Annotated in this window: 51 protein-coding genes (2 of these 51 only partly in view); 33 read left to right on the top strand and 18 right to left on the bottom strand. The window is 66.6% G+C overall.

The genetic code is table 11. The features are described 5' to 3' along the window. The 7 genes from A5790_RS23040 to A5790_RS23010 all read right to left on the bottom strand — a co-directional run. Positions 1–978 carry the 5' portion of a LuxR C-terminal-related transcriptional regulator gene (locus A5790_RS23040; RefSeq protein ID WP_066849629.1) on the bottom strand. 1,788 nt of this gene lie to the left of the window's left edge, so only the first 978 of its 2,766 coding nucleotides appear in the window; its start codon is at positions 976–978; the stop codon falls past the left edge of the window. Positions 979–1,099: 121 nt separating this feature from the next. Next, positions 1,100–1,399 (bottom strand): hypothetical protein, encoded by a 300-nt coding sequence (locus A5790_RS23035; protein ID WP_066849627.1) that lies wholly within the window; start codon positions 1,397–1,399, stop codon positions 1,100–1,102. A 61-nt stretch (positions 1,400–1,460) separates the two neighbouring features. Then, positions 1,461–2,357 carry a cyclopropane mycolic acid synthase family methyltransferase gene (locus A5790_RS23030; RefSeq protein WP_064400173.1) on the bottom strand — a complete coding sequence of 299 codons (897 nt, stop codon included), beginning with the start codon at positions 2,355–2,357 and terminating at the stop codon, positions 1,461–1,463. 145 nt (positions 2,358–2,502) lie between these two features. Continuing rightward, entirely contained in the window at positions 2,503–3,372 is an 870-nt protein-coding gene (locus A5790_RS23025) for a cyclopropane mycolic acid synthase family methyltransferase (RefSeq protein ID WP_066849624.1), read from the bottom strand. Positions 3,373–3,496: 124 nt separating this feature from the next. Continuing rightward, a complete protein-coding gene (locus A5790_RS23020; protein WP_066849622.1) occupies positions 3,497–4,399 on the bottom strand; it encodes an alpha/beta fold hydrolase in 903 nt (300 codons plus the stop codon). Further along, a complete protein-coding gene (locus tag A5790_RS23015; protein WP_066849620.1) occupies positions 4,400–5,767 on the bottom strand; it encodes an AarF/ABC1/UbiB kinase family protein in 1,368 nt (455 codons plus the stop codon). Positions 5,768–5,932: 165 nt separating this feature from the next. Next, complete coding sequence (locus A5790_RS23010; protein WP_066849856.1) at positions 5,933–6,931, bottom strand: oxygenase MpaB family protein; 999 nt, start codon at positions 6,929–6,931, stop codon at positions 5,933–5,935. 103 nt (positions 6,932–7,034) lie between these two features. Between A5790_RS23010 and A5790_RS23005 the strand changes: the two genes are divergently transcribed. Then, positions 7,035–7,631 carry a TetR/AcrR family transcriptional regulator gene (locus A5790_RS23005; RefSeq protein WP_064400169.1) on the top strand — a complete coding sequence of 199 codons (597 nt, stop codon included), beginning with the start codon at positions 7,035–7,037 and terminating at the stop codon, positions 7,629–7,631. Here A5790_RS23005 and A5790_RS23000 read toward each other — a convergent pair. Genes A5790_RS23000 through A5790_RS22990 form a run of 3 tightly spaced genes read right to left on the bottom strand, consistent with a single transcriptional unit; the run spans position 7,612 to position 9,690 of the window. Then, on the bottom strand, positions 7,612–8,529 hold the full coding sequence (locus A5790_RS23000) for an alpha/beta fold hydrolase (RefSeq protein ID WP_066849618.1): 918 nt from the start codon (positions 8,527–8,529) through the stop codon (positions 7,612–7,614). The genes A5790_RS23005 and A5790_RS23000 overlap by 20 nt on opposite strands. A 16-nt stretch (positions 8,530–8,545) precedes the next feature. Next, positions 8,546–9,151 (bottom strand): DinB family protein, encoded by a 606-nt coding sequence (locus A5790_RS22995; RefSeq protein ID WP_066849617.1) that lies wholly within the window; start codon positions 9,149–9,151, stop codon positions 8,546–8,548. 2 nt (positions 9,152–9,153) lie between these two features. Beyond that, positions 9,154–9,690, bottom strand: coding sequence for a DinB family protein (locus A5790_RS22990; RefSeq protein ID WP_066849614.1), 537 nt, complete (start codon positions 9,688–9,690; stop codon positions 9,154–9,156). A 141-nt stretch (positions 9,691–9,831) separates the two neighbouring features. Here A5790_RS22990 and A5790_RS22985 point away from each other — a divergent pair, with 141 nt between their 5' ends. Beyond that, the gene (locus A5790_RS22985; protein ID WP_066849611.1) at positions 9,832–10,788 is read left to right on the top strand and encodes a YafY family protein; all 957 of its coding nucleotides are present in this window, start codon (positions 9,832–9,834) and stop codon (positions 10,786–10,788) included. On the opposite strand, the gene A5790_RS22980 is transcribed toward A5790_RS22985, so the two are convergent. Further along, positions 10,778–11,329: a hypothetical protein gene (locus A5790_RS22980; RefSeq protein ID WP_156656490.1), complete on the bottom strand. Its 552-nt coding sequence runs from the start codon at positions 11,327–11,329 to the stop codon at positions 10,778–10,780. The genes A5790_RS22985 and A5790_RS22980 overlap by 11 nt on opposite strands. Positions 11,330–11,389: 60 nt before the next feature. Here A5790_RS22980 and A5790_RS22975 point away from each other — a divergent pair, with 60 nt between their 5' ends. From A5790_RS22975 to A5790_RS22960, 4 genes are read left to right on the top strand one after another with little or no spacing between them, the layout of a single operon-like run. Next, on the top strand, positions 11,390–12,157 hold the full coding sequence (locus A5790_RS22975) for an endonuclease/exonuclease/phosphatase family protein (RefSeq protein WP_066849853.1): 768 nt from the start codon (positions 11,390–11,392) through the stop codon (positions 12,155–12,157). Positions 12,158–12,205: 48 nt separating this feature from the next. After that, complete coding sequence (locus A5790_RS22970) at positions 12,206–16,378, top strand: NEW3 domain-containing protein (protein ID WP_066849605.1); 4,173 nt, start codon at positions 12,206–12,208, stop codon at positions 16,376–16,378. Further along, complete coding sequence (locus tag A5790_RS22965) at positions 16,375–16,941, top strand: malonyl CoA-ACP transacylase (RefSeq protein WP_066849603.1); 567 nt, start codon at positions 16,375–16,377, stop codon at positions 16,939–16,941. The genes A5790_RS22970 and A5790_RS22965 overlap by 4 nt, the downstream gene beginning before the upstream one ends. Next, the gene (locus tag A5790_RS22960; RefSeq protein ID WP_066849601.1) at positions 16,941–17,861 is read left to right on the top strand and encodes an ROK family protein; all 921 of its coding nucleotides are present in this window, start codon (positions 16,941–16,943) and stop codon (positions 17,859–17,861) included. The genes A5790_RS22965 and A5790_RS22960 overlap by 1 nt, the downstream gene beginning before the upstream one ends. Here A5790_RS22960 and A5790_RS22955 read toward each other — a convergent pair whose 3' ends face one another. After that, positions 17,862–18,224, bottom strand: a complete 363-nt coding sequence (locus A5790_RS22955; protein ID WP_066849599.1) for a helix-turn-helix domain-containing protein — start codon at positions 18,222–18,224, stop codon at positions 17,862–17,864. It lies immediately after the preceding gene. A gap of 68 nt (positions 18,225–18,292) precedes the next feature. Here A5790_RS22955 and A5790_RS22950 point away from each other — a divergent pair, with 68 nt between their 5' ends. From A5790_RS22950 to A5790_RS22910, 9 genes are all read left to right on the top strand, one after another. Further along, positions 18,293–18,730, top strand: coding sequence for a DUF1772 domain-containing protein (locus tag A5790_RS22950; RefSeq protein WP_066849597.1), 438 nt, complete (start codon positions 18,293–18,295; stop codon positions 18,728–18,730). 356 nt (positions 18,731–19,086) lie between these two features. Continuing rightward, a complete protein-coding gene (gene rplJ / locus A5790_RS22945; RefSeq protein ID WP_059101516.1) occupies positions 19,087–19,614 on the top strand; it encodes a 50S ribosomal protein L10 in 528 nt (175 codons plus the stop codon). A gap of 98 nt (positions 19,615–19,712) precedes the next feature. Continuing rightward, positions 19,713–20,105, top strand: a complete 393-nt coding sequence (gene rplL / locus A5790_RS22940) for a 50S ribosomal protein L7/L12 (RefSeq protein WP_066849594.1) — start codon at positions 19,713–19,715, stop codon at positions 20,103–20,105. Between the two features lie 192 nt (positions 20,106–20,297). Next, on the top strand, positions 20,298–21,377 hold the full coding sequence (locus tag A5790_RS22935; RefSeq protein ID WP_066849591.1) for an ABC transporter ATP-binding protein: 1,080 nt from the start codon (positions 20,298–20,300) through the stop codon (positions 21,375–21,377). Positions 21,378–21,416: 39 nt separating this feature from the next. After that, positions 21,417–23,717 carry a molybdopterin-dependent oxidoreductase gene (locus tag A5790_RS22930; protein ID WP_066849589.1) on the top strand — a complete coding sequence of 767 codons (2,301 nt, stop codon included), beginning with the start codon at positions 21,417–21,419 and terminating at the stop codon, positions 23,715–23,717. A gap of 58 nt (positions 23,718–23,775) precedes the next feature. After that, the gene (locus A5790_RS22925) at positions 23,776–25,758 is read left to right on the top strand and encodes a S9 family peptidase (protein ID WP_066849587.1); all 1,983 of its coding nucleotides are present in this window, start codon (positions 23,776–23,778) and stop codon (positions 25,756–25,758) included. A gap of 399 nt (positions 25,759–26,157) precedes the next feature. Further along, complete coding sequence (locus A5790_RS22920) at positions 26,158–29,643, top strand: DNA-directed RNA polymerase subunit beta (protein ID WP_066849850.1); 3,486 nt, start codon at positions 26,158–26,160, stop codon at positions 29,641–29,643. 35 nt (positions 29,644–29,678) lie between these two features. Then, complete coding sequence (locus A5790_RS22915) at positions 29,679–33,635, top strand: DNA-directed RNA polymerase subunit beta' (RefSeq protein ID WP_066849585.1); 3,957 nt, start codon at positions 29,679–29,681, stop codon at positions 33,633–33,635. A gap of 172 nt (positions 33,636–33,807) precedes the next feature. Then, positions 33,808–34,803, top strand: coding sequence for a calcium/sodium antiporter (locus A5790_RS22910; protein ID WP_066849582.1), 996 nt, complete (start codon positions 33,808–33,810; stop codon positions 34,801–34,803). Positions 34,804–34,916: 113 nt separating this feature from the next. On the opposite strand, the gene A5790_RS22905 is transcribed toward A5790_RS22910, so the two are convergent. After that, positions 34,917–35,912, bottom strand: coding sequence for a YihY/virulence factor BrkB family protein (locus A5790_RS22905; RefSeq protein WP_066849580.1), 996 nt, complete (start codon positions 35,910–35,912; stop codon positions 34,917–34,919). 70 nt (positions 35,913–35,982) lie between these two features. Between A5790_RS22905 and A5790_RS22900 the strand changes: the two genes are divergently transcribed. From A5790_RS22900 to A5790_RS22875, 6 genes are all read left to right on the top strand, one after another. Further along, on the top strand, positions 35,983–36,738 hold the full coding sequence (locus tag A5790_RS22900) for a deoxyribonuclease IV (protein WP_066849578.1): 756 nt from the start codon (positions 35,983–35,985) through the stop codon (positions 36,736–36,738). A 55-nt stretch (positions 36,739–36,793) separates the two neighbouring features. Next, the gene (locus tag A5790_RS22895) at positions 36,794–38,023 is read left to right on the top strand and encodes a phosphatase PAP2 family protein (protein WP_066849575.1); all 1,230 of its coding nucleotides are present in this window, start codon (positions 36,794–36,796) and stop codon (positions 38,021–38,023) included. 62 nt (positions 38,024–38,085) lie between these two features. Further along, positions 38,086–39,714, top strand: a complete 1,629-nt coding sequence (locus A5790_RS22890) for an acyl-CoA dehydrogenase family protein (RefSeq protein WP_066849572.1) — start codon at positions 38,086–38,088, stop codon at positions 39,712–39,714. Next, on the top strand, positions 39,711–40,649 hold the full coding sequence (locus tag A5790_RS22885; protein WP_066849568.1) for a crotonase/enoyl-CoA hydratase family protein: 939 nt from the start codon (positions 39,711–39,713) through the stop codon (positions 40,647–40,649). Before A5790_RS22890 ends, A5790_RS22885 begins: the two co-directional genes overlap by 4 nt. Next, entirely contained in the window at positions 40,649–41,407 is a 759-nt protein-coding gene (locus tag A5790_RS22880) for a PaaX family transcriptional regulator C-terminal domain-containing protein (RefSeq protein WP_066849565.1), read from the top strand. The genes A5790_RS22885 and A5790_RS22880 overlap by 1 nt, the downstream gene beginning before the upstream one ends. After that, a complete protein-coding gene (locus A5790_RS22875; protein WP_066849562.1) occupies positions 41,404–42,168 on the top strand; it encodes a crotonase/enoyl-CoA hydratase family protein in 765 nt (254 codons plus the stop codon). Before A5790_RS22880 ends, A5790_RS22875 begins: the two co-directional genes overlap by 4 nt. Before the next feature lie 102 nt (positions 42,169–42,270). Here the strand turns inward: A5790_RS22875 and A5790_RS22870 are convergent, their stop codons facing one another. Further along, complete coding sequence (locus A5790_RS22870) at positions 42,271–42,672, bottom strand: DUF3060 domain-containing protein (RefSeq protein WP_066849560.1); 402 nt, start codon at positions 42,670–42,672, stop codon at positions 42,271–42,273. A 2-nt stretch (positions 42,673–42,674) separates the two neighbouring features. Further along, positions 42,675–43,109, bottom strand: a complete 435-nt coding sequence (locus A5790_RS22865; RefSeq protein WP_066849557.1) for a DUF3060 domain-containing protein — start codon at positions 43,107–43,109, stop codon at positions 42,675–42,677. Between the two features lie 86 nt (positions 43,110–43,195). Between A5790_RS22865 and A5790_RS22860 the strand changes: the two genes are divergently transcribed. From A5790_RS22860 to A5790_RS22825, 8 genes are all read left to right on the top strand, one after another. Beyond that, positions 43,196–43,726, top strand: coding sequence for a DUF3558 domain-containing protein (locus A5790_RS22860; protein ID WP_197696863.1), 531 nt, complete (start codon positions 43,196–43,198; stop codon positions 43,724–43,726). A gap of 3 nt (positions 43,727–43,729) precedes the next feature. Continuing rightward, on the top strand, positions 43,730–44,257 hold the full coding sequence (locus A5790_RS22855) for a DUF3558 family protein (RefSeq protein ID WP_066849554.1): 528 nt from the start codon (positions 43,730–43,732) through the stop codon (positions 44,255–44,257). A gap of 76 nt (positions 44,258–44,333) precedes the next feature. After that, a complete protein-coding gene (locus A5790_RS22850; protein WP_066849551.1) occupies positions 44,334–44,921 on the top strand; it encodes a TetR/AcrR family transcriptional regulator in 588 nt (195 codons plus the stop codon). Positions 44,922–45,255: 334 nt separating this feature from the next. Further along, a complete protein-coding gene (rpsL, locus tag A5790_RS22845) occupies positions 45,256–45,630 on the top strand; it encodes a 30S ribosomal protein S12 (protein WP_064345572.1) in 375 nt (124 codons plus the stop codon). Continuing rightward, a complete protein-coding gene (gene rpsG / locus A5790_RS22840; RefSeq protein ID WP_064400139.1) occupies positions 45,630–46,100 on the top strand; it encodes a 30S ribosomal protein S7 in 471 nt (156 codons plus the stop codon). The genes rpsL and rpsG overlap by 1 nt, the downstream gene beginning before the upstream one ends. A 95-nt stretch (positions 46,101–46,195) precedes the next feature. Next, on the top strand, positions 46,196–48,301 hold the full coding sequence (gene fusA / locus A5790_RS22835) for an elongation factor G (protein WP_082961854.1): 2,106 nt from the start codon (positions 46,196–46,198) through the stop codon (positions 48,299–48,301). A gap of 82 nt (positions 48,302–48,383) precedes the next feature. Further along, positions 48,384–49,574 carry an elongation factor Tu gene (gene tuf / locus A5790_RS22830; RefSeq protein WP_064400138.1) on the top strand — a complete coding sequence of 397 codons (1,191 nt, stop codon included), beginning with the start codon at positions 48,384–48,386 and terminating at the stop codon, positions 49,572–49,574. A 205-nt stretch (positions 49,575–49,779) separates the two neighbouring features. Further along, positions 49,780–50,652, top strand: coding sequence for a cutinase family protein (locus A5790_RS22825; RefSeq protein WP_066849544.1), 873 nt, complete (start codon positions 49,780–49,782; stop codon positions 50,650–50,652). Here A5790_RS22825 and A5790_RS22820 read toward each other — a convergent pair. Beyond that, a complete protein-coding gene (locus tag A5790_RS22820) occupies positions 50,600–52,009 on the bottom strand; it encodes an MFS transporter (protein WP_066849542.1) in 1,410 nt (469 codons plus the stop codon). The two genes, A5790_RS22825 and A5790_RS22820, sit on opposite strands and share 53 nt — an antisense overlap. 80 nt (positions 52,010–52,089) lie before the next feature. Here A5790_RS22820 and A5790_RS22815 point away from each other — a divergent pair, with 80 nt between their 5' ends. Both A5790_RS22815 and A5790_RS22810 read left to right on the top strand, forming a co-directional pair. Next, a complete protein-coding gene (locus A5790_RS22815; protein ID WP_066849540.1) occupies positions 52,090–52,926 on the top strand; it encodes an SHOCT domain-containing protein in 837 nt (278 codons plus the stop codon). A gap of 186 nt (positions 52,927–53,112) precedes the next feature. Further along, positions 53,113–53,943 carry a mycofactocin-coupled SDR family oxidoreductase gene (locus tag A5790_RS22810; RefSeq protein WP_066849841.1) on the top strand — a complete coding sequence of 277 codons (831 nt, stop codon included), beginning with the start codon at positions 53,113–53,115 and terminating at the stop codon, positions 53,941–53,943. Positions 53,944–53,945: 2 nt separating this feature from the next. Here A5790_RS22810 and rocD read toward each other — a convergent pair whose 3' ends face one another. Together rocD and ddaH are read right to left on the bottom strand one after the other, a co-directional pair. Next, positions 53,946–55,181 carry an ornithine--oxo-acid transaminase gene (gene rocD / locus A5790_RS22805; RefSeq protein ID WP_082961853.1) on the bottom strand — a complete coding sequence of 412 codons (1,236 nt, stop codon included), beginning with the start codon at positions 55,179–55,181 and terminating at the stop codon, positions 53,946–53,948. Next, positions 55,154–56,005 (bottom strand): dimethylargininase, encoded by an 852-nt coding sequence (gene ddaH, locus A5790_RS22800; RefSeq protein WP_066849535.1) that lies wholly within the window; start codon positions 56,003–56,005, stop codon positions 55,154–55,156. The genes rocD and ddaH overlap by 28 nt, the downstream gene beginning before the upstream one ends. A gap of 113 nt (positions 56,006–56,118) precedes the next feature. Between ddaH and A5790_RS22795 the strand changes: the two genes are divergently transcribed. Both A5790_RS22795 and A5790_RS22790 read left to right on the top strand, forming a co-directional pair. After that, entirely contained in the window at positions 56,119–56,565 is a 447-nt protein-coding gene (locus tag A5790_RS22795) for an Lrp/AsnC family transcriptional regulator (RefSeq protein ID WP_066849838.1), read from the top strand. Positions 56,566–56,622: 57 nt separating this feature from the next. Further along, positions 56,623–57,671, top strand: partial view of an NAD(P)/FAD-dependent oxidoreductase gene (locus A5790_RS22790; protein ID WP_066849532.1) — the 5' portion only. The gene runs 127 nt beyond the window's last position; the window shows 1,049 of its 1,176 coding nt (coding positions 1–1,049); the start codon lies at positions 56,623–56,625; its stop codon lies off the right edge, out of view.

Raw genomic sequence — 57,671 nt, 5'->3', positions numbered from 1 at the left:
ATGCGAGAACGCCACGGCGTCACCGCTGATGGTCAGGATGCCTTTGTCTCTGGCTTCGGCCAGCAGTTCGGCGGTGCGATCGCCCGTGCTGTGCGTGACGCGAGCCAACAGGTCGACGGTGGGAGCGGCCTCACATGCGGCGGCCAGCAGGAGGATCTGCGTCTCGGGTTCCAGCCGACCGATGCGCCTGCGCATCAACTCCGCGAGCGTCGCGGGCAACACCGACTGGGAATCGCCCGCGTCGATCGCGCGCGCCAACTCGAGGGCGTAGAACGGGTTGCCGCCGGAGATCTCGGCGATCCGGACCATCGTCGGGCGAGGAAAGGTTCGGCCGAGCCGCGCCGAGATCAGGGCGTGCAGCCCGCCGAGACTCAAGGGACCCACGTGCACCCGGCGGACACCGGACGGGTCGCCTACCTGCAGCCAACTCGCCGCGCCGGCGCCCTCGTGTTCGGTGCGTTCGGTGACCAGCACGCCCACGCAACCGCTGAACCGCCTGGCGGCGAAGGTCACGACGGCTTGACTGGACGGATCCAGCCACTGCACGTCGTCGATGGCAATGAGCACCGGCCCGTCGCCGCAGAGGTGCTCGACGGCACCGGCGAAGGCCGCCGCCACCGCGCCCTGATCTGTCGGCGGGCCGTCGCCGTCGGCGCGCAGCAGCACGCGATCCACAGCCAGGCGCTGCACGTCCGGCAGGCCGGCGAAGACCTCAGAGGGGATGTCGCCGAAGAGGTCGGCGACGGCCGCATACGCGAGAGTCGTCTCGGCCTGGCCGGCGCGCGCCGTCAGCACCCGGAAGCCGCGTTGACGGGCCGCAGAGATACCCGTCAGCCACAGGGTGGTCTTGCCGGCTCCGGCCTCTCCCTCGATGACAAGTGCACATGGTGCGCTGTCGGCGGATTCCAGGAAATCGCCGACCGCCCGGAATTCGGCCGGACGCTCGATTACGCCGGACACCAGAACCACACCCCTCATCGACAGCAAATCGAGGATATCCCGCTGACATATGAGGGCGCAGTAGTCGTGGGCCGCCGATATGCAGCTAAGAGGAGCGCTTAATAGGCAGAGCCAAGGAGTGCGGAGGTGTCCGGCAACGTCAAGCGCGGTGGTGGCGCCGTATCCGGGTGCCCACAGGAGCGGACAGCCGCTGGTGTGGTGCACCGGCGGCCAGGCAGGTCCGGGAGACGATCTCTCGGGAGCCGGCGCCGAAGACGCCGTAGAGCACCTCGTCGCTGGGTACGGCCAGCGTGATCAGCAACTCGACGGGAGTGCCCTCGCCAGTGGCGACGGCGGCCGCGGCGTCAAGACGTGCGACGAGGTCCTCGACGGATTGCTCAGTGAGCTCGGGCAGATACCATTCAGCCAGGTAGCACGCGGATTCCCGACTCCCGCTCATCTGTCGAACGGTAGCGACTCCTCACGCCGGGCGAATCAGGTATTTCCCTACGTTTCGTCCCTTACGCGGCTGCGCCGGGCTTCAGATACGTGACCAGGCTGACGTCGATGCCCTCGTCGATGAAGTACCACTGGCAGCCCTTGAGATAGCGCATGTACCGGTCGTAGTTCTCCTCGCCGGCGGCCGCGATCGCGGTGTCCTTGTTGCGCTCGAGGCGGTCGGCCCAGATGCCCAGCGTCTTGATGTAGTGGTTACGCAACGACAGCGGCTCGGGCACCTGGAAGCCCGCCTTTTCGCCGTGCTCCACCATCATCTGCGTCGTCGGCAGGCGGCCGCCGGGAAAGATCTCGGTGATCATGAACTTGATGAAGCGGGCCATCTCGAAGGTCAGCTTCTTACCGCGTGCGGCCAGGTCGTACGGGTGATAGCCGACGCTGCTCTGGATGGTCATCCGGCCGTCGTCGGGCAGGATGTCGAAACACGTCTTGAAGAAGTCGTCGTAGCGCTCGAAGCCGAAGTGCTCGAACGCCTCGATGGAGACGATGCGGTCGACGGGGGAGTGGAACTGCTCCCAGCCCTCGAGGCGTACGTCGTAGGTGCGCTCGGTGTCCAGCTTGCTCAGCAGCTGGTTGCAGTAGGCCTGCTGGTTCTTCGACAGGGTCAGCCCGATCACGTTGACGTCGTACTTCTCCATCGCACGCTGCAACGTCAGGCCCCACCCGCAGCCCACCTCCAGCAGGGTCATACCCGGCTTGAGGTCGAGCTTGTCGAGGTGCTGGTCGACGTTGGCGATCTGCGCCTCCGACAGCGTGACGTTCGGGCCGGTGAAGTATGCGCAGCTGTATTTGCGCGTCGGGTCCTGGAACACGCCGAAGAAGTCGTCCGACAGGTCGTAATGCGCCTGGATGTCCTCAAAATGAGGCCGCATATCCTTCGTGCCGGTTGAGTTGTCAGACATATTTCCCCTGCTTGGCCTTTCCCAATGACGTGACGCGGACCTGCACGTCGTCACGTGATGATCTGGTCGACACCCTATCGTCGGCCGTTGCCGAACCCTAATTCGGCGTGCCGCCACTCCGGCGGCAATTTGTGGGAGGCGGGGGCTATTTCTGGAGCGTGAACTGGTTGACGTCGATGTATCCGACGCGGAAGCCGTGTGCACAGCCGGTCAGGTAGTGCATGTAGCGGTCGTAGACCTCTTGGGACTGGATGGCGATCGCCTCGTCCCTGTGCGTCTCCAGCGCCGCTGACCAGCAGTCAAGCGTGCGCGCGTAGTGCGGCTGCAGGCTCTGTCGCCGGGTCAACTCGAAGCCCGCCTTCTCGGCGTGCTCGGCGACCAGCTCGATCGTCGGCAGGTATCCGCCCGGGAAGATCTCGGTGAGGATGAACTTCACGAACCGGGCCACCGAAAACGTCAGCGGCATACCTTGCTCTGCCATCTGCGGAAGTGTGAGCGCGGTGATGGTGTGCAGCAGCATCGCCCCGTCGTCGGGCAGCACGCGGTGGGCCATGGTGAAGAAGTCGTCCCAGCGGTCCCTGCCGAAGTGTTCGAACGCGCCGATCGACACGATTCGGTCCACGGGCTCGTCGAACTGTTCCCAGCCCTGGAGCAACACCCGCTTGGACCTCGGGCTGTCGGATCCGGCGAAGACCTTCTCGACGTGGGCGTGCTGGTTCTCGCTCAAGGTGAGGCCGACGACGTTGACGTCGTACTTCTCGACGGCCCTCATCATCGTCGAACCCCAACCGCAGCCGACGTCGAGCAGCGTCATCCCCGGTTCAAGGCGCAATTTGCCCAACGCGAGATCGACTTTGGCGTGCTGAGCCTCCTCGAGCGTCATGTCGTCGCGCTCGAAGTAGGCGCAGCTGTAGGTCTGGGACGGATCCAGCCAGAGCCGGAAGAACTCGTCGGAGAGGTCGTAGTGCGCCTGCACGTCGGCGAAGTGCGGCGTCAAGTTGCGTGTTGCAGCCACTGGTGTGCCTTTCTGGGCGGAATCAGAGCTCGCGTCGCCTGTGACAGTTCAAGCCCGGAAGCACTCGGGACGAATGTACGCGCAACCGTGCTTGCTGGCCACCCGAGGAACGCTTGCGCCGACGTCAAATATTTGCGGCGAAAACGGTTTTGAGCTCCCCGATGATGTCGTCCCACAGCGGCTCGGGCAGTTCGTGACCCATACCGTCGAACAGCACCAGCCGGGCGTTTGCGATGGCCTTGGCGATCGCGCGTCCTCCTGACGGGCGCATCAGCTTGTCGGCCTTGCCGTGCAGCACCACCGTGGGAGCCGTGATCTCGCGGTCGTAGCGCAACAGGCTGCCGCTGCCCAGGATCGCCGAGAACTGCCTGCCGATCCCGGCGGGGTGGTAGCAGCGGTTGTAGTCCGCGATCGCGTCGGCGCGCAGCCGCTCCTCGGAGGCGGGGAAGCCGGGGCTGCCGATGATCTTGGTGACCCGGACGGCGTTTTCGATGATCGCCTCGCGGGTGTTGCCCTTGGGCCGCTGCAAGATCGCGATCAGCTGTCGCGGACCCGGTGGTGGCAGCAGCGTTTGGTTGTTGCTCGAGAAGATGATCGCCAACGACCGGGTGCGCGGTTTGTGCCGGGCGGCGAACACCTGGGCGATCATCCCGCCCATCGACGCGCCGACGATGTGGGCGCGCTCGATCTCGAGATGGTCCAGCAGGGCGGCCGCGTCATCGGCCATGTCTTCGAGTGCGTATGCGGCCGGGCTTCTCATCCCGAGCAGCGAGCGCAGCATCCGCGGCACCAGCGGGGCGTCGGTGCGCAGCCCCCGGAGTTTCGTGGAGAGGCCGACATCTCGATTGTCGAACCGGATGACCCGCAGGCCCTGGTTGATGAGCCGCTCACAGAAATCCGTGCGCCACATCAGAAGCTGCGCGCCGAGTCCCATGATGAGCAGGACCGCCGGGTCGTTCGGATCGCCCATGTCCTCGTAGTAGATGTCGAGATCGCCGGACTTGGCGAATCCGGTTCGGACCTGCATTCAGCCGCGGACCTCGCTGTCGAGTTCCGTGTCGTGCTCCCTGCTGACCTCGACCATGAAGTTGGCGAAGTAGCCGGTCAGCTGGGGATCCGACATCATCTGCCACTTCGGTGCGAGCAGCTTCATGTAGCGCTCGACGTAGAGGAACTGCTTGCCGATCAGCACCAGTTCGCGCGGCAGCTTGACGTCATATGCCTCGGCGAGGGTCGACAGTTGCTTGCCGATCTCGGCGTAGCTCATGTCGCCCAGCGTCGACATGGTCAACGGTGTCGCGAACTTCTCGAGGTCCTTGGCCGCCTGGGCCTCCGGCTTCATGGTGCCGACTGCGCCCATCAACACGACGATCTTGCCCGCTGCGGCGTGGTCCTTCTTCACCAGCAGCGCGTACACGAGTTCGCGCAGCAGCCAGCGGGTGCGCGGGTCGACCCGGCCCATGATCCCGAAGTCGAAGAACACGATCTTGCCGTCGTCGTCCACGTAGAGGTTGCCCGCATGCAGGTCGCCGTGGAACAGCCCGTGGCGCAGGCCGCCTTCGAAGACGCTGAAAAGCAGCGCCTTGACCAGTTCGGTGCCGTCGAAGCCCTTCTGCCGGATGGTCTTCACATCGTCGATACGGGTGCCCTGGATGCGCTCCATCGTCAGCACGCGCTCACTGGTGAGATCCCAATAGACCTGTGGCACACGGATGTTGCGGCCCAGCGGGGAGGCGTGCATGTGCGCGACCCACGCGTCCATCGACTGCGCCTCGAGCCGGAAGTCGAGTTCCTCGGCCAGGTTGTCGGCGAAGTCGGCGACGACGTCTTGAGCGCTCAGGCGCTGACCCAGCTTGGCGAACTCGACCAGCCGCGCGCCGCGCTTGAGGATCTGCAGATCCGCGGCGACCCGCCTGCGGATGCCGGGGCGCTGGATCTTGACGACGACCTCTTCACCGCTGTGCAGCGTCGCGTAGTGCACCTGGGCGATCGACGCGGACGCGAACGGTTTCTCGTCGAAGCTCTTGAACAGATTCGCGGGTTCGTCGCCGAGGTCCTCGACGAACAGCTTGTGCACCTCTTCGGGGTCCGCGGGCGGAACCCGGTCGAGCAGGCTGCGGAACTCCTTGGACAGCGGTTCCCCGAACGCGCCGGGACTCGACGCGATGATCTGGCCGAACTTGACGTAGGTGGGCCCCAGGTCGGCGAACGCCTGCGGGACCTGCTTGATGATCTTCTGTTGCAGCGAACCGCGGCCGGCGATCTTCGAAACGACCCGCGCGCCGGTACGGGTGATCTGCCAACCCGTGGCACCGACGCGGGCCGCCTCGATCGGCAGGGGGACCCTGTCGAGCTTGGCTACGTCGCGGTGCTGCGTCTTTCGCGTGGCACTCATAACGGCCAGTGTCTCAAAATCCGCGGTGGCCCGTAAAAACCTGTGCACCGGCTCACAGTGGGCCTTCTACGGGCCCCCTGTTGCGGGGTCCCTGTTGCGCCGAAATTGCATTCCAGCAGGCCGCTACTCGCACTTTTCCTGCTGGAATGCCATTTCGCGCCTGATTCATGCCTCGGCGAAACTGCGCTCGACCTCGTCGCGCGTGCGGATCTCGTCGTCGCCCAGCCGGTATGTCGGCAGCGTGTGCGGCACATCGGTGCCCGAGGCCACCCTGGCCTGCGCCTGGCGGAACTCCGGTATCGGGCCCTGCGCGATATGCAGCCCGTTGATCACCGACCAAACGGTCGCCCGGCGCGCGGTGCGCTCGAGGATGTGCGGGTCCTTGTGCTGGATCAACTGCTTAGCCCAGCGCGGCATCGTGTCGCGGATGGCCCAGTTGATCGCGCTCTGCGCCAGCGGCAGGCCCGGCCCCGTGGCGAGCGCCGTGCCGTGCGTGACGGCCAACCGCGGTAGATAGGACTCGAGGCAGTCGGCGACCTCGGCCTTCGTCTCGGGCAGGTCGGTGCCGCCCAACGCGTGGCCGACCCGCACGAATTCGCGGTAGTAACGATCGATCTTGTTGCCGCGCAACGGGTTCGGATGGTAAAGCTCATGCGCGGTGGCCAGGCCCCACACCACGGTGGCGTAGTTCCAGCGCAACCAGTCCGGGTCGTCGGCGTCGTAACGGGCGCCGTCGGGGCGCGTGCCCTTGATGGTGTGGTGCATCGAACGGACGGCCTTCGCCAGACGCTCGGCGGTCTCGGTCGAGCCGTAGGCGGTGCCGATGAAGAATGCGATCGAGTGGCCGAGACGTACCACCGCGCCCTTGGGGTCGATCTCGGGGACGGCGATCCCCGTTTTCGAGTCGCGCTTGACCAGCCGTGAGTGGTGCATGCCCATCCAGTAGATCGAGGGATCCAGCCGCTCCATGAACGCCGCGCACTGCAGGCCGAAGATCAGCGCCTGCATGTGCGAGTGCACGTGCCAGACCGCGCTGCCGGGGCCGAACCAGCCCGGATCGCCCACCGGCGCGGCGAACTCCATACCGCGGAAGTAATTGCGCCGGATGTCCTTGTCGAAGCGCTGGTTGAGCGCCTCTCCGATGAACTGGTGCGGCAGCAGAATCACGTCGGCTCCTCGGTTCCAAACTCTGGTTACGGCTGTAGCCAGAATACATTTTGGTCACGTATGTGACCAGAGTGGACGTGATGGCGCCTACGCTGGGGTCGTGTCCAGTCCGACCCGATGGGCGGGCGTGCCGCTGACGGACCGCCGCGCCGAGCGCCGAGCGCAGCTGATCGACGCCGCCTTCCGGCTGTTCGGCGATGGCGGCGAGGCTGCCGTGTCGGTGCGGTCGGTGTGCCGCGAATGTGGGCTGAACACACGGTATTTCTACGAGAGCTTCGCCGATACCGACGACCTGCTCGGGGCGGTCTACGACCAGGTGAGCGCCCAACTGGCCGAAGCGATCGAAGGGGCCATGTCGCAGGCAGGCGAATCGCTGCGGGCCAGGACCCGGGCCGGGATCGCCGCGGTGCTCGGCTTCAGCTCCCAGGACCCGCGCCGCGGCCGGGTGCTGTTCACCGATGCGCGGTCGAACCCGGTGCTGGCGGCCCGGCGTGCGGCGACACAGGACTTGTTGCGTGAAGGCGTGCTCACCGAGGGCTGGCGGTTACAGCCCGATACCGACTCGGTCGCCGCCCAGGTCGGCGCGGCGATGTACACCGGTGCGATGGCCGAGCTGGCTCAACAGTGGCTGGCGGGCAGGCTGGGGACCGATCTGGACGCGGTCGTCGAGCACGCCGTCAGTCAGGTGCTGCGGTAGGTCCGGCGAAGTTCTCGGTCAGCGCTCCGACGACCGGACCCCACACCGGTTCGGGTAGGTCGTGCCCCATTCCATCGACGACGACGTAGCGCGCGCCGTCGACGGCCCGTGCGACGGTGCGGCCGTTGCGCGGTCGCACCAGCGGGTCCTTCGTGCCGTGGATGACGACGGTCGGTGCGGTGATGCGACGGGTGTAGCGCAGCAGGCTGCCGGTGCCGAGGATTGCATCGAACTGACGCAGCATGCCCTGCGGGTAGTCGCTGCGCTCGCGCAGCTCCCGCACCCGGCGGTGCAGCTGCTCGGCGGGCGGTAAGAAGTTGGGCCCGTTGATGATTGCCACGTTGCGGACCTCGTGGGCCAGTCGCTGCTCGAGTGGTGCGTCGCGGGCGGGCGCGCCGAACGCCAGCCGGATCACCCGCAGAGCGGGTACCGACGAGAACGGCGTCCCCGCGCTCGTCATCACCAGTCCCAGCGATGCCACCCGCTCAGGATGGCGGCCCGCCAGCACCTGCGCGATCATCCCGCCCATGGACGCCCCGACGACGTGCGCGCAGTCGATGCCGAGATGGTCGAGCAGCCCGCGCGCGTCGTCGGCCAGGTCGACCAGCGTGTACGGCACCGGACTGGCGCGGCCCAGCAGATACCGCAGCACCCGCGGATACACCGACCCGTCGGCGCGTTGTCCGTCCAGCTTCGTCGACAATCCGGTGTCGCGGTGGTCGAAGCGAATCACCCGGTAGCCCTGGTCGATCAACCGCGCGCAGAACCCGTCCGGCCACATCGGCAACTGCGCCCCGACACCCATGATCAGCAGCACCGGCGGATCCGCGGGGTCGCCGAGATCCTCGTAGAAGATGCCGACGTCCCCGCATACCGCGGTGCCGCTACGAACCTGCATGCTCAGCTTTCTACACCTACCCGGCGACCGGTTCCTTGCCCCACGGCGTCAGCCACGGCGTCGGTTCCCAGTCTTCAAGGCCGGCGAGCAGCTCGTAAAGCGTTGCACCGTCGATGGTTTCGCGGATGATGTCGGCCTGCCCGGCGTGCCTGGCCAGCTCCTCGATCATGTGCAAGATCACCCAGCGCACCGACCATGCCGACACGTCCTTGGGAAACCAGGGCACATGCGGCGGGATCGGCACCGCTGCGTTCAGGTCGGCGGTCTCGATCAACCGGAGTGTCTCGGCGTTCTGTTCGTCGAACCTGGTCAGGATGCCGGCGAGGGTTTCGCCCTCGCCCATGATGAACTCGCTTTGGTAGTCGGCCTGCTGGTCCTCCATCGGCCGTCGGTCGCTCTCGGTCAGCTCGGGAGCGGCCGCGACCCGCTGCATCCAGCCGCGTTGGCAGTTGGTGACGTGTTTGATCAAGCCGCCGATCGACAGCGCGCTGACCGACGGTGTCGACCGCGCTTGTTCGTCGGTCAAGCCGAACGCCACGGCGCGGAAGGCGTACTGCTGGGCGGCCACGTACTCGCGCAGACCCTGACGTTCGTCGGCGACAGGTGGGGGCATAGCGGGCATCTTCAGTTTCCCTTCGGGTTGGTGTGGGCGTACAAGTCTCGGAGGCAAGCGATTTCGGCGCCGTGGTGGATGAACTCGCGATTGATGTGTAGGACGAGCGCGATGAGCGGATGGTCGGCGTAGGGGCCTTCTGCGGGCCCGCACGGTCGGTTCAGGTCCTCGTCGGACAACCCGCGCACCCCGCCGATCCAGGTTTGGTACTGCTCGTCGAGCTGTCGCAGCGCCGTCGCGGCGTCGGTGGCGTACCGCCAGGACTGGTAGTCGGCGTACGGGGCGCCGAAGTGGCTGTGGTTGCGCATCGCGAACACGCCGACGATGACGTGCGCGAGGCGCCAGGCGATCGTCGTGAACGGTGCCGGGGCCGGTTCGGGATAGTCGAAGTCGATCGATCCGTCCGGGTGGACGGTCCAGCAGTCCGGAACCGGTTGCCAGAAGTACTCGTCGTCGGTGAGCCCCTGGAACCGGGGGCGCAGGAAGTTGGTCCAGTGGAAGTCGGTCTGCTCGGCCAACTCGTCGGTGATCCTCGCTGTCGCACTCATGTCGATAGCGTGGCAGAACTATAGGACAGTTCCGGTCCTAAATCTCCAGCGATTCGTGTGCTACCGGCGCGAGGCACGGAATTTGCAAGCCGTTGCGATCAGCGGACAGAAACAGTCCTGAATCTGTGACACTCTTCGGCTGTGTCGGAGACGACGAGCCGGATACTGCAGCTGCTGGGCCTGCTGCAGTCGCGGCGGGTGTGGACTGGTGAGGGCCTCGCTGAACGGTTGGGGGTCACCACTCGCAGCGTGCGTCGCGACATCGAACGGCTACGCGACCTCGGATACCCCGTCCACGCCAGCAAGGGCCACGGCGGCGGCTATCAACTCGGCGCCGGTGCGGCGTTGCCGCCGTTGCTGCTCGACCCCGACGAGGCCGTCGCGATGGCCGTATGCCTGCGCCTGGCCGCGGGCGGAACAGTGGCGGGCGTCGGCGAATCGGCGCTGCGGGCACTGAGCAAGCTCGATCAGGTGATGCCGTCCAAGCTGCGGTCGCAGGTGGCCGCGGTGCACGAATCTACCGTCACGCTGATGGCCCCGACCTCCGATACACCGGTCGAACCCGACGTTCTGATGACCCTCGCGCGGGCCTGCCGCGACCACGAGCACGTGGCCGCCGGCTACGTCGACATCCGCGGCAACGCGACCCAGCGCCGGCTCGAGCCCTATCAGCTGGTCACCACCGGCCGGCGCTGGTACCTGCTGGCCTTCGACCGCGACAAGCAGGACTGGCGCAGTCTGCGGCTGGACCGGATGAACGACGTGCGCGCCCAAGGCAGCACCTTCGTGCCCCGCGAGGCGCCCGACGCGGCGACGTACGTGCGGCGGTCGATCAGCAGCTCACCGTACCGTTACGTCGCGCGCGTCCACTTCGACGCCCCGGAAGATGTTGTCGCCCAGCATTTCTCACCGTCATCGGCGACGATCGAACCCGACGGTCCGCACGCATGCGTCGTCACGGCCGGTGCCGACGACCCCGAACGTATGGTGCTCTACTTCGCGACGGTCGGATGCGATTTCCGGGTGCTCTCACCGCCGGAGGTGATACAGGCCGTGGAGGCGGTCTCGAAGCGGCTGCGACGAAGCGTCAGCCGGTGAGCTCGAGGCGGTCGGCCAGCATCAGGAATGCTGATGCGAACGGGTTGTCGGCGGTCTCGGCGCGAAGTTGCTCCCAGTCCAGTTGTTCGCGGACCGCACGCACCGCCGGAAGCAGTGCGGCGAAGTCGCAATGGTGTTCGTTGAGGGAGTTCAGCTTCTCGCGCATGACCTCGGTGGGCGCCAGCACGCGCATCCGGATCGCGAGCACGTCGTACTCCTCCGCCGCCAGGATCGTTTCCTTGTCGACGGGAACGCCGTTGAGCCGGTGCAGCACGTCGATGACGAAGTCGTGCTCGACGCACGCCTTGAACAACCAGTCCTCAGGAGTGCGCTCGACCCGGAAACCCGCCTCCTCCAGCGTCGCCGCGGCCTTCTCGGTGTCGGGCTCGGCGACCACGAAATCCACGTCGTGCACGGGTTCTGGACCACCGGACACCCACAGCGCGTAGCTGCCGCCGAGAGCGAAATCGGGACCCTGGGCGCGCAACGCCGACGCCGCGCGTTTGAGCGCGTCGCGCAGATCATCGTTTCTCTGGGGCACTACTCTCCTGGGGCCGACTGATGGGCTAGCAGCCATTGTGGGTAGCTAGTACCCATGCAGATGCGGATGGCCACCTTCAACATCTTGCACGGGCGCAGTGTGCACGACGGGCTCGTTCACCGAGACCGCCTCGTGGAGGCCGTCCGGGAACTCGACGCCGACATTCTGGCCCTGCAGGAGGTCGACCTCGACCAGCCGCGCTCGGGGATGGCCGACCTGACCGCGGTCGCCGCCGAAGCGATGGGTGCGGTGAGCCACCGGTTCGTGGCGGCGATCTCCGGCACACCCGGTGCCACGTGGATGGCGGCCACCGGCGACGAACAACCGGGGACCGCCGCCTACGGCATCGCGCTGCTGTCGCGGTTTCCCGCCGAGTCGTGGCAGGTGCTGCGGCTGCCGCGGATTCCGGTGCCGTTTCCGATGTATCTGCCGGGACCGAACCGGGTGAAGGTCGTCAACGAGGAGCCGCGCGCGGCGGTCGTCGGCCAGTTGAACACTCCGCTGGGGCCGCTGACCGTCGCCAACACCCATCTGTCGTTCGTGCCGGGGTGGAATCGGATGCAGCTGCGCCATCTTCTGCGTGACATGCGCGGCTTCCCGTCGCCGCGAGTGCTGATGGGCGATCTGAACATGGTGCCGCAAACGATTCATCGCTGGACCCGCCTGCGACCGCTCGCCTCGGCGGTCACGTTCCCGGCCGATGAGCCCGACCGTCAACTCGACCACATCGTCACCGACGACAGTGGCCTGCGGGTGCGGCGGTGCTGCGCGCCTTCGCTTCCGATCTCGGACCACCGCGCACTCGTCGTCGACATCACCCGCGCCTGATTTCTCAGCTGCGCCGACCGTCGACCGAAACCGCCGTAGGGTTTGGTTGTGCGGGTCATTTCGGCGGAGTCGACGGATCTGTTCGTCGGGCCCGCGGACGCGCTGTCGCAGATCGTGCGGGTGACCTACACCGATGGGGCCGGCGAGGTGCGCGTCGACGGCGACGGGCTGGCGGGCCACGCGCGAGCGGTCGGCGACGGCACCGTGGAGGTGGCGGTCACCGTCATCGACCCGGTCCCCGGTGAGCAGCGGCCGGCGCGGGTCGTCACGGGCGACGGCATCACGCCGTTCGTCTTCACCGTCGCCGAACCCGGCTGGACGATGTACATGATCAGCCACTTTCATTACGACCCGGTGTGGTGGAACACGCAGGCCGCCTACACCAGTGTGTGGAGCGAGGACCCGCCGGGCCGGTGCCGCCAGACCAACGGCTTCGATCTGGTCAGCGCTCATCTCGAAATGGCCCGCAGGGAAACGGAATACAAGTTCGTGCTGGCCGAGGTCGACTACCTCAAACCGTTCTGGGACACCCACCCCGAGGATCGCGACGATCTGCGCCGTTTCATCGCCGAGGGCCGCGTCGAGATCATGGGCGGAACGTACAACGAGCCGAACACCAACCTCACCAGTCCCGAGACAACCATCCGGAACTTCGTGCACGGCATCGGGTTTCAGCGCGACGTACTCGGAGCCGACCCGGCGACGGCCTGGCAGCTCGACGCGTTCGGCCACGACCCGCAGTTTCCGGGGATGGCCGCTGATGCGGGGCTGACGTCGAGTTCATGGGCCCGCGGCCCGCACCATCAGTGGGGCCCGATGGCCGGCGGCGGCGACCCACAGCGCATGCAGTTCAGCAGTGAATTCGACTGGCTATCCCCGTCCGGCCGCGGGTTGCTGACGCATTACATGCCTGCTCACTACGCGGCCGGTTGGTGGATGGATTCGGCGCCGACGCTGGCGGACGCCGAAGCCGAGACCTACCAACTGTTCACGTCGTTGAAGAAGGTGGCGCTGACTCGCAACGTGCTCTTGCCCGTCGGCACCGACTACACACCACCGAACAAGTGGGTCACCGATATTCATCGAGATTGGAACGCCCGCTACACCTGGCCGCGGTTCATCTGCGCGATACCCAGCCAGTTCTTCGCCGCGGTCCGCGCCGAACTGGCCGAGCGCGGTGTTCAGGCGTCTCCGCAGACCCGGGACATGAACCCGATCTACACCGGCAAAGACGTCTCCTACATCGACACCAAGCAGGCTAACCGGGCTGCCGAAGACGTCGTGCTCGACGCCGAGAAGTTCGCGGTGTTCGCCGGGCTTCTCGGTGGTGCCACGTACCCTCAGGCGGCCTTGGCCAAGGCGTGGGTGCAATTGGCATACGGCGCGCACCACGATGCGATCACCGGCTCGGAATCCGACCAGGTGTACCTCGACCTGCTGACGAGCTGGCGAGACGCATGGGAGCTGGGAAGGGCCGCCCGTGACCATGCGCTGGCTGTGCTGTCGGGGGCGGTCGACGAACCGGTCGTCGTATGGAATCCCCTCGCACACAGGCGCACCGACGTCGTCACCGCACACATCCCGAAGGCGGTCGAAGCTGTGCGTGTCGTCGATTCTGCGGGTGAGGAGATGCCCGCTCACGTCGAACACGGCGGGTGGACGGTCAGCTGGCTCGCCCGCGATGTGCCGTCACTGGGGTGGCAGTCCTACCGGCTCCTGGACGGCGATGGCGCGGCAGCGGCGTGGGAACCGGTGAGCGGAAACGAGATCGGCAACGACCATTACCGGTTGCGGGTCGATCCGTCACGAGGCGGCGCGGTCGAGTCGTTGGTCGAATGTGGTTCGGGCCGGTCGGTGATCGCTGACGGTGAAGTCGGCAACGAGTTGGCGGTGTACGACGAGTACCCGGCGCATCCCGAGGCGGGTGAGGGGCCGTGGCACCTCCTGCCCACGGGCCCGGTGGTGTGCTCGTCGTCATCGCCTGCCACGGTGCAGGCCTATCGCGGAGCGCTCGGGGAGCGGCTGGTCATCGAGGGCGTCGTCGCCGATGTGCTGCGCTACACGCAGGTTCTCACGCTGTGGCACGGTGTGGCGCGCGTCGACTGCCGGACCACGATCAACGAATTCACCGGCGCCGACCAGCTGTTGCGGCTGCGCTGGCCGTGCCCGGTGCCCGGTGCGATGCCGGTCAGCGAGGTCGGTGACGCGGTGATCGGACGCGGGTTCGCGCTGCTGCACGAACGTGACCGCGAAACGTCGGTCGACGCCGCGACGCATCCGTGGACGCTGGACAACCCGGCATACGGCTGGTTCGGGCTGTCGTCGACGGTGCGGGTCCGGGTCGGCGAGGGGTGTCGGGCGGTCTCGGTTGCCGAGGTGATCATGCCGACCGAAAGCGATTCCGCGATGGCGCGACCGCTGATGGTTGCGCTTGCGCGCGGCGGTGTCACCGCGACGTGCAGCGGCTCAGACAGGCCGCGCTACGGTCATCTCGCCGTCGACTCGAACCTTCCGGATGTGCGGATCGCACTCGGCGGTCCTCGCGAAAACGCGTTCACCACAACCATTCTCGAAGCCGTCGATTCGGTGTACCGCGAGGAGGTGAAGCGACAGCTCGATGCGACCGGTGCGGCCAGGGTCTGGGTGCCTGCGGCCGTCCGGCTGGCGGAGGCGTGGGTGCCGAGCGCGGACCTGCGCGATGTGCGGGCACTACCGGTGCTGGTTCTCGCGGGCCCGGTTCTGGACGATGTGGTGGCGGGTGTGGTCGACGACTTGGCCGACTTCGAGATCGTCGTCGAGCAGTCGGCGCCTGCCGATATGGAAGCGTTCGAAGACCGTACGGTGGCGGTGCTGAACCGCGGTGTGCCCGGGTTTGCCGTCGAATCGGATGGCACGCTGAATCTTTCCCTGATGCGGTCGTGTACCGGTTGGCCCTCGGGCACGTGGATCGATCCGCCGCGCCGCACGGCGCCGGACGGGTCCAACTTCCAGTTACAGCACTGGACGCACACGTTCGACTACGCGCTGGTCTCGGGGGACGGTGACTGGCGCCGGGCACGCGTCTTCGCTCGCAGCGCCGAGTTCTCGAACCCGCTTCTGGCGGTGACGGAGAAGTCAGGAGCGGTGGGTGGGCTGCCGCCGTCGGGATCGTTGTTGGAGATTCAGCCGGCGGGCTCGGTGCGGCTCGGTGCGCTGAAGGCCGCAGGCAACCCACTGGCAAGCGGCAGCGCGCGGCCGGTACACCCATCTGACGGTGTCGCGATGCGGCTAGTCGAAACCACCGGCAGCACAACCGAAGTCACGGTCACCTCGGGGCTGCGCCGGGTGTCCGCCGCGGTCCGGGTGGATCTGCTCGAGCAACCCCGCGTGCAGGAGGTGACGCCGGACGGGCTGTCGTTGCACGGTTTCGAGGTCGCCACCGTGCTGGCCCGGTTCAATCTGCCGCAGGTTCTGCATGCCGACCATGCCGTCCTCGCGCCGGAGGCGGAGCAGGCCCAGCCGCTCTATGCCAGGTACTGGCTGCACAACCGCGGTCCGGCACCGCTTGGCGGGCTGCCGGCCGTCGCCCACCTGCATCCGCAGCACATCCTGGCGTCGGATTCTTCAGTGCAGCTTCGTCTCACCGTGGCCAGCGATTGCTACGACGAGGTTCTGCACGGTCGGGTGCGGCTGCTGTGTCCGGAGGGCTGGAACGCAGAACCCGGCGTGCTGCCGTTCATGCTGCCTCCGGGCGAATACATCGACACCACCGTGAACGTGACCCCGCCGAAAGCGGTGTCACCCGGGCTGTATCCGATACGCGCCGAACTCGCGTTGACGGGTGCGCATGTCTCGATTCCGCCGTCGTGGCGTCAGGTGATCGAGGACGTATGCGTCGTCGCGGTCGATGCGCCGCCGGATGACACCCTGCTGCGGCTCGTCGCCGGGCCGGAGCCGGTCGAGGTGGTGGCCGGCGAGACGGCCCGTATCGGGGTCAGGGTCGGTACCGATGCATGCGCGGACGTGGCGGTCGAAGCACACCTGATCAGCCCGTGGGGCACGTGGGAATGGTTGGGACCGGCGGCATCCGGTGTCGAGCTGACCGCTCGGGGCACGACCGAGATCAGCTTCGACGTCGCACCGCCGGAATGGGTCGAACCGGGCGAATGGTGGGCACTGATCCGATTGGCCGCCGCCGGACAGCTCGTCTATTCACCCGCGGTGAAGGTGACGGTGCGGTGAGCGCGTCGGCATGGGCGGGCGTCGCGGCGACGGTGGACGGTGTGCCGGTGTCTCTCGACGAGGTGGACGCGCGCGAAGCCTCGCTACGGGCTTCGCGGATCGCCTCCTCGCTGCCGCGTCCCGGCACCAGCGAAGGTCGGCAGCTGCGGCGTTGGCTGACCCAGCTCTTGGTAGCCGAGCGCGTCGTGGCGACCGAGGGCGCGGCGCGCGGGTTGAACGTCGATGACGCGCCGCCCGAGGCCGACGTGCTGCCGGACATGACCGTGCGGATGGAGATCGGCAGCGTGGCGGCTTCGGTGCTGGCCGACCCGCTGGCCCGCGCGTTATTCGCCGAGATGACGGCGAGCATCGACATCTCCGATGACCAGGTGGCGTCGTACCAGGAGCGAAACCCGTTGCGCTTCAGCAAGACAGCGGAGGCCGCCGCGCATCTGCGTGCCGCCGCGCGTCGTCGGGCCTTCCGGCTGTGGCTGGACGCCCGGTGTGCGGCGGCCGTCGAACTCGCCCCCGGCTACGAGCATCCCGGCGATCCCCGTCAACCCGACAACACCCACCGGCACTGATGGCCGATCTCGCTCTCGCCCTCGATATCGGCGGCACGAAGATCGCCGTCGGTCTCGTCGACGGTGCGGGCACGCTGGTGCACAGGGTCGAATCACCGACGCCGGACGGTGATGCGGAAACGATCTGGGCCGCGGTGGATTCGCTGATCACCGAGGCGTTGGCGACCGCCGGTGGACGGATCCGCGGCGTCGGAATCGCCTCGGCGGGACCGATCGACTTGTCGGCGGGCACCGTCAGCCCGATCAACATCGGCTCGTGGCAACGGTTTCCGATCGTCTCGCGGGTGGCTTCAGCGGTCGGCACGCCAGTGCGACTCGCCGGCGATGGTTTGTGCATGGCGATGGGGGAGCACTGGCGTGGTGCGGGCCGCGGCGCCGACTTCCTGCTCGGCATGGTGGTTTCGACCGGTGTCGGCGGCGGACTGGTGCTCGACGGCGCTCCCTACGACGGCCGGACCGGTAACGCGGGCCACGTCGGCCACATCGTCGTCGATCCGGACGGCGCGCCGTGCACGTGTGGCGGGCGCGGCTGCGTCGAGACAATCGCCGGAGGCCCACGCATGGCGCAGTGGGCACGGGAGCAGGGGTGGGATGCGCCCGCCGATGCCGACGCCAAGGAACTCGCCGACGCCGCCAACGCAGGAGACCCCCTGGCGCTGAGCGCGTTTCGCCGTGGCGCAGTCGCGGTGGGCGCGATGATCGCGTCGGTCGGCGCGGTCTGCGACCTGGACCGGGTCGCGATCGGCGGTGGCGTGGCCAAGGCCGGGGCGCTGCTGTTCGACCCCCTCCGGGAAGCACTCGCCTCCTACGCCGGGCTGGACTTCATCCGCGGCATCGAGGTGGTGCCCGCCGAACTCGGCAGCGACGCAGGCCTAGTCGGGGCGGCGGCCTTGCTGCGGCAGCAGACGGGAGATGGCTGACTAAGCCGGTTGCGTGGGCTTTCGTGTCTGCCGGGAGTGCCTGCGGTCCATGTGGTTTCGGCCCCAGTCGCACAGGCTCTGCAGCACCGGGGCGAGCGTCATGCCATATTCCGAGATCGAGTAGTGCACGCACGGCGGCACGGTGCGGGCATCGTGGCGGTCGATGATGCCGTCGGCGACCAACTCGTGCAGATGGCGGATGAGCATGCGCTCGGTGATGTCGGGGATGCTGCGCCGCAGTTCCGCGGTGCGCATCGGACCGTCCTGAAGTCGCCACAGGATGGTGCCCTTCCACCGCCCGTCGATGACCGTCAGCGCGGTGTCGATCGGACATTCGTTGACGCCCTTCTTGGAAACCGCCATGACTCCTCCTGAGCTGACAAATTTGGCAGTACCTTGTTTTGTGGCAGCGTAACGGGCACGGTCGAGGGATGGAAGCAATCATTGGAGTGCTGGCCCTGCTGATCATCGGACCGTTGGTCGGCGTCGAGCTCGCGGTCGCGGTGTTCCTGAACCCCGTCCTGGGGCGGCTGCCCGACGGGGCCTTCGCCCAGGCCCGTAGCGACAGCGGGCGGGTGCTGGGCAAGGTGATGCCGTTCTGGTACGCAGCGGCACTGGTGGTGTTGATCGTGGCGGCAGTGCTGTTGCGGGTGGACTGGCTGTTCATCACCGCGGCGCTGACCATGGCCTTGGCGGTGGTGGCGACCGTGGCGCTGATGGTGCCGATCAACAACCGGATCGGGCGTTGGTCTGGCGGCGCCGACGCCGACCGCGGGCTGGCGCGCCAGTGGGACCGGCTGCACTGGCGGCGGGTGGGCCTCCTTGTGGTGGTGTTCGGGCTGGCGGTCGCTGCGGTCGCCGGGGTTTAGGCGGCTTGTGCACGTTCGCGACCGGGTGAACGTGCGCAAGCCGCTGAAAAATCGCGGCGTGTCGTGGGCAAACGCGCACGCTCGCGGAGATGGGGGAGGTGCGTTTTGGCTGATGAGGGGGCGGTCGGCTATTCTTGACGGCGTTCCACCGAAGACCGTCGGTCACCGATGAGCGCTCGCGCGAAGAGCACATAGCTCGAGCAATCGGTTGAAGGTCCCGGATCACCCGGGCGGCCCACGCAGGAGGACGAGGCTACAGCTTTGTGCGCCCCGACCTGTCTGCGTCGGGGCGTTCGTCGTTTTTCGGCCCCGCAACCCTCACTCGGCCCACGGTCCCCATCCACGAGGAGGCATGCATGGCCAAGGCTGACAAGGCCACCGCGGTTGCCGACATCGCCGAGCAGTTCAAGGAGGCTTCGGCGACGCTCGTCACCGAGTACCGCGGGCTGACGGTGGCCAACCTCAAGGACCTGCGCCGTTCGCTCGGTGATTCCGCCACCTACACAGTCGCCAAGAACACGCTGGTCAAGCGTGCCGCGGCGGAGGCGGGCATCGAGGGGCTCGACGAATTGTTCGTCGGACCCACCGCGATCGCGTTCGTCAAGGGCGAGGCCGTCGACGCCGCCAAGGCGATCAAGAAGTTCGCCAAGGACAACAAGGCCCTCGTCATAAAGGGCGGCTATATGGACGGCCGCCCGCTGAGCGTGTCCGAGGTCGAGCGCATCGCCGACCTTGAGTCGCGCGAGGTGCTGCTGGCCAAGATGGCCGGCGCGATGAAGGCGAATCTGTCCAAGGCCGCCGGCCTGTTCAACGCTCCGGCGTCGCAGGTCGCCCGGCTGGCCGCCGCTCTGCAAGAGAAGAAGGCCGGCGAAGAAGCCGCTTAACCCACCCCAACCCGCGATTTGTGGAGCCGCACCCGGCACTGACCGCCGCCAGGACTCCGCAAATCGCAACTAGAAGTAAGAATCAGAAAGGACCACTCATGGCCAAGCTGTCCACCGACGAGCTGCTCGACGCGTTCAAGGAACTGACGCTGCTGGAGCTCTCCGAGTTCGTCAAGAAGTTCGAGGAGACCTTCGAGGTCACCGCCGCTGCCCCGGTCGCCGTCGCGGCTGCCGGCCCCGTCGCCGGTGGCGCCCCCGCCGAAGCCGCCGAGGAGCAGTCTGAGTTCGACGTCATCCTCGAGGGTGCCGGCGACAAGAAGATCGGCGTCATCAAGGTCGTCCGCGAGATCGTCTCCGGCCTGGGTCTCAAGGAGGCCAAGGACCTCGTCGACGGCGCTCCCAAGCCGCTGCTCGAGAAGGTCGACAAGGCCGCCGCCGACGACGCCAAGGCCAAGCTCGAGGCCGCGGGCGCGACGGTCACCGTCAAGTAACACCGCGCCGGCTCGCCGGCACTACCACAACTGTGGGGTCGATCCAGCAAACGGGTCGGCCCCACAGTCGTTTTCTCGGTGGGTCACAATCGACACCAGACTCGTGTTGTGGCCGGAAGCGGTAGGCTACAGTGACTCAAGCCACAAGCGGTGAAGCCTGTGGCGTGACGATGATTGGCGGAAGGATCTCGCGTGGGCATTGGCATCCAGATTGAGGGACTGACCAAGTCCTTCGGCCCCCAGCGAATCTGGGAGGACGTCACATTCGACTTGCCGCCCGGTGAGGTGAGCGTTCTGCTCGGCCCCTCCGGTACGGGCAAGTCCGTGTTCTTGAAGTCGCTGATCGGGTTGCTGCGCCCGGAGCGCGGCAGCATCATCGTCGACGGCACCGACGTGATCCAGTGCACCGCCAAGGAGCTCTACGAGATCCGCACGCTGTTCGGCGTGATGTTCCAGGACGGCGCGCTGTTCGGCTCGATGAGCCTCTACGACAACACCGCTTTCCCCTTGCGTGAGCACACCAAGAAGAAGGAAAGCGAAATCCGCCAGATCGTCATGGAGAAGCTCGAGCTGGTCGGTCTGGCCGGCGACGAGAACAAGTTCCCCGGCGAGATCTCCGGTGGTATGCGCAAGCGTGCCGGGCTGGCCCGCTCCCTGGTACTCGATCCGCAGATCATCCTCTGCGACGAGCCGGACTCGGGTCTGGACCCGGTTCGTACCGCCTACCTTTCCCAGCTGCTGATCGACATCAACGCGCAGATCGACTGCACGATCCTCATCGTGACGCACAACATCAACATCGCCCGCACCGTGCCCGACAACATGGGCATGCTGTTCCGCAAGCACCTGGTGATGTTCGGTCCGCGCGAGGTGCTGCTGACCAGCGACGAGCCCGTCGTGCGGCAGTTCCTCAACGGTCGCCGTATCGGTCCGATCGGTATGTCCGAGGAGAAGGACGAGTCGACGATGGCCGAAGAGCAGGCCATGATCGACGCCGGTCACCACGACGGCGGTGTCGAGGAGATCGAGGGTGTGCCGCCGCAGATCCAGGCGACGCCCGGTATGCCGGAGCGCCAGGCCGTCTACCGCAGGCAGGCGCGGGTGCGCGAGATCATGCACACCCTGCCGCCCAAGGCGCAGGAAGCCATCCGTGCCGACCTCGAAGGCTCGAACACCCACTCGGGCAGCGCCTTCCCGGACGCCACGACGGCCCGGCACAGCACCGTCGATGAAGAAGCCCCGACGGGCGCCATCCCGCGCGCACAGCAGTAGGCCGCCTGATGTGACGTCGATGAGCGCTCGCGCTAAGAGATGACGCGCGAACATCATCCGACGTTCTGCCGGATCTGCGAACCGCTGTGCGGCATGATCGCGACCGTCGAGGACGGCCGGCTGATCCAACTGCGCCCCGACAAGGATCATCCCGTCTCGTCGGGATTCGCCTGCCAGAAGGGCATCGCCTTCACCGAGGTGGTCAACGACCCCGACCGGGTCACCACACCACTGCGGCGACGCGCTCGCGCTGACGGTCTTCGCGCAAGCGGTCCCCCGCAAGCGGGTGGTGCCCCCACATCCGAAGGAGGCTTCGAACCCGTCAGCTGGGACGAGGCGATGACCGACATCGCTGCCCGGCTCACCGAGATCCACCGCAGGCACGGGGCGGGCGCGATCGGCTGGTATTTCGGCAACCCGGGTGCGTTCAGCTACTCATACACGCTGAGCCTGAGCATGCTGATGGGTGGATTCGGCCTCGGTCTGCGCGGCGGTCCCGGCCGGGGCCTGCACGTGTTCACCGCAGGCTCGCAGGACGTGAACAACCGCTTCGTCGCCAGCCAGTTGCTGTACGGGTCGCCGCTTGCGCTGCCCGTACCCGATGTGTTGCGCACCGACTTCCTCGTGGTCATCGGCGCCAACCCCGTCATCTCACACGGCAGCGTGCTCACCGCGCCGCGGATCCGGGACCGCATGCACGACATCGTCAAGCGGGGTGGCCGCGTGCTGGTCATCGATCCCCGCAGGACCGAGACGGCGGCGCAGTTCGAGTGGCTGGGCATCGTCCCCGACGGCGACGCCTACCTACTGCTGTCCTTATTGCATGTGATGTTCGGTGAGAACCTGGCCGACCGCCGACGCCTCGCGGAGCAAGCGAACGGCGCGGAGTGGCTCGAGCGGCTGGCCGAACCGTTCAACCCCGAAGTCACCGAGGCGCACACCGGGGTCGACCCCGACACCGTCCGCACGCTGGCCCGCGACCTGGCCGGGACCGAACGGGCCGCGGTGTACGGACGTGTCGGCACCAGCATCGGCGAAAACGGGACGCTGACGACGTATCTGCTGGACGCCGTGAACCTGGTGGCCGGCAATCTCGACGTGGCGGGCGGCAGCATGTTCGGCCGGCTCGGCATACCGGGGGAGCGGTGGCTCAACAAGGCCGGCGGGGCGCTGCTGCGCACCGTCTACACCCGCAAACGGTCACGCATCGGCGGATTTCCCTCCGTCCTCGGTTCCGAACCCGCGGGCGTGATGGCCAAGGAGATCGCCACGCCGGGACGCGGACAGGTCAGGGCCTTGTTCGTCGGTGCGGGCAACCCGGTGCTTTCCGTGCCCAACGGCGACGAACTCGAGACCGCGTTGGAGTCCCTGGAGCTGATGGTCGGGATCGACCTCTACCTCAACGAGACGCTGGCCCACTGCGATTACGTGCTGCCCGCGACGTCGATCTACGAACGCGACGATTTCCCGCTGCCGTTCCAGACTCTGCAACCCACACCGTTCCGGCAAGCCACCGAGGCCGTCGTCGCTCCGGTGGGCCAGGCCCGCCCAGAGTGGGAGATCATCGGCGATCTCACCGCCAGGATGTGGCGCTCGACGCCCGGCCTCGCGATGGCTGCCGGCATGCGAAAGGTGTTGTCGGCGTTTGGTGTTCAACTCAGCCCGCGGACGCTCGCCGATGCCGTGATCCGGTTGGCCGAGGGCGGCGACCGGTTTGGCCTGCGGCGCGGCTTGAGCTTCGCCAAACTCACCGGCAACCATCCGCACGGCGTCGTGCTGGCGGACCATCTGCGGGCCGGCGTGCTGCGGGACATCGTCGTCTACCGTGGTCGCCTGGTGCGTCTGCGCCACGACGAGATCGCCGCCGAGGTCGACAAGCTGTCGCGTCGCCGCGTCGCCGACGGCTATCCGATGCGGCTGATCGGCATGCGTGAGGCGCGGTCGGAGAACTCGTGGATGCACAACTCGCCGCTCCTGATGCGCGGTGAGCGTTCGCACCGAGCGCTCATGCACGTCGACGACGCGGCCGCCGCCGGCATCGTCGACGGCGACACCGTCCGGATCACCTCGCCGCACGGCCAGATCGAGGTTGCGGTCACCGCCACCAGGGACATCGTGGCTTCCGTGATCGCGGTCCCGCACGGTTGGGGACACAAGGGAACGGCCGGCTGGCGGGTCGCCAACGACGCGGGCGGCGCCAATGTCAACCTGTTGATGTCCAGCGATCCGGCCGATATCGAGAGCCTGGCCGGGATGGCCCGGTTGACCGGCGTCCCGGTGCGTGTCGAGCGGGTCGCCTCGGTGGTCGCGCCATCCCGGCACGCGCAAACTTTCGCATAAGGCCGGTTCGCGGCCAGCAGACCCGTTATCTTTCTCCCGTCGTCGAGCGGGAGAGGTCATGGTCGACCGGTTTCTGGTGTGGTTGAGAGCGGGTGTCGTCACCGCGGGACTGTCGGCGGCAATCCTCGCCGGTGCGGGTGCGGCGATCGCCGACGACGGTTCGTCGTCGGACGGCGGTGGGTCCGCGTCCTCCGAGTCGTCGAATTCCGCTGACAGTGCGAAGGATTCGGCCGCCGGCGAACCGACGGGCAGCGCCGCCTCGTCCCGGGCTTCGAACGCAACGACCGCGCGCACGACCGGCGTCGCGCCGCGCACCCGCGTCGGCGCGAAGGCGCCCGACGATACGAAGGGCGCGAAGAGTTCCGAAGCGACCGACAAGGCGGACCGTAGCGCCGACCGGAATAAGCCCGCGGCGACGCCGAAAGACGCCGGCACCGCAACAGCTGAGGCAAAGGACGCCGAAACCGCCGCCACGGTCACCGACGATGCTCCGGCCGCCGACGCCGTGGTGGAGCAGCCGGTGGTCGAGCAGCCCGTGACCGGGCAACCGGTGGTCGACGATTCCGCGAACGAGGTACCCACGACCGACGCCGAGGTGATCGAAGAGGTCGCGACGTCACGCTCGAACCGTGACCACACAGACCAGCGGGCGACGGCCGTGGTCTCTCCGAATGCCGCCACCGCCACCCGGGAAACCACCACCGGCCCCACCGAAGACACGGCCGTCAAGAAGGCCGCGCTCGTCGCCGAAATCGACCGCACCGTCGAGGTGGCCGCCGCCGAGGAACGCACTGCGGTCGTCCTCGAACAGCCGGCCGCCACCGTCGTCGAGGACACCGAGGAAATCGGTGTGCATGCGGTGGCCTTCGCGTCGGCGCCACCGGCGGTGACCACCGCGACCGCACCCCAGATCCCGCTCATACTGCGGGTGATCGGCACGATCGTGTTCGACCTCTACGCCGTCGCGACCCGGCTCCTGGGCGGCCCACCGATCCTGCCGCCCAACAGCACGGTCACCGTGCGCTCCTCGACGCTGCGGATCGACTGCGCATGCGCCGAAGGGGAAGGGGGGGAGGTGCCCGCCGACTGGTACATCCCGCAGACAGCCGAAGGCGCGCCACCGCCTGATCGGCTGGTGTATCTGCAGCACGGCTTCCTCGCCAGCGCCCCGTGGTACAGCCACACCGCGGCCGCGCTGGCCGAACGCACCAACAGCATCGTGGTCGCGCCGTCGATCAGTTCGAACTTCTTCGCTCTCGACGGATGCTGGCTGGGAGGTGCGCCGATGCACGAGGCGATGGCGGGACTGTTCGACGGCGAGAACACCGCGTTGCTCGAGAGCGCGCGCGCCGCCGGCTATTCCGGCGCGATCCCGGATCGCGTCGTGCTGATGGGCCACTCGCTCGGCGGCGGTGCCGTCTCGGGTATGGCCGGCTACATGGTCGACAAGCAAACCGTCGACCGGCTTGCCGGGCTGGTGCTGCTCGACGGTGTCGCGCTCGGCGACCCGGCGGTGATGACGGAGTCGCTGAGGAAGGTTCCGCAGGACATCCCGATCTATCAGCTCGCCGCGCCGGTCTACATGTGGAACAACTTCGGCGCCGGCCTCGACGCGACCCTTGCGGCGCGGCCCGGCCAATTCGTCGGCGTAACGCTGGTCAACGGCTCACACGTCGACGCCATGCGGGGCGGCAATCCCCTCATTCAGTTCGCGCAGGAGCTGGTCGCCGGGTTCTCGCGGCCCGAGAACTCCGCGGCAGCGCAGATGCTGATGGTCGGGTGGGTCAACGACATGTTCGACCCGGAGGGGGCCAAGGAGGGCGTCTACCTGCAGCCCGGCGAGCAGTACAGCTTCGACACCCCGGCGGGCAGGGCCACCGTGGTCGCGCTGCCCAACACGCTGACCAAGCCGTTCCTGCTGAACTTCCTGGAGCCGTTCATGCCGTTGGCCGACGGCTTGTTCTCTATGGATCCGGTCTGCGTCCGCGAATCGGTGGGCTCGACCGGGTCCGGGCACTGCAGCAACGCGATCGCCGCCTGACGCAAAACTCCACAACAACCCGTGTTATCTCTTGACGGGAAGCCGCCGAGGGGCCAATCTGTTCTGCAGCAATGTATGGACGTATGAGAAGGATCGAGTCGCCAGCCAGCGCCCCGATGCGTGCCATACATGCGGTTGGGTTGTGGATGTTTTACGGATGTTGAGGAATACGCCGTCCTGCGGTACTGTTGGACGTTGCGCTGGCTGCATCCTGCCCACCTAAACCCGCACCTGACACCGATGTCCTAGCCTGAGCCCAGCTCAGTGATCTAGTCGCGTGCCGTGCGTTCGGGAAGTTTGTGGTCGTGAGTGGCCAGCCGAACCGACGCAGATATCGCGACGAAACGGACCGGTGGTCTACCGGGACGATAGTCGCATGAGGTGCTGGAAGGATGCATCTTGGCAGGGTCCCGCCCAAGCAAGACAGCAGAAGCTACTAAAAACTCCGTCCCCGGAGCACCAAACCGAATTTCCTTTGCAAAGCTCCGTGAGCCCCTCGAGGTTCCCGGGCTTCTTGACGTTCAAACCGAGTCTTTCGAATGGCTGATCGGCTCCGAGGCCTGGCGTGAGAAGGCCAAGGAGCGCGGCGAGGAGAACCCCGTTGGTGGCCTCGAAGAGGTGCTCTCCGAGCTGAGCCCGATCGAGGACTTCTCCGGCTCGATGTCGCTGTCCTTCTCCGATCCGCGCTTCGACGAGGTCAAGGCCCCCGTCGACGAGTGCAAAGACAAGGACATGACGTACGCGGCGCCGCTGTTCGTCACCGCGGAGTTCATCAACAACAACACCGGTGAGATCAAGAGCCAGACGGTCTTCATGGGCGACTTCCCGATGATGACCGAGAAGGGCACGTTCATCATCAACGGCACCGAGCGTGTCGTGGTGAGCCAGCTGGTCCGCTCGCCGGGCGTCTACTTCGACGAGAACATCGACAAGTCCACCGAGAAGACGCTGCACAGCGTCAAGGTGATCCCCGGCCGCGGTGCGTGGCTGGAGTTCGACGTCGACAAGCGCGACACCGTCGGGGTGCGCATCGACCGCAAGCGCCGTCAGCCGGTCACCGTGCTGCTCAAGGCGCTCGGTTGGACCAGCGAGCAGATCACGGAGCGGTTCGGCTTCTCCGAGATCATGATGTCGACGCTGGAGAAGGACAACACCGCCGGAACCGACGAGGCGCTGCTCGACATCTACCGCAAGCTGCGCCCGGGCGAGCCGCCGACCAAGGAGTCCGCGCAAACGCTGCTGGAGAACCTGTTCTTCAAGGAGAAGCGCTACGACCTGGCCCGCGTCGGCCGCTACAAGGTCAACAAGAAGCTGGGCATCACCGAGAATCCGGAACAGACCACGGCGACCACGCTGACCGAAGAGGACGTCGTCGCCACCATCGAGTACCTGGTGCGCCTGCATCAGGGCGATAAGACGATGACCGTTCCGGGTGGTGTCGAGGTTCCCGTCGAGGTCGATGACATCGACCACTTCGGCAACCGTCGTCTGCGCACCGTCGGCGAGCTGATCCAGAACCAGATCCGGGTCGGCCTGTCGCGGATGGAGCGCGTCGTGCGCGAGCGCATGACGACGCAGGACGTCGAGGCGATCACGCCGCAGACCCTGATCAACATCCGTCCCGTCGTGGCCGCGATCAAGGAGTTCTTCGGCACCAGCCAGCTGTCGCAGTTCATGGACCAGAACAACCCGCTGTCGGGTCTGACCCACAAGCGCCGCCTGTCGGCGCTGGGTCCCGGCGGGCTGTCCCGTGAGCGCGCCGGCCTCGAGGTCCGCGACGTGCACCCCTCGCACTACGGTCGCATGTGCCCGATCGAGACCCCGGAGGGTCCGAACATCGGCCTGATCGGCTCGCTGTCGGTGTACGCGCGGGTAAACCCGTTCGGCTTCATCGAGACGCCGTACCGCAAGGTCAAGGACGGTGTTGTTACGGATGACATCGAGTATCTGACCGCCGACGAGGAGGACCGCCACGTCGTGGCGCAGGCCAACTCGCCGATCGATGACAAGGGCCGCTTCGTCGAGGAGCGCGTCCTGGTCCGCCGCAAGGGCGGCGAGGTCGAGCAGATCTCGTCGAGCGAGGTCGACTACATGGACGTCTCGCCGCGCCAGATGGTGTCGGTCGCGACGGCCATGATCCCGTTCCTCGAGCACGACGACGCCAACCGCGCCCTGATGGGTGCCAACATGCAGCGCCAGGCGGTTCCGCTGGTGCGCAGCGAGGCCCCGCTGGTCGGCACCGGGATGGAGTTGCGTGCCGCGATCGACGCCGGCGACGTCGTCGTCGCCGACAAGGCGGGCGTGATCGAGGAGGTCTCGGCCGACTACGTCACCGTGATGGCCGACGACGGCACCCGGCACACCTACCGGATGCGCAAGTTCGCGCGGTCGAACCACGGCACCTGCGCCAACCAGCGTCCGATCGTGGACGCCGGCCAGCGGGTCGAGGCGGGTCAGGTCATCGCCGACGGGCCGTGCACCGAGAACGGTGAGATGGCGCTGGGCAAGAACCTGCTCGTGGCGATCATGCCGTGGGAGGGCCACAACTACGAGGACGCGATCATCCTGTCCAACCGCCTGGTGGAAGAGGACGTGCTCACCTCGATTCACATCGAGGAGCACGAGATCGACGCCCGCGACACCAAGCTGGGCGCCGAGGAGATCACCCGGGACATCCCGAACGTGTCCGATGAGGTGCTGGCCGACCTCGACGAGCGCGGCATCGTCCGCATCGGCGCTGAGGTCCGCGACGGCGACATCCTGGTCGGCAAGGTCACCCCGAAGGGTGAGACCGAACTGACCCCGGAGGAGCGGCTGCTCCGTGCGATCTTCGGTGAGAAGGCGCGCGAGGTCCGCGACACGTCGCTCAAGGTGCCCCACGGTGAGTCCGGCAAGGTCATCGGCATCCGCGTGTTCTCCCGCGAGGATGACGACGAGCTGCCCGCCGGCGTCAACGAGTTGGTCCGCGTTTACGTCGCACAGAAGCGCAAGATCTCCGACGGTGACAAGCTGGCCGGACGCCACGGCAACAAGGGCGTCATCGGCAAGATCCTGCCCGTCGAGGACATGCCGTTCCTGCCTGACGGCACCCCGGTGGACATCATCTTGAACACCCACGGTGTGCCTCGTCGTATGAACATCGGTCAGATCCTGGAGACCCACCTCGGGTGGGTGGCCAAGAGCGGCTGGAAGATCAACGGTTCACCGGACTGGGCGACCGCGCTGCCCAAGGAGCTGCTGGCGTCCGAGCCGGGAAGCATCGTCTCGACACCGGTGTTCGACGGTGCCCGCGAGAACGAGCTGCAGGGTCTGCTGGGGTCCACGCTGCCCAACCGCGACGGCGAGACGCTCGTCGACGAGGACGGCAAGGCGATGCTGTTCGACGGTCGCAGTGGCGAGCCGTTCCCGTATCCGGTGACGGTGGGCTACATGTACATCCTCAAGCTGCACCACTTGGTGGACGACAAGATTCACGCTCGCTCCACCGGGCCGTACTCGATGATCACCCAGCAGCCGCTGGGCGGTAAGGCGCAGTTCGGCGGCCAGCGGTTCGGCGAGATGGAATGTTGGGCCATGCAGGCCTACGGCGCGGCCTACACGCTGCAGGAGCTGTTGACCATCAAGTCCGACGACACCGTCGGCCGGGTCAAGGTGTACGAGGCGATCGTCAAGGGCGAGAACATCCCCGAGCCGGGCATCCCCGAGTCGTTCAAGGTGTTGCTCAAGGAACTGCAGTCGCTGTGCCTCAACGTCGAGGTGCTGTCGAGTGACGGCGCCGCGATCGAGATGCGTGACGGCGACGACGAGGACCTCGAGCGCGCTGCGGCGAACCTGGGAATCAACCTGTCGCGCAACGAATCTGCCTCTGTAGAAGATTTGGCCTAATAGTTTTCTAGTCCCGAAAGGGGAAAGGGAGTTACGTGCTAGACGTCAACTTCTTCGATGAGCTCCGGATCGGCCTGGCCACCGCTGACGACATCCGTCAGTGGTCCTTCGGCGAGGTCAAGAAGCCCGAGACCATCAACTACCGCACGCTGAAGCCGGAGAAGGACGGCCTGTTCTGCGAGAAGATCTTCGGACCGACTCGCGACTGGGAGTGCTACTGCGGCAAGTACAAGCGGGTCCGCTTCAAGGGCATCATCTGCGAGCGCTGCGGCGTCGAGGTCACTCGCGCCAAGGTGCGTCGTGAGCGGATGGGCCATATCGAGCTCGCCGCACCCGTCACGCACATCTGGTACTTCAAGGGTGTGCCGTCGCGGCTCGGGTACCTGCTGGACCTGGCGCCTAAGGATCTCGAGAAGATCATCTACTTCGCGGCCTATGTGATCACGGCCGTCGACGACGAGATGCGCCACAACGAGCTGTCCACGCTCGAAGCCGAAATGGCCGTGGAGCGCAAGGCCGTTGAGGACCAGCGCGATCTCGATCTGGCCGAGCGGTCCCAGAAGCTCGAGGCCGACCTGGCCGAGCTGGAGAAGGAAGGCGCCAAGAGCGATGTGCGCCGCAAGGTGCGCGACGGTGGCGAGCGCGAGATGCGTCAGATCCGCGACCGGGCCCAGCGCGAGCTGGACCGGCTCGAGGAGATCTGGACCACCTTCACCAAGCTGGCGCCCAAGCAGCTCGTCGTCGACGAGGTGCTCTACCGGGAACTGCAGGACCGTTACGGCGAGTACTTCACCGGTGCGATGGGCGCCGAGGCGATCAAGAAGCTCATCGAGAACTTCGACATCGAGGCCGAGGCCGAGGAGCTGCGCGAGGTCATCCGAAGTGGCAAGGGGCAGAAGAAGCTCCGTGCGCTGAAGCGGCTCAAGGTGGTCGCGGCGTTCCAGCAGTCGAGCAACTCGCCGATGGGCATGGTGCTCGATGCCGTTCCGGTGATTCCGCCGGAGCTGCGCCCGATGGTGCAGCTCGACGGTGGCCGGTTCGCGACGTCGGACCTCAACGACCTGTACCGCCGCGTGATCAACCGCAACAACCGGTTGAAGCGACTGATCGATCTCGGCGCGCCGGAGATCATCGTCAACAACGAGAAGCGCATGCTGCAGGAGTCGGTGGACGCGCTGTTCGACAACGGCCGCCGCGGCCGTCCGGTCACCGGACCGGGCAACCGTCCGCTCAAGTCGCTGTCGGATCTGTTGAAGGGCAAGCAGGGTCGGTTCCGCCAGAACCTGCTCGGTAAGCGCGTCGACTACTCCGGCCGTTCGGTCATCGTGGTCGGCCCGCAGCTCAAGCTGCACCAGTGCGGTCTGCCCAAACTGATGGCTCTGGAGCTGTTCAAGCCGTTCGTGATGAAGCGTCTGGTGGATCTCAACCACGCGCAGAACATCAAGAGCGCCAAGCGCATGGTCGAGCGTCAGCGTCCGCAGGTGTGGGACGTCCTCGAAGAGGTCATCGCCGAGCATCCGGTTCTGCTGAACCGTGCGCCGACGCTGCACCGCCTCGGTATTCAGGCCTTCGAGCCGCAGCTGGTGGAGGGCAAGGCCATTCAGCTGCACCCGTTGGTCTGCGAGGCGTTCAACGCCGACTTCGACGGTGACCAGATGGCCGTGCACCTTCCGCTGTCGGCGGAGGCGCAGGCCGAGGCACGCATCCTGATGCTGTCGTCGAACAACATCCTGTCCCCGGCGTCGGGTCGGCCGTTGGCCATGCCGCGTCTGGACATGGTGACCGGCCTGTACTACCTGACGACGATGATCGAGGGCGACACCGGCGAGTACACGCCTGCCGCCAAGGATCAGCCGGAGACCGGTGTGTACAGCTCGCCCGCCGAGGCCATCATGGCGATGGACCGCGGTGCTCTGTCGGTGCGGGCCAAGATCCGCGTGCGGTTGACGCAGCTGCGTCCGTCCGCCGATCTGGAAGCCGAGCTGTTCCCGGAGGGCTGGAAGCCGGGCGACGCCTGGACCGCGGAAACCACGCTGGGCCGGGTGATGTTCAACGAGCTTCTGCCGCACGGCTATCCGTTCGTCAACGAGCAGATGCACAAGAAGGTCCAGGCGCGGATCGTCAACGATCTCGCCGAGCGCTACCCGATGATCGTGGTCGCGCAGACCGTGGACAAGCTCAAGGACGCCGGCTTCTACTGGGCCACCCGTTCGGGTGTCACCGTGTCGATGGCCGATGTGTTGGTGCCACCGCAGAAGCAGGAGATCCTGGACCGCTACGAGAAGGAAGCCGACCAGATCGAGAAGAAGTACCAGCGCGGTGCTCTCAACCACGACGAGCGCAACGACGCACTGGTCAAGATCTGGCAGGACGCCACCGAAGAGGTCGGCGAGGCGCTGCGGGCGCACTACCCGAAGGACAACCCGATCATCACGATCGTCGACTCGGGTGCGACGGGTAACTTCACGCAGACCAGGACCCTGGCCGGCATGAAGGGTCTGGTGACCAACCCGAAGGGTGAGTTCATCCCGCGTCCGATCAAGTCCTCGTTCCGCGAGGGCCTGACGGTGCTGGAGTACTTCATCAACACCCACGGCGCCCGAAAGGGTCTGGCGGACACCGCTCTTCGTACCGCCGACTCGGGTTACCTGACCCGTCGTCTGGTCGACGTGAGCCAAGACGTCATCGTTCGCGAGACCGACTGCGAGACCGAGCGCGGCATCAACGTCACGCTGGCCGAGCTGCAGGGCTCCGGAAAAGACGCAGCCTTGGTGCGCGATCAGCACATCGAGACGTCGGCCTACGCGCGGACGCTGGCCACCGACGCCGTCGACAAGGACGGCAACGTGGTCGTCGAGCGCGGTCACGACTTGGGCGACCCGGCGATCGAGGCGCTGCTGGCCGCGGGCATCACCGAGGTGAAGGTCCGCTCCGTGCTGACCTGTGCCACGGGCACCGGCGTGTGCGCGATGTGTTACGGCCGCTCGATGGCGACGGGCAAGCTCGTCGACATCGGCGAGGCCGTCGGCATCGTCGCCGCGCAGTCCATCGGTGAGCCCGGCACGCAGCTGACCATGCGCACGTTCCACCAGGGCGGCGTCGGTGAGGACATCACCGGTGGTCTGCCTCGCGTGCAGGAGCTGTTCGAGGCCCGCATCCCGCGGAACAAGGCCCCGATCGCCGACGTCACCGGCCGGGTGCAACTCGAGGAGGGCGAGCGCTTCTACAAGATCACCATCGTTCCCGACGATGGCGGCGAAGAAGTGGTGTACGACAAGCTCTCCCGTCGTCAGCGCCTGAAGGTGTTCAAGCACGACGACGGCACCGAGCGCCTGCTCGCCGACGGCGACCACGTCGAGGTGGGGCAGCAGCTGATGGAAGGTGCTGCCGACCCGCACGAGGTGCTGCGTGTCCAGGGCCCCCGCGAGGTGCAGATCCACCTCGTCAAGGAGGTCCAGGAGGTCTATCGCGCTCAGGGCGTGTCGATCCACGACAAGCACATCGAGGTCATCGTCCGGCAGATGCTGCGTCGCGTCACGATCATCGACTCGGGCAGCACGGAGTTCCTGCCCGGCTCGCTGACCGAACGTGGCGAGTTCGAGACCGAGAACCGTCGGGTGGTCGCCGAGGGCGGCGAGCCCGCGGCCGGTCGTCCAGTGCTGATGGGTATCACGAAGGCGTCGCTGGCCACCGATTCGTGGCTGTCGGCGGCGTCGTTCCAGGAGACCACCCGCGTGCTCACCGATGCGGCGATCAACTGCCGCAGCGACAAGCTGCAGGGTCTGAAGGAGAACGTGATCATCGGCAAGCTGATCCCGGCCGGTACCGGTATCAACCGCTACCGCAACATCCAGGTGCAGCCGACCGAAGAAGCCCGCGCTGCGGCGTACACGATCCCGTCTTACGAGGATCAGTACTACAGCCCGGACTTCGGCCAGGCCACCGGTGCCGCGGTGCCGTTGGACGACTACGGCTACAGCGACTATCGGTAGGAGTTCACGTAAAAGCCTCCGGGTCACGGCCCGGGGGCTTTTTCGTGCCCGGGGTGGCGGGTTACGTGGGGTGCGGGGGACGGCGAGACTCGGGGTGCGGCGAACGTGGGTTACCCGCACGCGGTATACGTGTTTGGCGTGACACGAGCCCACTCTCGACGGTCATGACCTGATGCTGGCGAACTTCGCGTGGTTCCTCGCTGGGCTGAGCGCATTGATCGTCGGCGCCGACGTGATGGTCCGAGGTGGAGCCGGAGTCGCTGTGCGACTGGGGATCAGCCCGATCGTCATCGGGCTGACGGTGGTCTCGGTCGGGACCAGCATGCCGGAATTGGCGGTCGGTGTGGTCGCGGCGGGGGAGGGCAGCGGCGCGCTGGCGGTCGGCAACATCGCCGGCACCAACGTGGTCAACGTGCTGCTCATCCTTGGTCTCAGCGCTGCGCTGGTGCCGCTGACGTTGCAGTCGCGCACCATCCGGTTCGAACTGCCGATCATGGCTGTCGCGGCGCTGCTGCTGTTGGTGCTGGCCGCCGATGGCGTGCTGACCCGGCTCGACGGCGCCATCCTGGTCGTGTGTGCGGTCGTCTACACCGCCGCGGTGATCTGGTCGGCTCGACGCGAATCCCACGCCGTCGCCGTCGAATTCGCGGCCGAGCTGGTTGCCGAGTACGCGACCGACGAGGTCGGCTCGGCGACGACCAAACGGCGGCGGACCTCGACCAGTGTCGCGATGACGCTGGGCGGTATCGCGGTCGTCGTGCTGGGAGCGGATTGGCTTGTCGACGGGGCGGTCGGTATGGCGCGTCAGTTCGGCGTCTCCGACGCGCTGATCGGGCTGACGGTGGTCGCGATCGGCACGTCTGCACCGGAGTTGGTGACCACCATGATCTCGACCATGCGCGGCGACCGGGACATCGCGATCGGCAATCTGATCGGCAGCAGTATCTACAACATTCTGCTGATCCTCGGCGTGACCTGCCTGGTGCCGGCGCACGGGCTGACCCTGCCGTCCAGCCTCGTGACGATCGACCTGCCGATCATGGTGATCGTTGCGCTGGCCTGCATCCCGATTTTCATCACTGGGCGGCGCGTCTCGCGCGCCGAGGGCGTGGCGATGGTCACCGCCTACGTGGGCTACTTGTGCTTCCTGCTGGCCACACAGACGTGACCGCGGTTCAGGCACACTCGGGGCGGGCTCGTCGGCGCCGCGAACGTGGGTTACCCGCACGCTTGGCACGGATTCGCGTGACATAACCCCACAGTCGGCCGGCCGGAAGAGGCTTAGCTTGCTCGTCGTCGCCGGCGTAGCCGCCACGGATACTTCTCGTGCGGCCACATCTTTTCGATCTCGGCGTTGAACTCGGCGCCGAGCAGCACCGCGAAAGCCGTGATGTAGAGCCACAGGACGACGGCGATCGGCACGGCGAGTTGGCTGTATACGGCGTCGTCACGCGCGCTAACCGCCAGGTAGGCGCGCAGCCCCGCCGATGCCACCAGCCACAGGACCATCGCCAGCACCGCCCCGGGAATGTCGCGGCGCCAGGGCAATCGCCACGGCACACCGAGGTGATACAGCGTGACAAGTCCGACGAGGATCAGCAGCGCCACCCCAGGCCAGAACAGCAGATCCAGTGCGCGCAAAGTACTTTCGGTCAACGGCTCTGGCGTCACCCATGCCACGAGGTCAGGCCCGAGGACAAGGGGCGGCAGAATCGCCACTGCGCCGAGGAGCCCGCCTGCGGTCAGCCCCAACGCAAGCAGCCGTCGTCGCCAAGCGGGCCTGGGCTCGACACCGTAGGCGATCGTGATCGTCTCCAGGTACCGATTGACCGCCCGTGAACCCGTCCACAGGCTCAGCACAATTCCGATGGAGATCACGCTTCCGCGCGATTGCATGAGCCCCGCCTCGACCACGCGCCGATATGACTCGAAGGTTCGCTCGGCAAGGAAGGAGCTGGGCACCTCGAGCAGCAGCCGATGTAGTCGCGCGGTGCCTTCAGGGCCGAGCGCTTCGGCGATGAACCCGAGCGAGCCGAGGACAGCAATCAACAGCGACGGCAGCGAGATCAGGGAGAACAGCGCAACCTCGGCGGCCAAGCCCGGTACGCGGTCACGCAGCGTGTCGTTGACGGTGCGGGCGATCAGCCGGCCTGCCTGCCGCACGGGCCGGGGCGCACGCGACAGCGTCGAAATCGCGCGACGTTGCAGGGTTGAACGGGCGGATGCGACCGTATCCGACCACGACGAGAACGGAGACGGGTCGCTTCCAGATCCCACGCTCCGAGCCTATGCGGCGGGAGAGATGGTCCCGGCCAGTCATGTCGGTGGCTCTGCCTAGACTGGCGTCGTGCTCATCGGTTCGCACGTCCACGGTGACGATCCCCTGGCCGCGGCGGAAGCTGACGGCGCCGACGTGGTGCAGTTCTTCCTCGGCAACCCGCAGAGCTGGAAGAAACCCAAACCGCGAGACGACGCCGAGACGCTCAAGGCGTCCAGCACCCCCCTCTACGTCCACGCGCCGTACCTGATCAACGTCGCGTCTGCCAACAACCGGGTGCGTATCCCGTCGCGCAAGATCCTGCAGGACACCTGCGACGCGGCGTCGGAGATCAACGCGACGGCGGTCATCGTGCACGGTGGTCACGCCGACGACAAAGACTGGGAAGCCGGTTTCGAACGCTGGGTCAAGGCGTTGGATTACCTCGAGACCGATGTGCCCGTCTACCTGGAGAACACCGCGGGCGGCGACCACGCGATGGCTCGCCACTTCGACGTCATCGCCCGGTTGTGGGAGCACATCGGCGACAAGGGCATCGGCTTCTGCCTGGACACCTGCCACGCGTGGGCCGCAGGGGAGAAGCTGATCGACGCCGTCGATCGGATCAAAGCCATCACCGGACGCATCGATTTGGTGCACTGCAACGACTCGCGCGATGCGGCCGGGTCGGGCGCCGACCGGCACGCCAACTTCGGCACCGGCCAAATCGATCCGCAGTTGCTGGTCGCGGTGGTGCAGGCCGCGGGCGCACCCGTCATCTGCGAAACCGCAGACGAGGGTCGCAAAGACGACATCGCCTTCCTGCGCGAGCACATCACGACCTGATAACCGAACCGCAGTCGAACGCGCGGCAACTGCGGGGTGAACTAGATTCAACTAAGTGTCTGCGGTCGACGAGTCGTCAGTTGCGTCGCAGCGCGCCCCCGAGACAGCCCAGACGCGGGACCGCCGGCTCAAGTACGTGCGCAGGATCGCCGTCGCGATATGGGCTGCGGTCATCGTGTACCGCACAGTCACCGAGGGTTTCGCCTTCAACCGTGAGCTGGTGCTGCTCTACATCGCCACCGGCCTGCTGGCTGCGAGCATCGGTCAGGTCCGCCGCATGCTCTATGTCATTCGCGACTGGCTTCCGTTCGCGCTGATCCTGCTCGCCTACGACCTGAGCAGGGGCGCCGCGGACATGATCGGGCGACCGACGCTGTGGGATTGGCCCGTCGAGGCCGATCGCTGGCTTTTCTTCGGCACCGTGCCGACGGTGTGGCTTCAGGAGCAGCTCAAGCAGGGACAACCACCGTGGTGGGAAGTCGTCCTGAGCTGCGTTTACATGTCGTTTTTCATCCTGCCGTACGTGGTGGCCGGGGTGCTGTGGCTGCGTGATCGCGCGGAGTGGAAGGCGTTTGTGCGCCTGTTCGTCGGCTTGAACTTCGCGGGGTTGGCCATCTACGCGCTGGTTCCGGCCGCGCCGCCGTGGGCCGCGGCCCGCTGCACCCCTGCCGACGTCGAGGGCGGACCGGCGTACGCGCCCTGCATGTTCCGCGCGGCGCGTGGAGTGCCCGACGGCGGTGTGCTGGGGGCGATGCAGTCCAGTCAGGACGGGGCGAACCCGTGGATCGAGCGGATTGTCGGACGCGGCTGGGGCAACCTGAACATGCATACCGCCAGCGCGCTGCTCGATGCCGGCCAGGCCAGTGTCAACCTGGTGGCGGCGATACCGTCCCTGCACGCCGGCATGACGGCAGCGGTCGCGGCCTTCCTGTGGCATCGCGTGCACGGAGCGTGGCGTTCAGTGCTCGCGGCTTATGTGCTCCTGATGGCTTTCACGCTGGTGTACACCGCCGAGCACTACGTCATCGACATCCTGCTCGGCTGGGCGCTGGCCGCCGCGGTCATCGTCGTCCTCCACCGTTACGGGAAGTGGCGACGAGCGAGGGCGTCGCGCGCTGTGGGGCGCTCCGTCGAGATGGTTCCGTTCTACGAGCGACCGCACGCCCCCGAGCCCTCGGCCGAGCCCGACCCCCCGGTTGCACCGGCGCCCGTTGCCGAACCGGAGCTCGTTGCGAAACCGGAGCCGCGCCGCCGAGACGTCGTCGCCGAACTCGACAGCCGCTGACCGATCCCCACCCGCTATTACGACTATTGTGCAGCTGTTCGCAGAAGTGTAATAGTGGTCTCATGCCAGATACGCATGTCGTCACCAACCAGGTCCCCCCGCTGGAGGACCACAACCCGGCGACCTCGCCCGTTCTCACCGAGGCGCTGATCCGCGAGGGCGGCGAATGGGGCCTCGACGAGGTCACTGAGTTGGGTGCGCTGTCGGGCTCGAGGCAGGCGCAGCGCTGGGGCGAGCTGGCCGACCGCAACCAGCCGATTCTGCGCACTCACGACCGCTACGGCCACCGCGTCGACGAGGTCGAGTACGACCCCGCCTACCACTCGTTGATGACCGTGGCCATCAAGCACGGTCTACACGCCGCACCGTGGGCCGACGACCGGCTCGGCGCCCACGTCGTGCGCGCCGCCAAGACCTCGGTGTGGACGCCCGAACCCGGTCACATCTGCCCGATCTCGATGACCTACGCCGTGGTACCTGCACTGCGCCACAACCCCGAACTGGCGGCGGTGTACGAGCCGCTGCTGGTCAGTCGCGAGTACGACCCCGAGCTCAAGGTGCCCACCACCAAGGCCGGCATCACCGCCGGCATGTCGATGACCGAGAAGCAGGGCGGATCCGATGTGCGGGCCGGCACCACCGAGGCGACCCCCAACGGCGACGGCAGTTACTTGCTGCGCGGGCACAAGTGGTTCACCTCGGCGCCGATGTGCGACATCTTCCTGGTGCTCGCCCAAGCGCCCGGCGGGCTCTCGTGTTTCCTGTTGCCGCGCATCCTGCCCGACGGCAGCCGCAACCGGATGTTCCTGCAACGGCTCAAAGACAAGCTCGGCAACCACGCCAACGCGTCGTCGGAGGTGGAATACGACGGCGCGGTCGCCTGGCTCGTTGGCGAAGAGGGCCGCGGCGTGCCGACCATCATCGAGATGGTCAACCTGACACGTTTGGACTGCACGCTCGGCAGCGCGACAAGCATGCGCAACGGGCTGGCCCGCGCGATCCATCACACTCAGCACCGAAAGGCGTTCGGCGAGTATCTGATTGATCAGCCGCTGATGCGCAATGTGCTGGCCGACCTCGCGGTCGAGGCTGAGGCGGCCACGGTGCTGGCGATGCGCATGGCCGGCGCGACCGATGCCGCGGTGCGCGGCGACACCCGCGAGACCCTGCTGCGGCGCATCGGCCTGGCGGCCGGCAAGTACTGGGTGTGCAAACGCGCCACCCCGCACGCGGCCGAGGCGATGGAGTGCCTGGGCGGCAACGGCTATGTCGAGGAGTCGGGCATGCCGCGGCTGTACCGGGAAGCGCCGCTGATGGGCATCTGGGAGGGGTCTGGCAACGTCAGCGCGCTGGATACGTTGCGCGCCATGGCGACTCGCCCGGAGTGCATCGACGTGCTGTTCGACGAACTCGGTCGGACCGCGGGTGCGGATGCGCGACTCGATGCCCACGTCGAGGCCTTACGGCCGGCCCTGGGTGACCTCGAGACCATTCAGTACCGCGCCCGCAAGGTCGCCGAGGACATCAGCCTCGCGCTGCAGGGTTCGCTGTTGGTGCGCCACGGGCATCCCGCCGTCGCGGAGGCGTTCTTGGCCACCCGGATGGGTGGCGCCTGGGGCGGTGCGTTCGGAACCCTGCCCACCGGACTCGATCTCGCGCCGATCATCGAACGTGCTTTGGTCAAGGGATGACCCACGCGATCAGGCCGGTCGACTTCGACGACCTGAAGACGATGACCTACGAGGTCACGGACCGGGTCGCCCGCATCACGTTCAACCGGCCGGAGAAGGGCAACGCGATCGTCGCGGACACACCGCTGGAGTTGTCCGCGCTCGTGGAACGCGCCGACCTCGACCCAAACGTGCACGTGATTCTGGTTTCCGGTCGGGGCGAAGGGTTCTGCGCCGGATTCGATCTGTCCGCCTACGCCGAGGGATCGTCGTCTGCCGGTGGCGGTAGCCCCTACCGCGACACCGTACTGTCGGGCAGGACGCAGGCCGTCAACCACCTGCCGGATCAGCCGTGGGACCCGATGATCGACTACCAGATGATGAGTAGGTTCGTCCGCGGCTTCTCCAGCCTGATGCACTGTGACAAGCCGACGGTGGTCAAGATCCACGGTTACTGTGTCGCCGGCGGCACCGATATCGCGCTGCACGCCGATCAGGTGATCGCCGCTTCAGACGCCAAGATCGGCTACCCGCCGACCCGCGTGTGGGGTGTGCCCGCGGCCGGGATGTGGGCTCACCGCCTCGGCGATCAGCGCGCCAAACGCCTTCTGCTGACCGGGGATTCGATAACGGGTGCGCAGGCCGCCGAATGGGGGTTGGCGGTCGAGGCGCCGTCGCCCGAGAAGCTGGACGCGCGCACCGAACGGTTGGTGGAGCGGATCGCCCGCGTACCCATCAACCAGCTGATCATGGTCAAGCTGGCGATGAACTCCGCGCTGTATTCGCAGGGGACGGCCAACAGCGCGATGGTCTCCACCGTCTTCGACGGCATCGCCCGCCACACACCAGAAGGGCACGCATTCGTCGCGCAGTCACGCGAACACGGCTTCCGGGAAGCGGTCCGGCAGCGCGACGACCCCTTCGGCGACCACGGCCGCAGGGCTTCGGAAGTCTGATGGCGAAGTCGATCTCGCGGATGACGGCCCGCTCCGTCGTGCTGAGCGTCCTGCTGGGGGCGCACCCGGCATGGGCGACCGCGAGCGAACTGGTCAAGCTCACAGCAGATTTCGGCATCAGGGAGTCGACGGTGCGTGTCGCGTTGACGCGAATGGCCGGCGCAGGCGATCTGGTTCGTTCCGAGGACGGCTACCGGTTGTCCGACCGCTTGCTGGCGCGGCAACGACGCCAGGACGACGCCATCAACCCCCGGGCGCGGCCGTGGCGCGGTGACTGGACCACGGTGGTGATCACCAGCATTGGGTCCGACCCCCGCGCCAGAGCCGGTTTGCGAAGCACCTTGCAGGACGGCCGATTCGCCGAACTGCGCGAGGGGGTGTGGCTGCGACCGGACAACCTGGACACCGCGCTGCCACCCGAGGTGATGCAGCGGGTGCGGCTGTTGGTTTCCCGTGACGCCGAACCCGCCGAGTTGGTATGCCTGCTGTGGGATCTGCCGGCCTGGGCGCGGGAGGGCAAGTCGTTGCTCGACGAGATCGTTTCGGCGCCCGAGGTTCCCGACCGGTTCGTCGCTGCGACCGCAATCGTGCGTCACCTGCTCACCGATCCGGTGTTGCCGGAGGAACTGCTGCCCGACGACTGGCCGGGCGCGGCGCTGCGCCAGGCCTACAACGACTTCGCCGCGGAGTTGTCTGCGCGGCGCGACAACGCTGGATTGTCGCTCACGCGACGCGACCAACTGATGGAGGCGAGATGACGGGCGGAGTGCGGGTCGAGAAGAACGGCGCCGTGACGACGGTGATCATGAATCGACCCGAGGCGCGCAATGCCGTCAACGGCCCGGCCGCCGCCGGGTTGTACGCCGCTTTCGACGAGTTCGACAAGGACGATTCGGCTTCCGTCGCGGTGTTGTGGGGTGACAACGGAACGTTCTGTGCCGGAGCCGATTTGAAGGCATTCGGAACGCCCGATGCCAACCCGGTACACCGCACCGGCCCCGGTCCGATGGGTCCGAGTCGAATGGTGTTGTCCAAACCGGTGATCGCGGCGGTCAGCGGCTACGCTGTTGCCGGCGGTCTGGAGCTGGCGTTGTGGTGCGATATGCGCGTCGTCGAGGAGGACGCGATCATGGGGGTCTTCTGCCGGCGTTGGGGTGTCCCGCTGATCGACGGTGGGACCGTGCGGTTACCGCGGTTGATCGGCCACAGCCGGGCGATGGACCTCATCCTCACCGGCCGCGCCGTCGACGCGGCCGAGGCCTTGGCGATGGGTTTGGCCAACCGAGTGGTGCCCACCGGTGAAGCGCGACAGCGGGCGGAGCAACTCGCAGCGGAACTGGCCCAGCTGCCGCAGCAGTGCATGCGCGCCGATCGTCTGTCGGCTCTGAGCCAGTGGGGCCGCTCGGAGCCCGAGGCGATGGACTTCGAGTTCGGAAGCATGTCGCGCGTCGCCGCCGAATCCCTGGAGGGGGCAGCCCGTTTCGCGGCCGGTGTGGGCAGGCACGGCGCCAACGCCTAGCGCAGCCTGCGGACCGTCGACCCGGCGCGAGCGACCGCAAAGTGCCGCAAACCCGCGGCGTGTCTTGTGCAGACACGGTCTCTCGCGCAGAAGAGAGCGGTTTCAGCCCTTGGTGATCGTGTTGTTGTTGCCGGTGTCGTTGATCTTCGGATCACCGTCTTTGTAGGTCACCGTGTTGTTGAGGCCGACGACGCTGATCTCCTTGTCGACCCGCTCGAAGGTGACTTTGTTGTCGGCGCCGCCGATATTCACGTTCGCGCAGGTGCCCTTCACCGTGAGGGTGTTGTTCGACCCGCCGATGTTGAGCGATTTGCCGTCGGCGCAGTCGATGTCGGCGGTCGTGCCGAATGAGCCGTAGTTGATCGTGTTGCCGACCTCGACCTGGGCGCCGGACGTGCCCGCCGTCGCGGTGGGGGTGTTGGTGTCCGAGCTTTCAGATCCGCAGCCGGTGAACAGAAACGCGGCGGCGGCCGCACCGATGAGGGCGATGGTGGTGGCTCGCATGCTCATGCGGGTACCCGGTTGATGCGGTTGGTCATTCCCAGTTCACGTCCGCGGTCCAAGACGATCGGGTTGCCGTTCTTGTACAACACGGTCTGGTCCCACCCGTAGACCGTGATGTCGTTGATCACGTTGTCGGCGACGACGACATTGCCGTTGCCCTGCATCGTCACCGCCCAGCAGGTGCCCAGCGTGGTGATCTGATTGTTCGCGCCGTTGACGAGCAGCGTGGAGTTGGCGCAGTCGATCGTCTCGACGACACCGATACCGGTGATGGTGGTGTCGGTTCCCTGATGGCGACCGACGACGCTGTTGTCGGCGCACTCGCGGGCCAACGGGTTGCAGACCACCGGTTCCGCCTGCGCCACGGGAGCGGCGAGGATCAGCGGGAACACCACGGCGGATGCCGTCAGTGACCGAGTCACAGCTGTCCACATCATGGAGGAAGCGTACGTCGCGACCGGCGAGATCCACAGACGTTCACCCGAGTCGCTATTAACGGTCGCGCTGGGTAGCGTGAGCGGCGATGCGTTGGCGGTTTTTGATTGCTGTCGCGGCGGTCGTGGTGATGGTGACGGTGGCGGGGTGTGCTGAGACCGTCAACGGAACCGCGCAGCGAGCCACGCCGGCCGTACCGGATCCCGAACGGAACTACGGGTACGTCGACGACCGCTGCGCCCTGCTCGACGACGACACCGTCCAGGAGATCCTGGGCGCCGACAGTGTCGTGCGGCCCTACAGCGGAGCGGTCTGCCAGTACGTGGCGTTCCGCGGCGACGTGACGATCGACGCGACGTTCTCCTGGTTCCAGACCGGAAACCTCGATCGCGAACACGCGTTGGCCACCGAGCGCGGCGCGAAGATCACCGAGACCGTCGTGGAACGCCATCCGGCTTTCGTCGCGCGCCGCGACGTCACAGGCGCGGCGTGCTCGGTCACCGCCGCGGCGGGCAGCGGGGTGCTGAGTTGGTGGGTGCAGTTTCGCGATCAGCGCGCCGGTGATCCGTGCCAGGAAGCCCACGACCTCCTCTCGGCCACCCTGAAGTCGGAGATGTGACCCGTGCCCGCCCGCTGGACTCGCCGACTCGTCGCGCTCGCCGCCTGCGCCGCCGCGCTCACGGCGTGCGGATCGTCCGATGACGCACCGGCCTCTCCGGCGGCCGCGAACCCGGACGGCGGATTCCGCAGCGTGGACTGCAACGGCATCACCGACGCCGACATCGCGGCGGCCGCCGGGACGGACGGGTTCACCAAGACGGTCGTCAGCGACGCGGGCTGCTTCTGGCAGGAGAACACCATGTTCGGCACCGTCGGCGCGGGGATGGGCATTTCGACCTGGTGGTACCGCGGCAGCGATATGGACACCGAGCGGGCGCTGGAACAACAGGCCGGTCGCACCTTGACCGAACTCTCCGTCGACGGCAACAAAGGTTTCAAGGCGTTCGACGGAAATGCGTGCAGCTTCTATGTCGCCAAGGGCGGCGACGTCATCACCTGGTCCATCCAGACCATGAACCCCGCGACGCTGCCCGATCTGTGCTCGATCACCGAACAACTCGCCGAGCTCAGTCAGGAGCGCGTCAACTGACTGCGGGGGAACTAGAGGTGTTAGTTTTCTCCGAGTATCAACTTGGACAGATGAGACGGCAGGGGGCGAAGCGCGCATGGCACAGCCCCCGAGCACGTCCACCAGGAAAGCCCCCCGGCTCAGTCGCGAGACGATCGTCAACGCCGCGCTGACCTTCCTGGATCGCGAAGGCTGGGATGCGCTGACCATCAACGCGCTCGCCACCCAGCTCGGCACCAAGGGCCCATCGCTCTACAACCATGTCAACAGCCTTGAGGACCTGCGCAGAACAGTGCGGATGCGTGTCGTCGGCGACCTCATCGGCATGCTCACCAACGTCGCGGAGGGCCGCACTCGCGACGATGCGGTGACCGCGATGGCCAGTGCTTACCGCAGCTATGCACATCACCATCCGGGACGGTATTCGGCCTTCACCAGGATGCCGCTCGGTGGCGACGACCCGGAGTTCACCGAAGCCACCCGGGCGGCCGCCGCACCCGTCATCGCGGTCCTGGCCTCCTACGGTCTCGAGGGTGAGAACGCGTTCTATGCGGCATTGGAATTCTGGTCGGCGATGCACGGTTTCGTCCTGCTGGAGATGACCGGGGCGATGGACGGTATCGACACCGACGCGGTGTACAGCGATATGGTGATGCGATTGGCCTCCGGGATGGAGCGTCGTTAGCCACATACGCCACAGGCATCCGGAGAACGTCATCTGACCTGCGGTTAGGGCACAATCGACGGGTTTGGAGCGCTGCCCCTGTCCTGGTATTGTGGACGATCGTGCCTGGCAGATAAGGCGCTTCGCGGGGCCGTGTACGAAAAGGACCTGCTAAGCGCGCCTGCACGCCGGGCCAATTCGCATGTCGCCATGCTCCGAGAATTGAGGCAATGCCTTCGAATTGCTTCGGACGGGCGCGTGCGACACACCCGGTCGCGGGGTACGTGCCCGGGGCAAAAGCGCAGTACACAGACTTGACCAGAACTTAAGAAGCAGCAACACAGAAAGCCGGTAGATGCCAACCATCCAGCAGCTGGTCCGCAAGGGTCGCCACGACAAGCCCGCCAAGGCGAAGACTGCGGCCCTCAAGGGCAGCCCGCAGCGCCGCGGAGTGTGCACCCGCGTGTACACGACCACCCCGAAGAAGCCGAACTCGGCGCTTCGGAAGGTCGCGCGCGTCAAGCTGACCAGCGCGGTCGAGGTCACCGCCTACATCCCGGGCGAGGGCCACAACCTGCAGGAGCACTCGATGGTGTTGGTGCGCGGCGGCCGTGTGAAGGACCTGCCCGGTGTGCGCTACAAGATCATTCGCGGCTCTCTGGACACCCAGGGCGTGAAGAACCGCAAGCAGGCGCGCAGCCGCTACGGCGCCAAGAAGGAGAAGAGCTGATGCCGCGCAAGGGACCGGCGCCCAAGCGTCCGTTGGTCAACGACCCGGTGTACGGGTCGCAGCTGGTGACTCAGCTGGTCAACAAGGTTCTGATGGACGGGAAGAAATCGTTGGCCGAGCGCATTGTTTATGGTGCGCTCGAACAGGCCCGCGACAAGACCGGCACCGATCCGGTGGTCACCCTCAAGCGCGCTCTGGACAACGTCAAGCCGGCACTCGAGGTTCGCAGCCGTCGCGTCGGCGGCGCCACCTACCAGGTTCCCGTGGAGGTGCGTCCGGATCGCTCGGTCACGCTGGCACTTCGTTGGCTGGTCAGCTTCTCCAAGGCCCGTCGCGAGAAGACGATGATCGAGCGTCTGGCGAACGAGATCCTCGACGCCAGCAATGGTCTGGGTGCCGCCGTCAAGCGGCGTGAGGACACCCACAAGATGGCCGAGGCAAACCGCGCGTTCGCGCACTACCGCTGGTGATGTGACGCCCCGGAGTCGCGGGCGCGACATGGCACAGAGCGGTGTCGCCGGGGCGAAATGACAACAGCAACTACCAAGCGAAAGAGAAGACTTCTGTGGCACAGAAGGACGTGCTTACCGACCTGAACAAGGTCCGCAACATCGGCATCATGGCGCACATCGATGCCGGTAAGACCACGACGACCGAACGCATCCTGTACTACACCGGTGTCAACTACAAGATCGGTGAGACGCACGACGGCGCTTCGACCACCGACTGGATGGAGCAGGAACAGGAGCGCGGTATCACCATCACCTCCGCGGCTGTCACCTGTTTCTGGAATGACAACCAGATCAACATCATCGACACCCCCGGCCACGTTGACTTCACCGTCGAGGTGGAGCGCAGCCTGCGTGTGCTCGACGGCGCCGTCGCGGTGTTCGACGGTAAAGAGGGCGTGGAGCCGCAGTCCGAGCAGGTGTGGCGCCAGGCCGACAAGTACGACGTGCCGCGCATCTGCTTCGTCAACAAGATGGACAAGCTGGGCGCGGACTTCTACTTCACCGTGCGCACCATCGAGGAGCGCCTCGGCGCCACGCCGCTGGTGATTCAGCTGCCGATCGGCGCGGAGAACGACTTCATCGGCGTGGTCGACCTGGTCGAGATGCGCGCCAAGGTGTGGCGCGGCGAGACCGCCCTCGGGGAGAAGTACGAGGTCGAGGACATCCCCGCCGACTTGGCCGAGAAGGCCGAGGAGTACCGCACCAAGCTGCTCGAGGCCGTCGCCGAGACCGACGAGGACCTGCTGGACAAGTACGTCGGCGGCGAGGAGATCTCGGTCGACGAGATCAAGGCCGCGATCCGCAAGCTGACCGTCAACTCGGAGCTGTACCCGGTGCTGTGCGGCAGCGCGTTCAAGAACAAGGGCGTGCAGCCCATGCTCGACGCGGTCATCGACTACCTGCCGTCGCCCCTGGACGTCGAGTCCGTGCAGGGTCACGTGCCCGGTAAAGAGGACGAGGCCATCAGCCGCAAGCCGTCGACCGACGAGCCGTTCTCGGCGCTCGCGTTCAAGATCGCGGTGCACCCGTTCTTCGGCAAGTTGACCTACGTTCGCGTCTACTCCGGCACCGTCGAGTCCGGTTCGCAGGTCATCAACTCCACCAAGGGCAAGAAGGAGCGGCTGGGCAAGCTGTTCCAGATGCACGCCAACAAGGAGAACCCTGTTGAACGGGCGTCCGCGGGGCACATCTACGCGGTGATCGGTCTCAAGGACACCACCACCGGTGACACGCTGTCGGACGCCAACGAGCAGATCGTGCTCGAGTCGATGACGTTCCCGGACCCGGTCATCGAGGTGGCCATCGAGCCCAAGACCAAGAGCGACCAGGAGAAGCTCGGTACGGCGATCCAGAAGCTGGCCGAAGAGGACCCGACGTTCAAGGTCCACCTGGACCAGGAGACCGGCCAGACCGTGATCGGCGGGATGGGCGAGCTTCACCTCGACATCCTCGTCGACCGGATGAAGCGTGAGTTCAAGGTCGAGGCCAACGTCGGTAAGCCGCAGGTGGCCTACCGCGAGACCATCAAGCGCAAGGTCGAGAAGGTCGAGTTCACCCACAAGAAGCAGACGGGTGGTTCGGGCCAGTTCGCCAAGGTCATCATCGACCTCGAGCCGTTCACCGGCGAGGACGGGGCGACCTACGAGTTCGAGAACAAGGTCACCGGCGGCCGTATCCCTCGCGAGTACATCCCGTCGGTCGACGCCGGCGCCCAGGACGCCATGCAGTACGGCGTGCTGGCCGGCTACCCGCTGGTCAACCTCAAGGTCACGCTGCTCGACGGCGCCTACCACGAGGTGGACTCGTCGGAAATGGCCTTCAAGGTCGCAGGTTCGCAGGTGCTGAAGAAAGCGGCACAGGCTGCGCAGCCGGTGATCCTCGAGCCGATCATGGCGGTCGAAGTGACCACACCCGAGGACTACATGGGTGAAGTGATCGGTGACCTGAACTCCCGCCGTGGTCAGATCCAGGCCATGGAGGAGCGATCGGGTGCCCGCGTCGTCAAGGCGCTGGTACCGCTGTCGGAGATGTTCGGCTACGTCGGCGACCTTCGGTCGAAGACCCAGGGCCGGGCTAACTACTCCATGGTGTTCGACTCGTACGCCGAAGTTCCGGCGGCCGTGTCGAAGGAGATCATCGCGAAGGCGACCGGGCAGTAACCCCGGTTGGTTCGCGGCGAGAAACAACTGCAAAGATCAACACTGCTTTAGACAAGCACTAACAGTCCAGGAGGACCACACAGTGGCGAAGGCGAAGTTCGAGCGGACGAAGCCGCACGTCAACATCGGGACCATCGGTCACGTTGACCACGGCAAGACGACGCTGACCGCAGCAATCACCAAGGTGCTGCACGACAAGTTCCCGGAGTTGAACGAGTCGCGCGCATTCGACCAGATCGACAATGCGCCTGAGGAGCGTCAGCGCGGCATCACGATCAACATCTCCCACGTGGAGTACCAGACCGACAAGCGCCACTACGCGCACGTCGATGCCCCCGGTCACGCCGACTACATCAAGAACATGATCACCGGTGCCGCCCAGATGGACGGCGCGATCCTGGTGGTCGCGGCGACCGACGGCCCGATGCCGCAGACGCGTGAGCACGTGCTGCTCGCCCGTCAGGTCGGCGTGCCTTACATCCTGGTCGCGTTGAACAAGGCCGACGCGGTCGACGACGAGGAGCTCATCGAGCTCGTCGAGATGGAGGTCCGCGAACTGCTGGCCGCCCAGGACTTCGACGAGGAGGCTCCGGTCATCCGCGTGTCGGCGCTCAAGGCGCTCGAGGGCGACGAGAAGTGGGTCAAGTCGGTCGAGGAGCTCATGGAGGCCGTCGACGAGTCGATCCCGGACCCTGTCCGCGAGACCGACAAGCCGTTCCTGATGCCCGTCGAGGACGTCTTCACCATCACCGGCCGCGGCACCGTGGTCACCGGTCGCGTCGAGCGTGGCGTGATCAACGTGAACGAGGAAGTCGAGATCGTCGGCATCCGCCCCGACACCACCAAGACCACGGTCACCGGTGTCGAGATGTTCCGCAAGCTGCTCGACCAGGGCCAGGCCGGCGACAACGTCGGTCTGCTGCTGCGCGGCATCAAGCGTGAGGACGTCGAGCGCGGTCAGGTCGTCGTGAAGCCCGGCACCACCACGCCGCACACCGAGTTCGAGGGCCAGGTCTACATCCTGTCCAAGGACGAGGGCGGCCGGCACACGCCGTTCTTCAACAACTACCGTCCGCAGTTCTACTTCCGCACCACGGACGTGACCGGCGTCGTGACGCTGCCGGAGGGCACCGAGATGGTGATGCCCGGCGACAACACCGACATCTCGGTCAAGCTGATCCAGCCCGTCGCCATGGACGAGGGTCTGCGCTTCGCGATTCGCGAGGGCGGCCGTACCGTCGGTGCCGGCCGGGTCACCAAGATCGTCAAGTGATCTGAAGCCAGTCGCAAAGCGGCGCTCACCTTTCCGGTGGGCGCCGCTTTCGTCTGTGTGCTTCGCGAGACGTACAAGGGGGCTGCGATTCTTCGACGATCGCGACCCTTGTGTACGTCTCGCGAATGTGGGGAGTAACGCACGCGGACGCGGCGACGATGTACTTCGCGTATGCCCTGGTCGGGGCGAAGAAGGGTAAGGGTTCATGTTCGGTCGTCTCACCACGCTCGCCAGCGCCGCCGCGATCGCGGGCGCCGCATTCGCGGGGCTTTCCACGGCTTCGGCTCCGGCCGCGCCCGGCTGCCCCGATGTGCACTGGTTCGGCGCCGCGGGGTCCGGACAGCGTGACGGCGACCTGAGCTCGAACGCCGGAATGGGCGACGACATCTACCAGTCCTACCTCGACGTGCAGCAGCTGGTGACCGCCGACGGGCGGACGATGACGGCCGAGGCCGTCGCGTACCCCGCGATCGCGGTGCCCGATGACGACGGCGGCGTCGGGGAGTGGCTCGGCTTCATGGGCAGCGTCGACACCGGCGCAGCCGCTCTCGAGTCGCAGTACACGGCGTTCACTCAGCGTTGCCCCGAGTCGAAGGTGGTGCTCGCCGGCTATTCGCAGGGCGCGATGGTCGTGCACCGCAATCTGCACACCGCCGGGACGAATCCGAACGTGGTGGCCGCGTTGCTGATCGCCGACGGTGACCGCCTGCCCGCCGACCCGACCATCAACATCGGCTCGGTCACCAGCATCCCCGGCGCCGGCAAGGGAGTCGCGCAGGACTGGCCGATTCTCGCTCACGCGCCCAAGCCGCTCCCGCCGGCCATCGGCGCCCGCACGATCAGCGTGTGTGAGCTCGGCGATGCGGTCTGCGACTATGACCCCGACGCCGAAGAAGTGTCGAAGGTCGCGACGCTGATTCACACCAGCTATACGAAGTCTTCCGGTGGATACCGCTGGACTCAGCCGCTGTATCAACTCATCGGCCCCGGCCCCGTCACACCTGATGCGCCCGAGGCGCTCCCGGTCATCCCGCTGGCCGCGGCGACGCCGATGGCTGCGACGGCGCCGAGCGAGTAACCGCTCGCCGGGCGGTCCACAGCACGACCGCACCGGCAACCAGGAGAAGCGCACCGAGCGCGGCAAGTATCGAGTCGATCGCACGCGCAGCTGGTATTCCGTTGTGCTGCAACATTTCCAGTACGGTCGACGACACTGCGACACCGACTCCGGCCAGCGATACCAGTACCGTCAGTGTGATCCCAGCCGCCTCTCCGGCCCGTTCGGGACGCACCACCGCCTGCGTCGCGACAGTCGTGAACGCATAGACCAGTCCGAGAGTCAGACCGCACGCGCTGAGCGCGAGCAGATAGAGCGCCCACCCGCGGGATCCGGCGAGTGCGCAGAGGCTCAAGGCGGCGACGACCGTCGTCGCACCCATCACCACTACCGGTGCGCGACGGGTGGCGAGCCTGCCGGCCAGCACACCGCCGATGGCCGCGCCCGCCGACGGGCCCAGAAAAACCAGCCCGGCGGTCAACGGGTCCAGTCCACGAACGTCCTGCAGGGACACCGTGGACAAGAAGATGGTCACCGCGTACGCGATGTTGGCGACCGCGCCGGCCAACACCAGAATCGTGAATCTCGCATTGCGGACCAACGACAGATCGACCAGCGGCCACCGCACTCTGTTCTCGACGACGACGAACGCGGCCAGCGCAAGCAGTGATCCGGAGAACGCGATCAGCGCCGTCGCCGAGAGCCACCCCCAGCCGGGCGCGCGATCAAAGGTCAAGGTGAACAATCCGATTCCCGTGCTGATGAGCGCCAGTCCAGCCGCGTCGATGCGCCGTGGCGCCGACTCATCGAAAGACTCGGTGATGACACGGGCCCCGATCGCGAGCGAGACCAGGGTCAGCGGCAGGTTGAGCCAGAAGATCCACCGCCAGCCGATGGTGTCGGTGAACAGCCCGCCGATGAGCGGGCCTGCCGCGTTCCCCAAAGCCGCTATGCCATAGGCCAATCCGATCGCATGGCTGGCCTTGCCGCTCTCGTAGGCGTTGGTCAGCACGCTGACGGAAACCGGGAAGATCAAGGCTGCGCCGATCCCTTGCGCCACCCGGAACACAATCAGCACGCCCACAGACGGTGCCAGCGCACAGGCCACCGAAGCCGCCCCGAACAACGTCACGCCCGTCAACAGCGCCCTTCGTCGGCCGAAGATGTCGCCGATACGGCCCGCGGGCACCATGAATGCGCCCAGGGCGAGCATGTACACGCTGATGATCCACTGCAGGTCCGATGTGCTGGTGCCGAACTCGTCGGCCATCCGGGGAAGGGCGAGATTCATCGCGAAGTAGTCGATCTGCACGCAGAACAGTGCCATCGCGACGGCCGTCAGGGTCCACCGCGACCGGGTCTCTGCTCCCGACGGCATCGCCCGACGATACGGCTCCCAGGCGGTCGATTGGCGTTAATCTGACACGCAGGCCGCGAACGACGGGAGCGTGACAGGCGATGTTGTGGCGTTACATCAAGGTCCAAGCCTTCGTGCTGCTGTGCGGGATCGTCGGGCCGATCTTCCTGGTGATCTACTTCGCCACGGGCAGCGACCCGATGCTGAAGTGGATGTTCTGGACGGGCTTGCTGATCACCGGCGCCGACGTGCTGATCGCGCTGGCGATCACCGCGGGGGGAGCCCGATCGGCCGCCAGGACCGCCGAACTCGAGCAGACGGGAGTGCTGGCGCTTGCCCAAGTCACCGGTATTCACGAAACCGGAACGCGGATCAACGAACAACCGTTGGTGAAGCTGGACCTACAGATCGCCGGACCAGGCATCGTGCCGTTCGCCAGCCAGGATCGGGTGATCGCCTCGATCGCGAGGCTGCCGATGATCACCAACCGGAAGCTGGTCGCGCTGGTCGACCCGATGACGAGCGAGTATCAGATCGATTGGGAGCGAAGCGGCTTGGTCAGCGGGATGATGCCCGCCACCTTCACCATCGCCGAGGACAACCGGACATACGACCTGACCGGTCAAGCCGAGCCGCTGATGGAGATTCTGCAAATCCTCAAGGCCAACAACATCGGTCTCAACAACATGATCGATCTGCGATCGAATCCGGCTGCGCGCCAACAGGTTCAAGAGGTGGTGCGCCGGGCTGCCGCTCACCAGGCGCCAGCCGCCGCGGCGCCGCCTCCTCCTGCCGCACCGTCCGCAACGGCCTCCATCGCACCCCCTCAACCGTCGACCGCGCAGCGCCTGCAGGAACTCGAGACGCTGCGCGCGATGGGGTCGATCTCCGAGGACGAGTACTCGGCGAAGCGCCAGCAGATAATCGCCGACCTCTAGCCTCGGTCCGGAGTCACGCGGGCTTCTAGAACACGTTCCAGTTCGGCTGTTAGCCTGTCGGAGGGTTCTCACCTCCGGCGAGCGACCGCGAATGTCCGCGCCGGGGCGGCGTGTTGCGTACAGACACGGTCGCTCGCATGGGGCAGGTTCCTGGAAGGAGCAGCGGTGACGGGGATCAACCGACCATTGGAAGGCCGAGTGGCCTTCATCACCGGGGCCGCACGCGGCCAGGGCCGGGCGCACGCGGTCCGACTGGCCAGCGAAGGCGCCGATATCATCGCGATCGACATCTGCGCCCCGATATCGGAGTCCATCACCTACCCGATGGGGACCTCCGAAGAACTGGCCGAGACGGTGCGCGCGGTGGAAGCGACGGGCAGCAAAGTGCTCGCCCGCGAGGTCGACATCCGGGACCTGGCCGCGCTGCAGCAGGTCGTGGCCGACGGCGTCGAACAGTTCGGCAAGCTCGACATCCTGGTCGCCAACGCGGGTGTGCTCAGCTGGGGCCGCATCTGGGAGATGTCGGAAGAGCAGTGGGACACCGTCATCGACGTCAATCTGAACGGGACGTGGCGCACCATCCGGGCGGCGCTGCCCGCGATGATCGCGGCGGGTAACGGCGGATCGGTCATCATCGTCAGTTCATCGGCCGGGCTGAAGGCGACCCCGGGCAACGCGCATTACGCGGCGTCCAAGCACGGTCTGACCGCGCTCACCAACTCGTTGGCGATCGAGGCCGGCGAGTTCGGAATCCGGGTGAACTCGATCCATCCGTACTCCATCGAGACGCCGATGGTCGAGAAGGACGCGATGATGGCGATCTTCGCCAAGCATCCGAGCTATCTGCACAGCTTCGCGCCGATGCCGTACAACCCGCTCGACGAGGAGAACAAGGGTCTTCAGGGCTTCATGGAACCCGAGGAAGTGGCCGACGTCGTCGCGTGGCTCGCCGGTGACGGATCGAAAACGCTTTCGGGCAGCCAGATCGCCGTCGACCGCGGCGCGATGAAGCACTGAAGCTAGCTCGCTAAAGCGGCCGCGAACTGGTCGACGGCCCAGTCGATCTCGTCGTCGGTGATCACCAGTGGAGGAGCGAACCGCAGGGTCGAACCATGGGTGTCCTTGACGAGGACGCCGCGGCGCGCCAAGCGCACGCTGACATCTTTGGCCGTACCCGAGCCCGGATCGATGTCGACGCCGGCCCACAGGCCCTTGCCGCGGACCGCGGTGACACCCCGGCCGATCAACTGCTGCAATCTCTGGTGCATGTGCGCGCCGAGTTCGGCTGAGCGGCACTGGAACTGGCCACGCTGCAACATCGCCACCACCGTGGAGCCGATCGCGGCGGCCAGCGGATTTCCACCGAAAGTGGAGCCATGCTCGCCGGGATGCAGTACACCGAGGATGCCGGAGTCGGCCACCACCGCCGACAACGGCATCACGCCTCCGCCGAGCGCCTTTCCGAGTAGGTAGACGTCGGGAACCACGCCCCAGTGCTCGCAGGCGAACGTCTTTCCGGTGCGGGCCAGGCCGGACTGGATCTCATCGGCGATCAACAGGACGTTGCGCTGTGAGCACAGTGACCGCAGGCGCGGGAGGAAGTCGTCGGGCGGAACGATGATTCCCGCCTCACCCTGGATCGGTTCGATCAGCACGGCGACGGTGTTGTCGTCGATCGCATCGGCGAAGGCGTCGGTGTCACCGAACGGCACGGCGCGGAATCCGGGGGTGTACGGGCCGAAGCCGCGCCGGGCCGTCTCGTCGTCGGAGAAACTGACGATGGTGGTGGTCCGCCCGTGGAAGTTGTTGTGCGCCACCACGATATTCGCCGCGTTGGCGGGGATGCCCTTGACGTCGGTGCCCCATTTGCGGGCCACCTTGATCCCGCTCTCGACCGCTTCGGCGCCGCTGTTCATCGGCAGCACCATGTTCTTGCCGCAGAGCCCGGCCAGTGCCGCACAGAAGGGTGCGAGCCGATCGGAGTGGAACGCGCGGCTGACCAACGTCACGGTGTCCAGTTGCGCGTGTGCGACAGCGGTGATCTCCGGATTGCGGTGGCCGAAGTTGACCGCCGAGTAAGCGGCCAAACAGTCCAGGTAGCGACGGCCCTGGACATCGGTGATCCACGCGCCCTCGGCGCTGGCGGCCACCACCGGTAGCGGGTCGTAGTTATGCGCCACACAGTGGTCGTCGATCGCGCTCGCGGCACCCGTCGCTTCCAGCGTGGTCACGAATGCACCTCCAACGTGCAGCATTTGATCGATCCGCCGCCCTTGAGCAGTTCGGAGAGGTCGACGCCGACGGGGTTGAACCCGGCGTCGCGCAGTTGGGCGGCGAAGCCGGTCGCCGCGGCCGGTAGCACGACGTTGCGCCCGTCGGACACCACGTTGAGGCCGAAGGCATAAGCGTCGGAACTGGTCACCTCGATCGCGTCGGGGAACAGCGTTCGCAGGCTCACCCGCGAGGCGTTGCTGAACGCGGGCGGGTAGTACGCCACCGTGGTGTCGTCGAGCACCGCGAGGGCGGTATCGAGGTGGTAGAACCGAGGATCGACCAACTCGAAGCTGTACGTCGGTCGCCCGACCAACTGCGCGATCTCGCCATGCGCACGTCGATCCGTCCGAAATCCGTATCCGGCCAACAGGATCGAACCGGCGACGAGAAGGTCGCCCTGACCTTCGTTGGTGTGGCGCGTCCGTGCGGGTTCGTATCCATGTCCGACCATCCAATCGCCGTACGCAACCGCCTCGCCAGCGCGCTGCGGGTAGGCGAAATTCGCGAGCACCGCTGTAGCGCCGACCACCAGGCCGCCGTTGGCGGCGTACACCATGTCGGGCAGTCCGTCGACCGGCTCGACGAGGTCGACGACGTGCCCGAGTTCTTGGTACGTGCGTCTCAACGTCTCCCACTGGGTGAGGGCCAGCGCGGTGTCGACGGGCGTCTCGATGTCCATCCACGGGTTGATCGAGTACTCGACGGCGAAGTGTGTCGGCGCGGTCATGACGTAGTGGCGCGCTCGGGCCTCACGCCTGCGGTGGCGACCCGACCGCGAGGGCGTCGCGACACTGAAAGACGTCATGAATCAACGGTAGAGACGGTTACTGCTGCAATCCATTGTTGTTTGTTGCGTGTCAGGCAGTGATTTGTTGTGTACAGTCACGCCAAGCAGTGATTTATTGTGCGGAGGTGACCGTGGACCGCCTCGACGCGACCGACGAGCAGATCCTCGCGGCGCTGACCGATGACGCCCGCGCGACCTACGCCGAGATCGGGGAGCAGGTCAATCTGTCCGCGCCCGCGGTCAAACGCCGGGTCGACCGCATGCTCGACAACGGCGTCATCCGCGGCTTCACGACCGTTGTCGACCGGGCCGCGCTGGGCTGGACCACCGAGGCGTACGTGCAGGTATTCCGCCACGGAACCATTGCCCCAGAGCAATTGCGGGCGGCGTGGATCGACATCCCCGAAGTCATCAGCGCAGCCACCGTCACCGGCACCGCCGACGCGATCCTGCACGTTGTGACCCGCGACATGCGCCACCTCGAAGAGGCGTTGGAGCGCATCCGTTCGACCGCCCACGTCGAGCGCAGCGAGAGCGTCGTCGTGCTGACCAACGTCATCGACCGCGATCGCGGCTGAGCACCATTGCCCGGGGTGGCGGACAAAAGGCCGTAGGCGTCGTGTAAGAAACTGCCCATGACCACATCAGCGGGCATCGTCATCGTCGGCGGCGGACTCGCGGCCGCCCGCACCGCCGAACAGTTGCGCCGGTCGGAATACAGCGGTCCGGTCACGATCGTCAGCGACGAGGACCATCTGCCATACGATCGGCCCCCGCTGTCGAAGGAGGTGCTGCGCTCCGAGACCGACGACGTCAGCCTCAAGCCCGCGGAGTTCTACGAGGACAACGACATCACCGTGCTGCTGGGCAACGGCGCGCGGTCCGTCGACACGGCCACCCAGACGTTGACGCTCGCCGACGGCACCGAGCTGCCCTACGACGAACTCATCATCGCTACGGGTCTGGTGCCCAAGCGCATTCCGTCCTTTCCTGACCTCGCGGGAATCCACGTGCTGCGCAACTACGACGAGAGCGTGGCCCTGCGGCAGGAGGCCGGTTCGGCTCGTCGCGCCGTCGTCGTCGGAGCCGGCTTCATCGGCTGCGAGGTGGCGGCGAGCCTACGCAAGCTCGGCGTCGAGGTCGCGCTGGTGGAGCCGCAACCGGCGCCCCTGGCGTCGGTGCTCGGCGAGCAGATCGGTGAGTTGGTGGCTCGGGTGCACCGCGCCGAGGGTGTCGATGTCCGGTGCGGCGTCGGCGTTTCGGAAGTGCGGGGCTCGGATCGAGTCGAGACGGTGGTGCTCAGCGACGGCACCGAACTCGAAGCCGATCTGGTGGTCGTCGGCATCGGATCGCGCCCGTCGACCGACTGGCTCGAAGGCAGCGGCCTCAAGCTCGACAACGGGGTGGTCTGCGACGACCACGGCCGCGCCAGCGCGCCGCATGTCTGGGCGATCGGCGACGTCGCGTCATGGCGACACAACCTCGGCCACCAAGTGCGCGTTGAGCATTGGAGCAACGTCGCCGACCAGGCCCGCGTCCTGGTGCCGACGATGCTCGGGCAGGAACCGCCGACCGCGGTCTCGGTGCCTTACTTCTGGAGCGACCAGTATGACGTCAAGATCCAATGCCTCGGCGAACCGGAGGCCGAAGACGTCGTCCACGTCGTCGAGGACGACGGTCGCAA

The organism is Mycobacterium sp. 852002-51152_SCH6134967 (assembly GCF_001667105.1).
Lineage (GTDB): Bacteria > Actinomycetota > Actinomycetes > Mycobacteriales > Mycobacteriaceae > Mycobacterium > Mycobacterium neumannii_A.
This window is presented reverse-complemented; position numbering and strand designations above follow the sequence as displayed.

Excerpts from the sequence above, each read along its gene's own strand:
- A5790_RS23035 (WP_066849627.1), bottom strand. The coding sequence starts at position 1,399 with ATGAGCGGGAGTCGGGAATCCGCGTGCTACCTGGCTGAATGGTATCTG.
- A5790_RS23030 (WP_064400173.1), bottom strand. The coding sequence starts at position 2,357 with ATGTCTGACAACTCAACCGGCACGAAGGATATGCGGCCTCATTTTGAG.
- A5790_RS23020 (WP_066849622.1), bottom strand. The coding sequence starts at position 4,399 with ATGCAGGTCCGAACCGGATTCGCCAAGTCCGGCGATCTCGACATCTAC.
- A5790_RS23015 (WP_066849620.1), bottom strand. The coding sequence starts at position 5,767 with ATGAGTGCCACGCGAAAGACGCAGCACCGCGACGTAGCCAAGCTCGAC.
- A5790_RS23000 (WP_066849618.1), bottom strand. The coding sequence starts at position 8,529 with ATGCAGGTTCGTAGCGGCACCGCGGTATGCGGGGACGTCGGCATCTTC.
- A5790_RS22995 (WP_066849617.1), bottom strand. The coding sequence starts at position 9,151 with ATGCCCGCTATGCCCCCACCTGTCGCCGACGAACGTCAGGGTCTGCGC.
- A5790_RS22990 (WP_066849614.1), bottom strand. The coding sequence starts at position 9,690 with ATGAGTGCGACAGCGAGGATCACCGACGAGTTGGCCGAGCAGACCGAC.
- A5790_RS22975 (WP_066849853.1), top strand. The coding sequence starts at position 11,390 with ATGCGGATGGCCACCTTCAACATCTTGCACGGGCGCAGTGTGCACGAC.
- A5790_RS22960 (WP_066849601.1), top strand. The coding sequence starts at position 16,941 with ATGGCCGATCTCGCTCTCGCCCTCGATATCGGCGGCACGAAGATCGCC.
- A5790_RS22955 (WP_066849599.1), bottom strand. The coding sequence starts at position 18,224 with ATGGCGGTTTCCAAGAAGGGCGTCAACGAATGTCCGATCGACACCGCG.
- A5790_RS22950 (WP_066849597.1), top strand. The coding sequence starts at position 18,293 with ATGGAAGCAATCATTGGAGTGCTGGCCCTGCTGATCATCGGACCGTTG.
- rplJ (WP_059101516.1), top strand. The coding sequence starts at position 19,087 with ATGGCCAAGGCTGACAAGGCCACCGCGGTTGCCGACATCGCCGAGCAG.
- rplL (WP_066849594.1), top strand. The coding sequence starts at position 19,713 with ATGGCCAAGCTGTCCACCGACGAGCTGCTCGACGCGTTCAAGGAACTG.
- A5790_RS22930 (WP_066849589.1), top strand. The coding sequence starts at position 21,417 with ATGACGCGCGAACATCATCCGACGTTCTGCCGGATCTGCGAACCGCTG.
- A5790_RS22925 (WP_066849587.1), top strand. The coding sequence starts at position 23,776 with ATGGTCGACCGGTTTCTGGTGTGGTTGAGAGCGGGTGTCGTCACCGCG.
- A5790_RS22910 (WP_066849582.1), top strand. The coding sequence starts at position 33,808 with ATGCTGGCGAACTTCGCGTGGTTCCTCGCTGGGCTGAGCGCATTGATC.
- A5790_RS22890 (WP_066849572.1), top strand. The coding sequence starts at position 38,086 with ATGCCAGATACGCATGTCGTCACCAACCAGGTCCCCCCGCTGGAGGAC.
- A5790_RS22885 (WP_066849568.1), top strand. The coding sequence starts at position 39,711 with ATGACCCACGCGATCAGGCCGGTCGACTTCGACGACCTGAAGACGATG.
- A5790_RS22880 (WP_066849565.1), top strand. The coding sequence starts at position 40,649 with ATGGCGAAGTCGATCTCGCGGATGACGGCCCGCTCCGTCGTGCTGAGC.
- A5790_RS22875 (WP_066849562.1), top strand. The coding sequence starts at position 41,404 with ATGACGGGCGGAGTGCGGGTCGAGAAGAACGGCGCCGTGACGACGGTG.
- A5790_RS22870 (WP_066849560.1), bottom strand. The coding sequence starts at position 42,672 with ATGCGAGCCACCACCATCGCCCTCATCGGTGCGGCCGCCGCCGCGTTT.
- A5790_RS22865 (WP_066849557.1), bottom strand. The coding sequence starts at position 43,109 with ATGATGTGGACAGCTGTGACTCGGTCACTGACGGCATCCGCCGTGGTG.
- A5790_RS22860 (WP_197696863.1), top strand. The coding sequence starts at position 43,196 with ATGCGTTGGCGGTTTTTGATTGCTGTCGCGGCGGTCGTGGTGATGGTG.
- A5790_RS22850 (WP_066849551.1), top strand. The coding sequence starts at position 44,334 with ATGGCACAGCCCCCGAGCACGTCCACCAGGAAAGCCCCCCGGCTCAGT.
- rpsL (WP_064345572.1), top strand. The coding sequence starts at position 45,256 with ATGCCAACCATCCAGCAGCTGGTCCGCAAGGGTCGCCACGACAAGCCC.
- rpsG (WP_064400139.1), top strand. The coding sequence starts at position 45,630 with ATGCCGCGCAAGGGACCGGCGCCCAAGCGTCCGTTGGTCAACGACCCG.
- A5790_RS22825 (WP_066849544.1), top strand. The coding sequence starts at position 49,780 with ATGTTCGGTCGTCTCACCACGCTCGCCAGCGCCGCCGCGATCGCGGGC.
- A5790_RS22820 (WP_066849542.1), bottom strand. The coding sequence starts at position 52,009 with ATGCCGTCGGGAGCAGAGACCCGGTCGCGGTGGACCCTGACGGCCGTC.
- A5790_RS22815 (WP_066849540.1), top strand. The coding sequence starts at position 52,090 with ATGTTGTGGCGTTACATCAAGGTCCAAGCCTTCGTGCTGCTGTGCGGG.
- rocD (WP_082961853.1), bottom strand. The coding sequence starts at position 55,181 with ATGCTGCACGTTGGAGGTGCATTCGTGACCACGCTGGAAGCGACGGGT.
- ddaH (WP_066849535.1), bottom strand. The coding sequence starts at position 56,005 with ATGACGTCTTTCAGTGTCGCGACGCCCTCGCGGTCGGGTCGCCACCGC.